Source organism: Kocuria sp. WN036 (assembly GCF_002287015.1).
In the GTDB taxonomy this organism is placed as follows: domain Bacteria; phylum Actinomycetota; class Actinomycetes; order Actinomycetales; family Micrococcaceae; genus Kocuria; species Kocuria rosea.
Genome location: NZ_NSKF01000015.1, coordinates 1 through 55,034, shown reverse-complemented (window position 1 = coordinate 55,034; position 55,034 = coordinate 1). Strand labels below are relative to the sequence as shown.

Sequence of the window (55,034 nt, the reverse complement as noted above, 5' to 3'; positions counted from 1 at the left end):
TCCGCTCGTGGTTGGCGCGCAGCGCCTCCTCGTCGACGAGGAGCTCGGCGTCCAGCACGGTGGGGTCCCCCGCGCACGCGATCGCCTCGAGCGGGGCGTCGAGGGCCTCCGCGAGCCTCGCGGCGAGCCGCAGGGCCTCCATCGAGGACTCCGAGCCGTCGATCCCCACGAGGATCCGCTGGTCCGTCGGTGCGTTCATGACCGAACCTCCTTGTCCGGGCCGGCTGCCGGGAGCCGGCCTGTCGGTGCCGCGTGGCCCGCGCCGGGTGGCCGGCGCCGGCCGGTCAGTGCCGGACGACCAGCACCGGGCAGTGGGCGTGGTCGATGCACGCGTTGGAGACGGAGCCCAGGGCCGAGCCCCGCAGGCCTCCGTGGCCGCGGCGCCCGAGCACCAGCATCAGGGCGTTCTCGCTCTCCTCGACCAGGCGGGCCGCGGCCCGTCCGTGGAGCAGCTCGGCGCGCACGTGCTCCGGGGGGTCCGCGCCGAACACGTCGGCGACCGTCGAGCGGAGCAGCTCCACGCTGCCGGCCGGCGGCCGGTCCGGGTCGACGGTCTCCCAGCCCTCGTAGAGGGGCGGCCCCTCCCAGAACATGAGGGCGGTCAGCGGGACGCCCAGGGCGCGGGCGATCCTGTCCCCCGCCCGGAGGGCCTCCTTCGAGGAGTCCGATCCGTCGATGCCGACGAGGATCCGCTGCTGTGACGGTGTCTCCATGGCCGAGCTCCTTCGTTCCGGCGCCCGCGGTCCGTGCCCGGGGCGCGCTCCGGCCGCCAGGAACCTGGCGGACCGCTCAGTGCCGCACCACGAGGACGGGGCACTTGGCGTGGGAGACGAGGGCCGAGGAGACGGAGCCGAGGATCATCCCCAGCACCCCGCCCGTTCCCCGCCGGCCCACCACGAGCATCCGGGCCTCCTCGCTCTCCTCGATGAGCCGGGCGGCGGGCTGGCCGCGCAGGAGCCGGGTGGTCAGGTTCGCCGGGCGCTGCTCCCCGAACACCTCCTCGAGGGTGCTCTCGAACAGCTGCTCGCTGCCGCGGCGGAACTCCTCGGGGTCCACCACGCGGTAGCTCTCGTAGAGCAGCGGGTCCTCCCAGCACATGATGGCCTCGAGCGGTGCGCCCAGGGCCTCGGCGAGCCGCACTCCCTCCCGGAGCGCGGCCTTGGACGACCCGGACCCGTCGACTCCCACGACGATCCGGCCTCCGGACGACGGCTCGCCCATGGTGTTCCCCCTTGTTCCCGGCGGGCCGGCCGGTCCGCCTGTCTCCACGATAGGACCCGGTGAGGTCCGTCACAACGGATCCCCGGTCCCGGGGCCCGCATGACGGCCGACGGGCGGCACCGCCCCGTCCCGCCTGCCGTCGCACGGGCGGCGCGCGGCGTCCTCAGCCGCGGGTGACCTGGATCTTCCGGGTCGCGGGCGGCTCGACGTGCCCGGCGACGGGCACGCGCACCTCCAGCACGCCGTCGCGGTACGCGGCGCTGATGTCCTCGTCCCGGCACCCGGCGGGCAGCGGCAGGGCGCGGGAGAACGAGCCGTAGCGGAACTCCGAGCGGTAACCGCCCTTGTCCTTGTGCTCGGTCCGCTCCCTGCGCTCGGCCCGCAGGTGGAGCACGTCGTCGGCCACCGTGAGCTCCACGTCCTGCTCGGGGTCGATGCCGGGCAGCTCCGCCCGGATCACCACGGTGTCGCCGTCCCGGTACTCCTCCACACGGGGCCAGGAGGCCTCGACGTCCCCCTCCAGGAGGCGTCGGAGGGGCTCGAGCATCTCCAGCCCCTCCCTGCGCATCAATCCGGCCATGACCTGACTCCTTCCCGTGGCACCGGTGCCGCGGCCGTCCGGGACGTCGTCCCGGACGGCCGGCGAGACCGGTGCGGTCCGCCTCGACCCTTCAAGCGTAGACACCGCCGACCGGGCGCGTAAGGGCCGCGGGGTCCGGGACGCATGATGACGGGGGCCCGCTCCACCGGCCCCCGGGGACACTGGATTCGCAGGTGCGACAGGGCGATAATCGGGGCATCCCCACGGGTTCTGTCGCCGTCCGGCGGCCACCCCGGGGACCGGGAGAGAGCGGGGTGTCCGCGGTGGACAACAACGTGATGAAGATCGTCTACACGTTCTTCCTGGGGGCCCTGCTGGCCCTGTTCGTGGGCCTGGGGATCCAGACGTTCTATCCGGGGCCGGAGATGCCGGAGCCGACCGCGGGGATGGAGTTCGTGCCCGAGGGGGGCGCTCCGACCGAGGAGCAGCGCGCGGAGATGGAGGAGAACGACCGGCAGTGGCGGCAGTGGCAGGAGGAGCAGCAGAGCTACAGCCGCGACGTGGCGGTCGTGGCCCTGGGCGCCTCCGTGGTGCTGCTCGGTCTCAGCCTCGTGCTGGAGAAGCGCAACAGGGTGCTGACCAACGGGGTGATGCTGGGCGGGCTGTTCACCCTGATCTACGCCATCGGCCGCAGCTTCGCCTCCAGCGAGACCACCATGACGTTCGTCGCCGTGAGCGTGGGCCTGGCGGTGGTGCTGGTCCTCGGCCACCGGCGCTTCTTCCAGGACCGTCCCCCGGCGGGCGCGCCCGAGGAGGCGCACCGGGAGCAGAGCGGCGTCTGAGCCGCTCCGCCGGGACGCCTCTAGAAGCCCGTCGGCTCGGTCTCCAGCTCGGGCTCCTCGGGCGGGGCCTCGTGGTGCAGGGGCCGCAGGGCGGCGGTCGTCCCGAACCACAGCAGCGCGTCGTAGCGCTCCCCCATGCGGGTGGGGACGTAGTTGCCGGCCTCGCGCCACGGGTGGTACACCACCCCGACGGCCCGGTGGCCGAACCTCCCGGAGAGCCAGGGCCCGGAGCGGTCGCGGCCGAAGACGAGCACCGCGTCCTCCTCCAGCGCCCGGTGCAGGAGGTCCTCGTGGCTGCCGGCACGAGCCTGCGGGACGGCGAGCACCTCCTCGGCCGCGCCCCACGCCTCCGCCGCGACCACCGTGCCGGTCCAGGAGGCGAGGCCGACCAGCACCACCTCGTGCGCGGGGTGGCGCTCGCGCAGCAGCTGACCCACGTTGACCAGCCCGGCATCGAACATGTCGGTGGCCCGGGCGTCCCCCACGTGGGAGTTGTGCTCCCACACCAGGCCCTTGGCGCCGGGCCCGTGGTGGCGGGAGAGCAGGTCCGCGGTGTCCGCCATGTGCTCGTCCCGCACGTTCCAGGACTGCCGGTCGCCGCGCACCATGGTCCGGTAGTAGCGCTCGGCGTCGACCGTCACCATGGCGTTGAGGACGGCGTCGAACGCGGCGGGGTCCCCGGCCGTCCGGTCCATGGTGCGCCGGCGCACCTCGGCGAGGAGGGCGACGACGTCGGCCTCGCAGCTCTCGGGCACGATCCGCGTCCGCCACGCGTAGCGGTGCGGGTCCTCGTGGAAGGGGACGAAGCACTGCCACGCCTGCAGCGCGGCGGGCAGCGCCTCGGGGGCGCTCGTCCCGAGCCAGCCGATGATCTCCCGCAGCGAGTCCCACAGCGAGTAGACGTCCAGGCCGTAGAAGCCGACCTGCTCGTGGCCGGCCCGGCGGGCGTTCTCCTCCCGGAGCCAGTCGAGGAACTCGGCGACCTCCTCGTTCGCCCACATCCACGTGGGCCAGCGCTCGAAGCCCGCGAGGACGCCGTGGGCGTCGAGGTCCTGGTCCGCCTCGCCGCGCACCCACCGGTCGATCCGCCAGCAGTCCGGCCAGTCCCCCTCGACCCCGATCCAGGTGAAGCCGTGCTCCTCGATGAGCCGGCGGCTGAGCAGGGCCCGCCACCGGTAGTACTCGTGCGTGCCGTGGGACGCCTCCCCCACGCACACGAACCGGGCGCCGGCGCAGCGCTCCACGAGCGGGTCGAGGTCCTGCGCCGTCTCCAGCGGCCGGGCGAGGGAGCGGATCTCCGCGAGGACCCCGGCCTCCCGGGAGGGGCCGCGCCCGAGCGGGCTCACCGGGACGTCCCGTCGCCGTGCTCCCCGGCCGGGGAGAGGTGGCGCAGGAACCAGTCCCGGGCCAGCGCGGCGGCCTCGGCGAGCGTGCCGGGCTCCTCGAAGAGGTGCGTGGCGCCCTCCACCACGGCCAGCCGGGTGGGGCAGCGCATCGACTCCTGCGCCCACCGGTTGAGGCCGAGCACCTCGGAGTCCTCGCTGCCGACGATCAGCAGGGTGGGTGCCTGCACCGAGCGCAGCCGCTCGTCCGCGAGGTCCGGCCGGCCGCCGCGGGAGACCACGGCCGCGATGGACGCGCCGGGCTCGGCCGCGGCCCACAGGGCGGCGCCGGCGCCGGTGCTCGCCCCGAAGTACCCGACCGGGGACGCCGCGGAACCGGGCTGCTCGCGCAGCCACGCCGTGGCCAGGAGCAACCGCTCGGCGAGCAGGCCGATGTCGAAGACGTTGCCGCGGTCCGTCTCCTCCCCGGGGGTGAGCAGGTCGAGCAGCAGGGTGCCGAGCCCCGCCTGCTGCAGGACGGAGGCCACGTACTGGTTCCGCGGGCTGCGCCGGCTGCTGCCGCTGCCGTGGGCGAAGACCACCACCCCGGCGCCGGGCGCCGGCAGGTGCAGGTGCGCCTCGAGCTGCTCCCTCCCGGCCGGGATGCGCACGTCGGCGTCGACCGGATAGCCGTGCGCGGCCGGCCCCGCCCGGGGCGGCACGGGCAGCTCCGGCTGGTGGCGGCGCCGGGCGGCGTCCAGCAGGGCCACCACCTCGTCGTCCTCGGTGGCGGAGAAGTCCCGGTAGTGGTAGCCGACGGCCGTGAAGTACGGCGGGGTCGCGAGGCAGATCACCTCGTCCGCCTCCACCACCCGGCCCAGGGCCTCCTGCGGGGCCACCGGGACGGCCAGCACCACGCGCGCGGCGCCCAGCTGGCGGGCGATCCGGCAGGCCACGCGGGCCGTGGAGCCGGTGGCGATGCCGTCGTCGACGACCAGGGCGGTCCGTCCGGTGAGATCGACCCGCTCCCGGCCCTCGCGGAAGCGCGCCGTCCGCGCCTCGAGCACGGCCCGCTCCCGCGCCTCGATCTGCTCGAGCTGCGCGTCCGTCACCCCGAAGTACTGGAGGGTCCGCTCGTCGAGCACGCGGGCGCCCTCCTCCCCGATGGCGCCCATGGCCAGCTCGGGCTGGGAGGGGACCCCCAGTTTCCGCACCACGATGACGTCCAGCGGCGCGTCCAGGATGCGGGCCACCTCGTGGGCCACGGGCACCCCGCCGCGGGGCAGCCCCAGCACCACCACGTCCTGCCCGCGCAGGGACCTCAGCCGCTTCCCCAGCTGCCGCCCGGCCTCGACCCTGTTCTCGAAGACCACCATGGTCCCCACCGCCTCTCCGGCGGGCGCGCGGCCCACCGCCCTCCGGTGCTCGCCCGGCTCCGTTCGCGCCCCCGGGTCCCGTGGGCCGCCGCGGAGGACTCCAGCGTAGGCAGGCGGGGAACACGGTGGAAGGCCCGCGGGCCAGGTGACGGACGTGGACAACGGAGCAGGCCCGCCCCACAATGTGAGCACGCCCCGGCGGCCGGCCGGCCGCGGACCCGGGCGCCCTGGACGGACGTCCCGCACCGGCGGGGGAGACGGAGCACGCCGCATGAAGGACCGCACGCAGGACAGCGCCGAGGACCGCACGGACGGCAGGGTCATGCGGACGGTCTACACGTTCTTCCTGGGGCTGCTGCTGGCCCTGTTCGTGGGTCTCGGCGTCGCCACGGTCCACCCCGGCCCGGAGGAGCCCGCGCCGCCCCCGGCGGTCGCGATGGCGCGGGAGACCCGCGAGCTCGCCCCGGAGGAGCAGCAGCAGTGGGCGGCCTACGAGCGCGAACGGGGGGCGTGGGAGGTCGAGCACATGCGGTACAGCCGCGACGTCGGCGTGATCGCCCTGGTCGCGTCCGTCGTGCTGCTGGGGGCGAGCCTGGCGGTGGAGCGGCGCCGGCCGGTGCTCGCCCACGGCGTGCTGCTCGGCGGTCTGTTCACGCTGCTGCACAGCGTGGTCCGCAGCCTGGTCTCGCAGGACACCGTCGCCTCGTTCGCCGTGGTCACCGTGGCGCTGGCCGTGGTGCTGTACCTCGGCTACCGCCGGTTCGTGGACCGCCCCACCCCGGCCGGTGACCGGTGGGGTCCTCCCCGGCCGGTGGTCAGCGACAACGGGAAGCACCCGTCCCGCCGCTGAGCGCGCCGGGCCGGTGCCGGCCGGTCAGCGGGGCAGCGGCAGCTTCTCGTCGAGCACGGCCCGGACGGCCGCGACGTCGACGTCCGTGACGGAGGCGTGCTCCCAGGCCGGCCGGTTGTCCTTGTCCACGAGGACCGCCCGCACGCCCTCGGCGAAGTCGGGGCGGGCGATCGTGTCCGCGGCGAGGCGCAGCTCCCGCTCGAGGCAGGAGCGCACGCTGTCGTCGGCCGCGCCGCGCTCCAGCAGCTCGAAGGTGCGCACCAGCGAGGAGGGGCTCATCCCCGCGAGGTCCTCCGGCGCGGCGGCGACGATCTGCTCGAGGGTCGGGGCGCCGTAGCGCTCCTCGATCTCCTCCCACCGCGCCACCACGGAGGACGGCTCGGGCTCGCGCGCGAAGCGGGAGAGGGCGTCCTCCGGGCCCTCCTCCACCACGGCCCCGGCGAGGGCCTCGAAGTCCTCGTCCGCCACGAGGACGTCGGCCAGCCCGAGGGCGACGGCGTCCGCGCCGCCGAGCCGCTGTCCGCCGAGGGCGAGCCAGCGGCCCACGGCCAGGCCCGGTTCGCCGCGGTGGTCCGGCCGGGAGACGCGCGGCAGGAACCAGGAGGCGCCGATGTCGGTGAAGAAGCCGATCTTCGTCTCGGGCATCGCCATGACCGTGGAGGGACCCACCACGCGGTGGGAACCGTGCACGGAGATGCCCATGCCGCCGCCCATGCAGATCCCGTTCATGAGCGCCACGTAGGGCTTGGGGTAGTCCGCGATCAGGCAGTCGAGGGCGTACTCGACGGCGAACACCCCCGTGGCCTCCTCCGTCCGCCCGGCGAGCACGGCGTCGCGGACCTCCCGGATGTCGCCGCCGGCGCACCACGCCCGCGGGGAGGCCGAGGTGACGAGCACGTGGCGCACGGCGTCGTCGTCCCGCCACGCGTCGAGCGCGGCCTTGAGGTCCCGGTACATCTGTGCGGTGAGGGCGTTGAGCTGACGGGGCCGGTTGAGCACGATGTGCCCGGTGCCGTTGCGGACCTCGGTCAGGACGTGCTGCGCGGTGCCGGTCGTGGCGGTGTCGGTCATGGCTCCCACCCTGCCACGGGTCACGCCGCCGTGCCACGGCTCACACGCCGGAGGGCGGCCACTGTCCACGCTGCGCCAGGAGGGAGGCGAGCAGGTCGGCCCGGTCGGTGACGATCCCGTCGACCCCGAGCTCGAGCAGCTCCGCCATCTCGGCCGTCTCGTTGACGGTCCACACGTGCACGTCGATGCCGTGCCGGTGGGCGAAGTCCAGGAAGCGGGGGGTCACGAGCTGGACCTCGGCCCCGCCCCGCACCCGGTACCGGCGGGGGATCTGCACGGTGTCGAACGGCTCGATCCACCGGGCGGCCGCCCGCCGCGCGAGACGCCAGGTGGGCCCGCCCAGCCACGAGCACACGAGCAGCAGGCGCATCCCCTCCTTGCCGGAGGACGTGGGCACGGTCCGGCCGTCCAGCTCGCGGATCCGCCGCAGCGTGCGGCGCCGGCGGCTCTCGGAGAAGGAGGTCACCCGCACCCGGTCCACGGCGCCGAGCTCGTGGAGCAGCGCCGGCAGGGCCGCCACGGACGCCTCGTCCTTGACGTCCACGTTGAACTTCAGCTCGGGGAGCTCCGTCAGCAGGTCGGCGAAGCGGGGGATGCGCCCGGCCCCGGCGACGCGCTCGGCCCTGATCTGCGCCCAGGTCAGGGCGGAGACCTTCCCGCTGCCGCCGGTGACGCGGTCGAGGGTCTCGTCGTGGAAGGACAGGACCACCCCGTCGGCCGTCGTGTTGACGTCCGTCTCGATCCACTCGTAGCCGAGGTCCCGGGCCGCCCGGAAGGCGTCGAGGGTGTTCTCGGCACCGTCCCGGCAGAAACCGCGGTGGGCCAGGGCTGCGGGGGCGTCGCGCCGGTGCGCTGGAGGGGTCACCCCCCTATTGTTACCCCGTGGTAGCGGATTGTCCCGCCCATGACGCGCCAGGTCGGCCGCCGCGCAGCAGGGCCTCGATCACCTGGGCCACCCCGTCCTCCTCGAACGGCGGGGCCGTGCGGCCCACGGCCCGCGCGACCGCGGGGTGCCCGCTCGCCATGGCGTAGCCGTGGGCGGCCCACGTGAGCATCTCGAGGTCGTTGGGCATGTCGCCGAAGGCCATCACCTCGTGCGGGCGGATGCCGCGCTCGGCCGCGTACTGCTCGAGGGTGCGCGCCTTGGTGAGCCCCTTCTGCCCCATCTCCACGAGCGGGGCCGCCGCCACGGAGTGCGTCACGGACAGCCTGCCGGCCACGAGCTCGGCGAGCGCCCGGAAGTACTCCTGCGGCTCGGCGGTGTCCAGCTTGGCCAGGAACTTCACCAGCCCCTGGTCCTCCGGCAGCCGGTCCCGCAGCGCCCCGACCAGGGGGGCGCCGACCTCCATCCGGTCGGTCCTGGCCCACCCGTGGTCCGTGAAGACCCCCTCGAGGGTCTCCGCCGCGAACAGCGTGCCGGGGTGCCGGGCCGCGACCTCGTCCATGACCGCGAAGGCGTCCCGGGCCGGGAACAGGCTCGACTCCACGACCAGGTCGGCGCTGAGGTCGTAGACCACCGCCCCGTTCGAGCAGATGACCACGCCCTCGTGGCCGAGCTGCTCACGCAGCGGGTCGAGCCAGCGCATGGGCCGGCCCGTCACGAACACCACGTGGATGCCGCTGTCCTGGGCGGCGCGGATCGCGTCGACGGTGCGCGGGCGGAAGCGGAAGTCGTGCCCCAGGACGGTGCCGTCGAGGTCGCTGGCGATCATCCGGATCGGCGCCGTCCCGGGGACCTCCGGATCAGGGCTCACGGGTGTTCTGCCACCTAGGCCTCGTGCGTCCCGGTGAGGCAGGCGCGGGCGATCCCGGAGCTGAAGAGCTGGAAGTTGACGACGGCGGGGCTGGCGCTCTCGTCGACCTCGATCTGCTCCTCGCCCACCGCGGTCACGCACACGATGTAGCGGTGCGGCCCGTGGCCGGGGGGCGGGGCGGCGCCCACGTACTCGTCGGTGCCGCCGTCGTTGCGGTGCTTGACCGCCCCGGCCGGAGGGTCGGACGCCGCGCCGCGCGCGAGGGAGGTGACGTCGGCGGGGATGTTGGACAGGCACCAGTGCCAGAAGCCGCTGGGGGTGGGGGCGTCCGGGTCGAAGACCGTGACCACGTAGCTCTTCGTGCCCTCCGGGGCCCCGGACCAGCTCAGCTGCGGGGACACGTCCTGGCCGCCGGCGCCCATGATGCCCGAGAGCTGGGCCGGGGCGAGCGGGCCGCCGTCGGAGATGTCCTCGGAGGTGAGGGTGAAGCTCGGCAGGTCGGGCAGGTCGGCGTACGGGTCGCGCTCGGGCACGGGCTCTCCTTGGACGGGACGGGACGGGTGGGGTCGGGGCGGGTCAGGGCGCGGGCAGCTCGTCCTTGCGGGGCAGGTCCGCGCCGGCGCGGGAGACCGTGACGCCGGCCGCCGCGGCGGCGTAGCGCAGCAGCTCGCCGACCTGCTGCTCGTCCAGGTTGTCGATCCGCTCGCGGGCCGGCGCGCCCGTGTAGCCGTGGTCGGTGAGCCAGCCGAGCAGCGCGGCCATGAAGGAGTCCCCGGCCCCCACGGTGTCCACGACCGTGGTGCGGGCGGCGGGCACCTCCACCCCGCGCGGCCCGGTGGCGCGGGTGCGGGCCCAGGGCCCCAGGGGCCCGCGGGTGACGACGACGAGCTCCGCGCCGGCCTTGAGCCAGGCGCCCGCGCTCTCCTCGACGCTGCGGTGGGGGTACAGCCACAGGAGGTCCTCGTCCGAGGCCTTCACGACGTCGGCGAGGGCCACGAGCTGCTCGGCCCGGGCCCGGGCGTCCGAGGAGTCCGGGATGATGGACGGCCGGCAGTTGGGGTCGTAGGAGATCAGGGCCGAGCGGTGGGCCTGCTCCACGGCGTGCAGGACCTTCGAGGCGCCGGGCTCGAGCATCGCCCCGATCGACCCGACGTGCAGCAGGGAGGTGTCCCGGAGCAGCTCGGCCAGCTGCTCGTCCGAGAGGTCCAGGGACCAGTCGAGCTGGAAGTCGTAGGTCGCGGCGCCGTCCTCCCCGATGACGGCCTCGGCCACGGAGGTGGGCCGCGTGTCGGCGTCGAAGGGCAGGAGCACGCCGTTGTCCCGCAGGTGCGCCTCGACCTGCGTGCCGTACTCGTCCTCGCCGTAGCGGCCGAGGAACTGGACCTCGTGGCCGAGCCGGGCCAGGCCCACGGCCACGTTCATGGGGCTTCCCCCGGCGTGCGCGCGGGGCTCCTGGCCGCGCTTCGAGACCACGTCCACGAGCGCCTCACCGATGACCGTCAGCATGCTCTCACGGTAGCACCCGCCGGCCCCGCCGCCCCCGGCACCGGACCGGCCCGCCGGGCCCGTAACGGGAGCCCTTCCCGCCCCCGGTGCCCCTAGAATGGAGGGCGGCGTCCTGCGCGAACCGCAGCGGCGCGCACCCGACCGCGCAACGAGGCGCGGCACGTCACGGCCGGACACGATGACGTCCCCGGCCGAGGAAGAGAGTCATTCTTGAGCACTCCTGAAAGCTGGGCCGACCGCGAGTCGCTCGCCGAGGGCATCGTCCCCCTGGTCGGACGCCTGCACCGTGAGAACAAGGTCGTGCCGACGGTCTACGGCCGCTCCCTGGTGCACAAGTCCGTCACCCAGATCATCAAGGCGCACCGCTTCGCCCGCCGGATCGACGGCGAGGAGCTGCCCCTCGAGGACACGACCCGCCTGCTCGAGGCCATGTCCGGGCTGAACCTCGGCACCTGCGCGGTGGACCTCGGCAAGCTCAACCGGCTCGCCCAGGAGTCGGACCAGGACCTCGAGTTGTTCCTGCGCGAGGAGCTCGCCCCCGTGGTGGACCGCAGGGCCCAGAACTCCCCGGAGTCCCAGGACGTGGTGCTCTACGGGTTCGGCCGCATCGGCCGCCTGCTCGCCCGCATCCTCATCAACCGCAACGACGGCACCGGCCTGAACCTGCGCGCCGTCGTGGTGCGCAAGAAGCCGGGCAACGACCTGGTCAAGCGCGCCTCCCTCCTGCGCCGCGACTCGGTGCACGGGAAGTTCGACGGGACCATCCACGTCGACGAGGAGAACGACGTCATCACGGCCAACGGGGTGGCCATCAAGTTCATCTACGCGAACGACCCCACCGAGATCGACTACACCGCCTACGGGATCGACAACGCGATCGTCGTGGACAACACGGGCGTGTGGCGCGACGAGGCCGGGCTCTCGAAGCACCTGCAGGCCAAGGGCGTGGCCAAGGTGCTGCTCACCGCACCGGGCAAGGGCGACCTGAAGAACATCGTGTGCGGGGTCAACGACGACGTCATCACCGCGGAGGACACCATCCTGTCCGCCGCGTCCTGCACCACCAACGCGATCACCCCGGTCGTGAAGGTCCTGCACGACAAGTACGGCATCGCGCAGGGCCACGTGGAGACGGTCCACTCCTACACCAACGACCAGAACCTCATCGACAACTGGCACAAGGGCGACCGCCGGGGCCGCTCCGCCGCCCTCAACATGGTCATCACCGAGACCGGCGCCGCGAAGGCCGTGGCCAAGGCCCTGCCGGAGATGGCCGGCAAGCTGACGGGCAACGCGATCCGCGTCCCCACCCCGGACGTGTCCATGGCCATCCTCAACCTGCAGCTCGAGCAGGCCCCGGAGTCCGAGGACGCGGTCAACCAGTACCTGAAGGACATCTCGCTGAACTCGTCCCTGCGCAAGCAGATCGACTACACCGACTCCCCCGAGATCGTGTCCACCGACTTCGTGGGCTCCCGCCGCGCGGGCGTCGTCGACGGTCTCGCGACGATCGTCAACGGGAGCTCGCTGGTGCTCTACGTCTGGTACGACAACGAGTTCGGCTACTCCTGCCAGGTCGTGCGGGTGCTCGCCCGGATGGCCGACATCGCGATGCCGCAGTTCCCGGCCGAGCGGGTCGCGGTCGGCACGGCGTCGATCCCCGGCTGAGCCGCCCCTCGCCGGCAGCGAACCGTCCGCGCCGAGGGGTCGCCACCGAACGGAACGACCGACTCGCACCGTTCAGTGGCGACCCCCCGCGCAGCAGGTCGAGCAGACGGCGTCCCTCGAACGGCGGCGCGGCGGGTCAGGCGGTGTAGAAGGCCCCCGCGACCGCCCCGAGGGCGGCGACGTCGTCCACGTGGCACAGCTCCCGGGCCGAGTGCATCGACAGCAGGCCGATGCCGACGTCGATCGTGCGCACCCCCAGCCGGGCCGCGGTGATGGGCCCGATGGTGGACCCGCACGGCACCCGGTTGTTGGAGACGAACTCCTGGTAGCCCACACCGGCGCGCGCGCAGGCCTCGGCCCAGATCCCGGCGCCCACGGCGTCCGTGGCGTAGTGCTGGTCCGCGTTGATCTTCAGCAGCGGCCCCGCCCCCGGCACCGGCCGGTTCACGGGGTCGTGGTGGCCCTGGTAGTTGGGGTGCACCAGGTGCCCGGCGTCGGCGGACAGGCACACGGACCCGGCCAGGGAGCGCCGGTGCTCGGCGGCGGAGCGGCCCAGGCCCTCACCGATGCGCACCAGCACGTCCTCGAGGAACGGTCCCGCGGCGCCGGAGCGGGTGCGGGAGCCGATCTCCTCGTGGTCGAACGCGGCGAGCACCGCGATGTGCCGGCCCTGCTCGACCGCCTCGGCCTCGCGGGCGAGCGCGCTCAGCCCGGCGTGCACGGAGGACAGGTTGTCCAGCCGCCCGGAGGCGAACAGCGTCCCGCCCTGCCCGAACACGGCGGGGGGCTGGGCGTCCGCCAGCACCACGTCGTAGCCGACGATGCGGGCCGGGTCCACGGGCCCGCCGTCCGCGTGCTCGGCCAGCAGCGCGAGGACGTCCGCGTCCTCCGGCTGCCCCACTCCCCAGATCGGCTGCACGTGCTGCTGGCGGTCGAGCTGCAGGCCCTTGTTGGCCTCGCGGTCCAGGTGGATGGCGAGCTGCGGGATGCGGGCCACGGGGCCGGTGGCGGTCAGGTGCTCCACCGGGGCGCCGTCCGTCCCGCGGACCACGAGCCGGCCCGCCAGGCGCAGCTCGCGGTCCAGCCACGAGTTCAGCAACGCCCCGCCGTAGGTCTCGACCCCGGCCTGGTGCCAGGTGTGGGCCGTGGTGGTGGGCCTCGGCTTGAGCTTGAAGCCCGGCGAGTCGGTGTGCGCGCCGAGGATCCGGAACCCCGCCGCGGGCGGGACCTCCGCCGGGGTGGCCCACGCGATGACAGCCCCGTCGCGGAGCACGTAGCGCCGCCCGCGGACGCCGGTCCGGGCCCAGTCCTCCGTCTCGTCGAGGCGGACGAAGCCCACCTCCTCCAGCCGGGCGGCGGCGGCGTGCGCGGCGTGGAAGGAGCTCGGCGACTCCATCACGTAGCGGCCGAGGTCCTCGACGGCGGACCGGGGGTCGACTGCGGTGCGGGGTTCCATGCCGTCAGTCTACGAAAGGTGCTGGGGCGCGCGTCCGGGCGCCTGTCCCGCCCAGTGGCCGGGACAGGCGGGCGGGCCGGGGCACACCCAGGCTCCGGGCCCACGGCCCTCCCCACCGGGTCCGGGGCCGGCCGCGAGGAGGAGGGCCGGCCCCGGCGGGTGCACGGTCCGGGTCACCTCCACGCCGCGCCGGCGCGCACCGCGGACCACGAGCCACGCGAAGAGCAGCTGCAGGCCCGCCGAGAGGGCGAGGGCCACCCAGGACGACTCCTCGGCGTCCGGGTCGGCCAGGCCGAGCGCGCCGAAGAGCGTGGCGATGACGTTGTTGACCACGTGCAGGGCGATCGCCGCCTCGAGCCCGCCGGTGCGCCAGGTCAGCCAGCCGGCGACGACCGCCATGACCGCGACCGCCAGCAGCCCCCAGGCGTCGTACAGGTGCCCGAACGTGAACAGGGGCACCGGCAGCAGGATCGCGAACACGGGCCGGCGCAGCCACCGTCCCACGGTCTGCAGCAGGTAGCCCCGGAAGACGAGCTCCTCCGCCGCGCACTGCAGCGGGACCACCAGCACGATCATGGCGATCAGCCACCAGAAGCCCTCCACCGGCTGCGGGGCGGTCAGCGAGCCGAGCAGCGCGTACTCCACGAGGAGGGCGGCCGCCTGGCCCACCGCGTAGACCGCCAGGGCCACGAGGAGGCACCGGCCGAGGAGGCCCCAGCGCAGCCGTCCCGTCACCGACAGCAGCAGCCCGAGGGGCCGGGGGCCCGTGATGGCCCGGGCCGCGAGGAGCGCCGGGATCATGAGGACCAGGGAGAAGAACAGCATGAAGAAGATCGCCGGGTCCATCATGTCCAGCTCCGTGCCCCCGAGGAAGACCTCGTCCAGGGCCTCCTCGCCGCGCACGGCCACGAGCCCCACGGCCCACACGATGCCGAACACGATGGCCAGCACCCCGTAGAAGGCGCCGAAGAGCAGCAGCTCCACGAGCGGCTTCCACCACCGGTGGTCGGGGTCGGCGTGGCCGAGCCGGTGGTACGGCAGGAGCCGGGGCCCGGGGCCCGAGGGGTCGTCGTCGAGGGATCCCTGCCTCCAGGGGGCGGCGCGCGTGGTCATGCCTCCCACGGTATCCGCAGCCGGTCCCTTCCGGACACGCGACAGTTCGGGGGCGCCCCGTCGTGGCGCCCGCCGGTCAGGGCAGGTCGCTGCGGTAGCGCAGGCCCATCTGCCGGCGCGCGTCGTCGAGCAGCTCCAGCACCAACACGGTGTCCGCGAGCGGCATGCGCGGGCTCTCGGTCAGGCCGGCCTGGAGGCACCGGTTCACCTCCCGCAGCTCGTGGGCGAAGCCGTGCCCGGCGGCCCGGAAGCGCTCGGTCCGCGGCGCGGCTCCCCCGGACCGGACCACGAGCTCACCGGGGTGGTACAGGGGCGCCCCGGTGCGCAGCCAGCCGTCCGTCCCGCTGATGGTCACCGTGCCCGGGCAGTCCGTCTCGATGGACGTGGTGAGGTGGGCGTGCGCCCCGTCCGCCCAGGTGAGGGTCAGGCCGTTGTGCAGGTCCACGCCGTCCTCGTTGAGGACGCCGTGGGCCGTGAGGCCGGCCGGTGCGCCGAGCGCCGCGAGCGCCCAGGTGAGCGGGTACACGGCGAGGTCCAGCAGGGCCCCTCCGCCCGCCGCGGGATCCCAGAGCCGGGACCCGGGGTCGTACGGAACCGGGGCGCCGAGGTCCGCCTGGAGCCAGCGGACCCGGCCGATCTCGCCGGAACGGACGATGTCGAGGGCGCGCCCGAAGCTCGGCAGGAAGCGCGTCCACACCGCCTCCATGAGGAACAGCCCGCGCGCCCGGGCGAGCTCCCGCAGCTCCCCCGCCTCCCGGGCGTTCATGGTCAGCGGCTTCTCGCAGAGCACGTGCTTGCCGGCCTCGAGGGCCGCGCGGGCCACCGCGTGGTGCTGGGCGTGGGGCGTGGCGACGTAGACGACCTCCACGGCGGGGTCCGCGACGAGGCGCTCCCAGCCGGTGGTGCCGTCGTGGTCGTGGTGGCTCCGGGCCGCGCCGAAGCGCTCGGCGAACGCCTCGGCGGAGGACCGGGAGCGGGAGCTGACGGCCGAGAGCACGGCGTCGTCGAGCAGCGCCAGGTCCTGGACCACGCGGCCGGCGATCGACCCGGTGGCGACGACGCCCCAGTGCACGGGACGGCCGGTCGCCGTCGCGGGGTCGTCGCCCGCCACCGGGGCGGGGAGGGCTGGAGGGTGCATGGTGGCCTTTCGGGGAGGATCCGGGGACGCCGACGACGGCGCCGGGGCGTCGCCCGGCTCGGGGCGGGAAGGACTAGACGGAGTCCCGGAGCACGAGCGAGGTCGACATGATGGTCACCCGGTCCGTCGGCCGGCCCTCGATCATGTCGACGAGGGTCTCGGCCATCTTCCGGCCGAGCTCGACGATCGGGTGGTTCACCGTGGTCAGCGCCGGGGTCACCGACGTCGCGAAGGAGTCGTCGTCGAAGCCCACCACGGCGATGTCCTCCGGGATGCGCAGGCCGCGGCCCTGGATCACGGAGTACGCCCCGGCCGCCATCTGGTCGTTCGCGGCGAACACGGCGTCGACCGGCCGGCCGCGGTCCAGCAGCCGCTGCATGGCCCGGGCCCCCGAGGCGAGCGTGAAGTCGCCCACCTCCACCAGCTGGTCGTCCAGCCCGGCCTCCCGCACCGCGGTCCGCCAGCCCGCCAGCCGGTCGATGCCCGGGGGCATGTCCTGCGGCCCGGCGATGGTCGCGATGCTCCGCCGCCCGCTCGCGGTGAGCAGCCGGGTGGCGCTGCAGGCAGCGGCCTCGTTCTCGACCTCCACGTAGTAGGCGTCCTCGGCGCCGACGAGCGGGCGACCCGCGAACACCATGGGCAGCGACCCCGAGAGGTGGGTCCACGAGTGGTCGCCGCTGTGGTGCGAGACCACCAGGGCACCGTCCACGTTGCCGCCGAGCAGGAAGCTGCGGGTCTTCTCGGGCTTCGCCTCGGACGCGATGACCATGTTCAGGGTGAAGTCGGTGTCCGTCAGGTACATCGCGATGCCCTGGACCACGGTCGTGAAGAACGGGTCCGCGAACACCTTGGACGTGGACTCCGGGATGATCAGGGCGACCGAGTTGGCCCGTCGCTTCGCCAGCGAACGCGCCGCCCGGTTCGGGGTGTAGTCGAGGGCCTCGATGGCCTTCCGCACCGACTGCGCCAGCTCGGGGTCGACGCTGGGCGAGTCGTTCACCACCCGGGACACGGTCGCCCGCGAGACCCCGGCCAGCGCGGCCACCATCTCGAGCGTCGGCACGGGCCGGGGGCCGCCTGCGCGCTGCGTCATGATCATCTCCGGTGCTCTCGGCGGGTGGGCTGGCATCAATGCTAGGCGCCCGTGGACGGGGCCACCGGCGTGCGGTCCGCGGCGGCGGCGATGACCCCGGCGTAGGCGCGACCGCTGTCCTTGACCGTGCGCTCGAACGTCCCGTAGTCCACCCGGACCACGCCGAAGCGCTTGCCGTAGCCCCACGACCACTCGAAGTTGTCCAGCAGCGACCACACGAAGTAGCCGCGGACGTCCGCGCCCTGGTCGATGGCCTCCCCCACGGCCGCGATGTGGCCGAGGACGAACTCGGTGCGCTCCGTGTCGTGGACGGCGCCGTCGTCGCTGACGACGTCGTCGTAGGCGGCGCCGTTCTCGGTGACGTACAGGGGCGGGAGCGCGGGGTACTCCTCGCCCAGGCGCACCAGGAGCTTCCGCAGCCCGTCCGGGTTCACCTCCCAGTCCATCGCCGTGCGCGGCAGGCCGCGGCTCGGGAACGCGATGTCCTCGGAGCCGATCCAGCACGAGGACGTGGGGCGGCTGGCGCCGCCGGAGTGGCCGTCGCCGCCGGAGGACTCCGGGTGCCCGCTGATGAGGTCGTCGTGGTAGTGGTTCACGCCGAGGAAGTCGAGGGGCGCCCCGATGGTCGCGAGGTCACCGTCCCGGACGAGATCGCGGAGGCCGAACCGGTCCAGGTCCGCGAGGGTGTCCTCGGGGTACGCGCCGCGCAGGATGGGGTCCAGGAAGAGGCGGTTCTGCAGGGAGTCGAACCGCCGGGCCGCGTCGAGGTCCACCGGGTCCGAGGGGTCTCGGGGGATCGAGTTGCTGAGGTTGAGGGTGATGCCCAGGTGCTCGGCACCGCGGGACCGCAGGTGCTCGACCGCGAGGCCGTGGGCCAGGTGCTGGTGGTGCACGGCGGCGACGGCGGCCCGGGGGTCCTGCCGGCCGGGCGCGTGGACCCCGGCCGCGTAGCCGAGCAGCGACGAGCAGAAGGGCTCGTTGAACGTGGTCCAGTGCCGCACCCGGTCGCCGAGCACCGAGTGCACGTCGTCGGCGTACTCGACGAAACGGTGCGCGGTGTCCCGGTGGGCCCACCCGCCCTTCTCCTCGAGCGCCTGCGGCAGGTCCCAGTGGTACAGGGTCAGCCAGGGCAGGATGCCGGCCTCGAGCAGCTCGTCGACCAGGCGGGAGTAGAAGTCCAGGCCCTCGGGGTTCGGGGCCCGGTCACCGGGACGCACCCGCGCCCAGCTCGTGGAGAAGCGGTAGGAGCCGAGCCCGAGCTCCTTCATGATCCGCACGTCCTCGGGCATCCGGTGGTAGTGCTGCACGGCGTCCTCCAGGGTGTCGCCGTTGGCCACGGCGCCCGGCAGACGGGCGAAGGCGTCCCAGACGGAGTCCTCCTTGCCGCCCTCGTGCCCGGCGCCCTCCACCTGGGCCGCGGCGGTGGCCGAGCCCCAGAGGAAGCCCTCGGGCCAGCTGCGGTGGTGCACGGCTGCGTCTTCTGCGTTGTTCGGCATTAGCCCTTCACTGCTCCTTGCATGATTCCGGAAATGAGTTGTCTGCCCGCGACGGCGAAGAGCGCCAGGAGGGGAAGCGTGGCCATGACGGCGCCGGCGAGGACGATCGAGTAGTCCACGTAGCGGGCCGACTGCAGCTGGCTCAGCGCCGTCTGCAGGGTGGGGTTGCTCGCGTCGAGGACGAGCAGCGGCCACAGGAAGTCGGTCCACGCCGTCATGAAGGTGAACAGGCCGAGGATGGCCATGGCCGGGCGGGCCGCGGGGAGCGCGACGTGCCAGAAGGTGGAGATCATCGACGCCCCGTCCATCCGGGCCGACTCGATGAGCTCGTCGGGGATGACGTCCACGAGGTACTGGCGCATGAAGAACACGCCGAACGCCGTGACGAGGGTGGGCACGACGACCGCCCCGATCTCGCCGGTCCAGCCGAGCTCGCGCATGAGCATGAACAGCGGGATGATGCCGAGCTGCGTGGGGATGGCCATGGTCGCGACGACCGCGACCATGAGGCCGTCGCGCCCCTTGAACCGCAGCTTGGCGAACGCGTACCCGGCGAGGGTGGAGAACGTGACCACCGAGACGGTGATGATCCCCGAGATGAGCACGCTGTTGCCGAGGGCCAGCCAGAAGGGGATGGTGTCGAAGACCTCGCCCACGTTCGTCCAGAAGTTGCCGCCCGGCAGCAGCGGCGGCCAGGTGCGGCCGAGGGCCTCGTTGGAGCGGCTGCCGATGATCACCGACCACCACAGCGGATAGGCGCTGGCCAGGAAGAACGCGGACAGCAGGCCGTAGGTGAGGAAGCCGGGGCGGTGCCCGTCCCCGAAGATCCGCCGGCGCACGGGCACCGCCCGCGGCCGCCGCGTCCTGGTCCTCGTTGGTGCGCCGGTGACGGTCATCGTGTCCTCCTCGTGGTCGTCGGTGCTGCGGCCGCCCGTGGCGCGCCGGTGCCGGTGTTCGCCGCCGCGTCGGGGACGACGGCGTCCACCGCACGCGGCCTCCGCCGCCGACCGGCCCCGCGCCCGGTCCTGCGCGGCGGCCTCCCCCCGTCGGACGCCGTCGCGATGCGGCGCGAGACCAGGTAGTTGACCAGGCCGAAGAGCAGGATGAGGAGGAAGAGCAGCCAGGCGATGGTCGCGGCCTTGCCGAAGTTCTGCCGCTGGAAGGCCATCTCCCAGAGGTAGAGGACCGTGGTCTGGAACTGGCGCTGCGTGCCGCCCGCAGCCACGGGGTCGAAGAGCCTAGGCTCCGTGAAGATCTGGAGGCCGCCGATGGTGGTCGTGATGACCACGAACACCATCGTGGGACGGATGCTCGGCAGGGTGATGCTGAAGAACCGGCGGAGAGGGCCCGCGCCGTCGATCGCGCCGGCGTCGTACAGGTCACGGGGCACCGCCTGCATCGCCGCGAGCAGGATCAGCGCGTTGTAGCCGGTCCAGCGCCAGTTGACCATGGCGGAGATGGCGATGTGGCTGGGCAGCGTCTCGTTCTTCCACAGGATCGGGTCGACCCCGAAGCTGCCGAGGATGTTGTTGATGAGCCCGTACTGCTCGCCGAACATGTTCGTGAAGATCATGGCCACGGCCACCGGGGTGACCACGTAGGGCAGCAGCACGCTCATCTGCCACAGCGTCCTGGCGCGCAGGTTCTGGTCCAGGACCGCCGCGATCAGCACCGCGGCCGCCAGCTGCGGGATGCTCGAGAGCAGGAAGATGCTCACCGTGTTGAACAGCGAGTTCCAGAAGAACCGGTCCCGCAGCACCTCGGTGAAGTTGCCCAGCCCCACGAACTCGCCCCGGCCGGTGAGCAGGTGCCAGTCGAAGAGCGAGACGAAGAACGTGTACCCGAGCGGGAAGAGCCCCACCACTCCGAAGAGGACGAAGAAGGGCGCGATGTACAGGTAGGGGGAGGCTTTCAGGTCCAGGACGATGAGCCGCTGTCTGCGGGTCGGCCTGGGCGGACTCGGCGCCGGCGCGGCGGGCGCCGCGGCGGCGGGGCGGTGGGCTGTCGTGGTCATGAGGGTCTCGCGCTTCCGTGAGGGGGCCTCCGGCGGATTCCGGAGGCCCCGTGGCCGGGTCCTGCTAGTTGTTGACGACCAGGTCGTCGAGAAGCGCGAGGGCCTCGTCCCAGGCCTCGTCGGCCGTGGCGGTCCCGGCGTCGAGGCGCTTCAGCGGCGGCAGGAAGACGTTCTCCTGGATCACGGAGTCGTGCGGGCCCTTGAACTGGGCGACGACCCCCTCGGCGCGGGACGCGAGGATCACCCCGGTGGGTGCGTCGTTGAACACGGGGTTCGGTTCGGCGTCCTCGACCAGCTTCTCCTGGGCCTCGATGGTGCTGGGGAAGTTGTTCGCCTTGGCCGACTGCTTGACCTGCTGCTCGGGCGCGGTGAGCCAGGCCGCGAGCTTCGCTGCCTCCTCCGGGTGCTCGGAGGTCTCCGGGACGGAGAGGAACGCGCCGCCCCAGTTGGAGGCGCCGCCCGGGAAGACGTCGGCGAAGTCCCACCCGCTGCCCTCGCCGCCGCCGGCGGACTCGAGCTGGCCCTCGATGGTGCCGAGCATCCAGCCGGGGCAGACGAAGGTCGCGAAGGAGCCGTCCACGAAGGCCTGGCCGTTGCCCCAGTCGAACTGGGTCTGGTTGGCGGAGAGGCCGTCCAGCGTGCCCGCGGCGAGCAGGTCGAAGCGCTCGCGCAGCTGCTCGTTGCCCTCCACGTTCAGCTCGCCGTCGGCGGTGTAGTAGCCCTCGTCGAGCTGGTTGACCATCGAGTTCCACACGAAGCCGGACTGGTCGTACCAGGCCTTGCCCGTGGTCTCCTGGTACTCGCGGCCGAGCTCGAAGTAGGTCTCCCAGGTGGCGTCGTCGCCGCCGAAGAGCTCCGCGACCTCCTCGCGGTCGCTGGGCAGACCGGCCTCCTCGAAGAGCTTTCCGTTGTAGCAGAGGCCCTGGGGACCGATGTCGGTGCCGTACCCGATGACGCGGCCCTCCGGGTCGGTCCCCTGCTCGAACTTCCACGGCACCCAGTTGTCCTTGATGTCGGCCGCGCCGTGCTCGTTGAGGTCCACGAACTGGTCGGAGACCTCCATGATCGAGCCGAGCCAGCCCTCCTCGATGGCGGTGACGTCGCTGAGCCCGGACCCGGCGGCGATCTTGGTGAAGGCGTCCGTGCGCGCGTTCGAGCCGCGGTCGATGTTCGTGGCCTTGATGGTCACGCCCGGGTTCAGCTCCTCGTACTCGCCGTAGAGGTCGTCGTAGCCGAAGGTCCCGAAGGTGGTGACGGTGAGTTCGACGGGGTTGTCGGCGCTGGCCGGCTCGCCTCCGCCCCCGCCGCACCCCGTGGCGACGGCTGCCAGTGCCGCCGCACCCGCCAGGGCTGTCGTTCGCTTGAGTCGCGTGTGTCCCACGGTCACTCCTTGTGTGAAGGGCTGGAGAGGAGCTGCTCTTGAGAGAGCGCTCTCTCTGCTGTGCCTCGACTGTATGTGCCGTGGCTCACACCGTCAAGAGAGCGCTCTCTCAGATCTCGGAGAAGTCGCTCCGCGTCGTGCGGCGAGGACGGGACGGGCCCGTCCGCGACGCGTCAGCGGGCGTAGCGGTCCACGAAGGCGGCGAGGATCCTCTCGGGCTCGGTCACGGGCGGCCCCGTGCGGATCCGGTCCTTGACGTCCTCGGCCTCGGCCGGCGGGAAGTACCCGTGCTCCTTGTACGCCTCGATCCGGCGGAGCAGGGCGGGGGCGTCGAGCTCGGGATGGAACTGGGTCGCGTAGAGGTTCTGCTTGATCCGGAACATCTGGACGGGGCAGTCCGCGCCGGTCGCGAGCAGGACGGCTGCGGGCGCCAGGGTGCGCGTGCCCTCCTTGTGCCCCACGAACCCGTGGAACGCCGGCGGGAACTCCCGGAGCAGCGGGTCCCGCAGCCCCTCCTCGGTCAGGGTGACCTCGATGACGCCGATCTCCTCGCCGCGGGTGCGGTCCACGATCCCGCCCTGGTGCGTGCCCAGGGTGCCGACGCCGTAGCAGGCGCCGAGGAACGGGAAGTCCCGGGCGACCACCTCGTCGAGCAGGTCCCGCATCTCGGACTCGGCCCGCCGCTGCACCTCCGACTTCAGCTGCGGCGGGTCGGAGGAGTTGAACGGGGACCCGCCGATGACGACCCCGGAGTAGCGCTCGAGGTCGATTGGCGGCATGGGCCCCGCCTCCAGCCGGACCCGGTGGAGGTGGCTCTCCTGCAGGCCGCTGAAGCGGCAGATGGTCTCGTACTCCTCGTCCGCGACGTCGTCCTCGGCGCGGGTGGCGAGCAGCAGGAAGGGCTTCATGACCCCATCGTAGCCAGCGGCGGGGGCTCCCCCCGCCCGCTCAGGGGACCAGGCGCTCCCGGTGCGCGTAGGCGTTGAAGGAGGTGCCGCGGCTGAAGCCGAGCAGGGTGACCCCCGTCTGCTCCGCGAGGTCCACGGCGAGGGCCGAGGGCGCCGAGACGGCCGCGAGCGCCGGGACGCCGGCCATGTACGCCTTCTGCACCAGCTCGAACGAGGCGCGGCCCGAGACCTGGAGCACGGTGGAGCCCAGGGGCAGGAGGTTCTCGCGCAGGGCCCAGCCCACCACCTTGTCCACGGCGTTGTGCCGCCCCACGTCCTCCCGCACGCACAGCAGCTCGGGCTCGCCGGCACCGTCGCCGTCGGGGCCGTCCGGGAAGCGGAAGAGCCCCGCGGCGTGGACGCCGCCGGTCGTGGCGAACAGCTTCTGCCCGGTGCGCAGCCGGTCCGGCAGGGCGAGCAGCGCGGGCACGGGGAGCCCGGTCCGGTCCGCGGCGGGGTCGAACGAGGAGACCTTGGTGACGGCCTCGATGGACGCCGTGCCGCAGACCCCGCAGGACGACGACGTGTAGACGTGCCGCTCCATGGAGGTGTCCGGCAGGGCGACCCCCGGCGCGAGCCGCACCTCCACCACGTTGTAGGTCCGCTGCCCGTCCGGACCGATGCCGCTGCGGTAGTCCATCTGCACGATCTCGGCCGGCGCGCGCACCACGCCCTCGGAGACGAGGAACCCGGCCACGAGGTCGAAGTCGTGACCCGGGGTGCGCATCGTGACGGTGAACGGCCTGCCGTCAAGCCGGATCTCCAGGGGCTCCTCACCGGCCAGGGTGTCCGCGCGTCCAGCCCCGCCGCCGTCGGCGGTGTACCGGTGCACGCGGCGCCGCTGGGAAGCTCGGGTCATGGCGGTCCTCCGGTCCCGGCTCCACCGGGTGGGAGCCCTCCCCCGGCATCCTATGGGCGCGGCCCGTGGCGGCCGAAGCAGCCGCATTACCGAACAGTAACGTCGGGCGAAGTGGGGACAGGCAACTTCTGTTCTTATTCATAGACTTTTGTCTAGAGTTGACGTGTCAAGGGAATTCGGCGGCAGGGCTGCCGGCGGATCCCCCGGGCGATCCACTGCGGTTCCACGGGCCGGCGCGCCGAGGCGCGGCCGTCGCAGCGGGCACCCCGTCCCCCGTGATCCGGGGGGACCGGGTGCACGCCGCCTCCGCGGACACCCCACCGGATGCCCGGCACCACACGCGCACCGATCCCGCGCGGCCTCTCCTCTCACCCCTCTCTCGCTCGAAGGCGGAACCATGAACACTGCAGCGCAGACCCCCCTGTCCGAGTCCACCGCGAAGGCCGGCCGGAACCGGCGCGCCGGCAAGGCCGTCCTGGCCGGCGCCGTGGCCGTCGGCCTCCTCGCCGCCGGCGGCGGGACCTTCGCCAAGTGGTCCGAGGAGCAGGCCATTGCTTCCGCCGACAGCATCACGGCCGGTGAGCTCTCGATGAAGAACACCACGGTGTCCTGGACGGATGGCGCCGGGAAGGACATCAACCCGGCCGTCTACAAGATCGTCCCCGGCGACACCGTCCAGCTCCACGCCTCCACCACGGTGATCGCGGAGGGCGCCAACCTGCAGGGGTCCCTCGAGCTGCAGCTCCCCGCACAGCTGCAGCAGGAGATCGACACGCTCGAGAAGGCCGGCTACGTGTCCTACGACGTGACGCTGGCCAGCGACGAGAAGTCGGCCCAGAACTCGTTCCCGGTCACCAAGGACGACAACGGGGACACCGTGACGGCCGTCGCCACGTTCACCTGGAAGGCGGACATGACCACCGGCAGCGCCGGCGAGAAGGTGGCCAAGTCGCTGAACGGCACCAAGCTCGTCCTCGCCCAGAAGTGACCGTCCGGGGCCGACCGGCCCCACGGTGCCCCGGTGCGGCGACGACGCCGCACCGGGGCGCACTGCCCCTCGCACCCCGGCTCACTCCGTCTCACCCCCAGAGGCCCCCATGACGCGCACTCCCCGCTCCCGCCCCTCGACCGCCGGCCGCGCCCTCGCCGCCGCCGCGGCCGCGCTCCTGGCACTGACCCTGCTGGGCAACAGCCTCGGAACGGCCGCCCGCTGGTCCGACACGGCACCGCTCGAGACGCAGGCCGTCAGCACCGGCGCCCTCGACGTGGCGCTGGAGCCCGCGCGGGCGACCCTCCACCGCACCGACGTCGATCCCACGACCGGTGCCCTCCGGCGCGGATCCACCGACCTCACCGGAGCGGCGGACGCCCTGTCCGCACTGGCCCCCGGCGACACGGTCGTCGTCACGACCCGCGCGGTCCTCGACGTCGAGGGCGCGAACATCGCCGCGACCCTCACGGTCGATCCCGGCGTGCCGGCCGGCGGCGCGGTCGTCCCCCGCGTCGAGCTGGTGTCGGTCTCCGGCGCGCCGCCGCAGCCCGGGCCGTCCTCCTGGACGGTGACCTCGGCCCACGACGGCGCGGTCTACGACGTCACCGTCTCCTACGAGGTGTCCCCGGACCCCGCCGCCCAGGGCACGACCGTCACGCCGGGCCCGCTCACGGTCGCCCTCACCCAGCACTGACCCCCCTCCCCCAGGAGCTCCCATGAGCCAGTACCGCACTCCCACGGCCTACGTGCTCGGCGTCCTCGTCCTGCTCGCCGTCATCGTGCTCACGACCCCGAACGGCGGGACCCACGCCCGCTGGTCCGCCACCGCCCTCGCCGAGGTGCCCACCATGACCACGGGCCGGATCGGCTTCGAGATCACCGCGGTCGAGGGCGCCGGAGGCGCCGCGACCCTGACCAGCACGTCCGGCTTCGACGTCCGGTACCGGCCGGTGCAGGTCTCCCTGGTGGACTCCGCCGGGCGGTCCGTGGCCGCGCCGGCGGGCATGCGCTTCGCGTACCACACCGGCGCGGCCTGCGACGACGGCGCGGCGCCGGCCGAGTGGACCGCCACCGCACCCGGAGGATCCGCCCCGGCCCGCGTCGACGTCGGGACGCGGGCGTCCCTGGAGCACGACCGGCCTGCCGGGCTGTGCCTGACCGTCTCGACCGACGCCGTCGCCGAGGACGCGCTCCGTTCGCTCGACGGGCAGGTGCTGCAGGTCGTCACCGTGGTGGAGGCCAGCACCCTCGGGGCCGGCACCTGGTCGACGACCCGCTCCTGGACGGCGCCGTTCACCATTGACGTCCCGGACGCGACGGCACCGCTGCGGCTGCGGTGCGCCCCGGTCTCCGGCGACACCAAGTCCGTGCGCCTGAGCTGGACCGGCGGCCCGGCCCAGGTCTCGACGTGGGAGCTGTACGCACACCGCCAGGGCACCCCGGAGCCGCAGTCCCCCGTCACGACCACCGACGGCCGCGTGACAGGCGTGAGCCTCAGCCGCGATCTCCTCACGGCGGGTACGAGCCAGGCCAACGGCAGCTACACCGTGTGGGTCCAGCCCGGCTCCGCCGGAACCCCGTCGACCGGTGATCGGTCGTCCTCGATCAAGGTCGGTCTGCAGGGCATCAACCTCAACTGTGAAGGACTCCCGTCATGACCACCGTGCTCCGCAAGACCCTCCACCCGCTGCTCGTGCTCGCCCTGGCCGCGGTGGCCGCGCTGCTGCTCGCCGTCGTCGTCCTCCCGCTCGCGCTCGGCTGGGTGCCCCTGACGGTGCTCTCCGGCTCGATGGAGCCGACCGTCCCGACCGGCAGCCAGGTCGTGATCGCCCCGCTCGAGGGCGAGGACGACGCCGCGGGACTGAGCACCGGGGACGTCGTGACGTTCATGCCCCGTCCGGACGACCCGACCCTCGTGACCCACCGGATCGTGGGCGTCGCGGTGGACGGCGAGGGGCGGCGCAGCTTCACGACCCAGGGCGACGCCAACGCCGCCCCGGACGCGGAGCCGGTCACCGCCACCCAGCTGCGCGGCCTGGTGAAGTACCACGTGCCCTGGGCCGGCTACGCCGCCACCCTCCTGGACGCGGAGCAGAAGCGCAGCGGGATCGTGCTGGTCGCCGCGGCGCTGTTCGGCTACGCGCTGTGGCAGCTCGTGGGCGCCGTCCGGGACCGCGCCCGGCCCACGGACGAGAGCGCGGACGAGAGCGCGGACGAGAGCACGGACGCGGACAGGGACGCGGAGCGGGACCACGGCGCCGGCGGCGTGGCGGAGCAGTTCCCGGCCGGGGAGCAGGCGTCCCCGGCGGAGGCCCCGACGGAGGCGCTGCCGCTGGTGCCCGCCGCCGCCGGCCGCTGAGCGGCGCAGCGCTCGCCCGGGGGCCGGGGCGGCCTGCCGGACCGTCGACGCCGGGCGAGCCGCCGTTGCCGGTCCCCGGCGGCGGGGCCATGATGGGGACCATGACCGAGACCCCGCTCACGCACGTCGACGAGAACTGGCAGCGCGCCCTGGTGGTGGTGGCGCACCCGGACGACATGGAGTTCGGCGCCGCCGCGGCCGTGGCCCGCTGGACCGGACAGGGCAAGGACGTGGTGTACTGCCTCGTCACCAGCGGCGAGGCCGGCATCGACGGCCTCGAGCCGCAGCAGTGCGGTCCGCTGCGGGAGGCGGAGCAGCGGGAGTCCTGCCGGGTCGTGGGCGTGGAGCAGGTGGAGTTCCTGCACCTGCCGGACGGGGTGCTCGAGTACGGGGTGGCGCTGCGGCGCCGGATCGCGGAGGTGGTCCGCCGGCACCGCCCGGACGTGGTCATCACCAACAACTTCCGCGACACCTGGGACGGCGCCACCAACCTGAACCAGGCCGACCACATCGCCACGGGCCGGGCCACCCTGGACGCCGTGCGGGACGCCGGCAACCGGTGGGTCTTCCCGGAGCAGGTCGAGGCGGGCCTGCAGCCGTGGCCCGACGTGCTGGCGGTATGGGCGGCGGCCTCGCCCGACTCCCGGCACGCGGCGGACGTCACGGAGACCTTCGACGCCGGCGTGGAGTCCCTGCGCGCGCACGGCGCCTACCTCGAGGGCCTGGGCTGGACCGACTTCGACCCGGACGCCTTCCTGCGGGGCAACGCCGCCGCCGTGGGCGAGCGGCTCGGGGTGCCGCTCGCGAGCTCCTTCGAGGTGCTCCCCCTGCGGTGGGGCGGCACGGAGGACTGAGCCCGGCTCCGCCGGCGCGGAGCGCTCAGGCCGGCTCGGGCTCCCGGAGGACCAGGAGCACCAGCAGCACGGCGAGGACCACGAGGGCCGCCACGAAACCGACGGTCCCGGCCCAGCCGGTGACCGTGTAGAAGACCCCGCCGGCCGTGCCCAGCACGGACGAGCCCGCGTAGTAGAAGAGCGTGTAGAGGGACGAGGCCTGCGCCTTGCCGGTGCGGGAGCGCACCGGGACCCACCCGGACGCCACGGCGTGCGCGGCGAAGAAGCCCGCGGTGAACAGCAGCAGCCCCACGACGATCACGGGGATCGACGGGACCAGCGTGGCCAGCAGCCCGGCGAGCATCACGGTCCCGCTGCTCGCGAGGACCACCCGGCGCCCGTGGGCCGCCGCGATCCGGCCGGCCGTCCCGGAGGACCAGGTGCCCGAGAGGTAGGCGAGGAACAGGAGGCTCACCACGGTCTGGGACACCCCGAACGGCTCCTCGCCGAGGTGGAAGCCCAGGTAGTTGTAGATCGCCACGAACCCGCCCATGAGCAGAAAGCCCTGCAGGTAGAGCACCAGCAGACCGCGGTCCGCCAGATTCGCCCCCAGCCGCCCGAGCAGCCCGGCCGGCCCGGTGAGCCGGACGGTCTGGCGCACGAACCCGCGCTGGCGCGGGGCGATGAGGACGAAGACCACGGCGGCGATCGCGGCGAGCACGCTCACGGTGATCGTGCCGGTCCGCCAGCCGAACGCGTCGCCCACGGGTGCGGCGATGATGCGCCCGGCGAGGCCGCCCAGGCTGGTGCCCGCCACGTAGGTGCCGGCGGCCACGGCGGCGTGCCGGCGGTCGAGCTCCTCCGCGAGGTAGGCCATGGCCACGGCGGGGATCCCGCCCAGGGCGATGCCCTCCGCGAAGCGCAGCGCCACCACGGCCTCGAAGCTCGGCGCCAGGGGCATGACGAGCCCCAGGACCGTGGCGGAGACGACGGCCATGACCATGGTCCGCAGCCGGCCCCACCGGTCGGAGACCACGGACCACGGCAGGACGCCCACGGCGAGGCCGAAGGTCGCGGCGGAGACGCCCAGGGAGGCCCGCGCGGCGTCGATCCCGAGGTCCGCGGCCAGGAGGGGCAGCACGCCCTGCACGGAGTAGAGCTGGGCGAACGTCGCCACGCCGGCGCACAGCAGCGCCAGCAGCACCCGGCGGTAGCCCCGGCTGCCGCGGTCGTAGCCGGTCCAGCCGCCGGGCTCAGCCAAGACCGGCCCCGCGGTTCTCCCGGGCCCCGGCCCGCAGCCCGGTGACCACCCACAGGCCCAGGAGCAGGAACAGGGCGAGATAGGGCAGCGCGGCCACGGCGTCGATCGCCGGCCCGGGGACCCCCACCGGCCTCAGCCACGCGTCCCAGCGGATCGGCCCGACGTACAGGCCCACCAGCGCGACCCCGCCCAGCACCAGGGCGAGCCGGCGCGGACCGTCCCGGAGGAACGCCGGCCACGCCTCGACCCACAGCGCCGTGCACACGAGCCCCCACCACACGTGGTGGTGGGACCAGGTGACCGGGGACAGGTAGAGCATGAGGAGGGCGTTGACCGCCACCACGGAGAGGATCATCCCCCGGGCGGCGAGGACCCGGATCAGCAGGGCGACGCCCACGACCGCGGCGAGGAGCAGGACCCCGCGCAGCAGGGGCTCCGGCTCCCCGGGGACGCCGAGGTGGAGGAGCACCCCCTGCAGCGAGGTGTTGTCGACGTACGCGGTGTCGCCGACGCGCTCGTCGCTGAGCACGGCCTCGGTCCAGAACACGACCGCGTCCCGCGGCAGCGCCAGGAACCCGATCAGCACGGTCGCGGCGAAGGTGAGGCCCATCGTGAGGATCGGCCGCAGCTGTCCGCGCACGAGGAACACCAGCCCGAACGCGAGGGGGGTCAGCTTGATGCCGGCGGCCAGGCCGATCCAGAACCCGCGCGGGATCCGGCCCAGCAGGGTGTCGTCGCGGGTGCGCAGCAGGTCGTAGAGCACCAGGGCCATGAGCAGCGCGTTGATCTGCCCGAGACCCACGTTGCGCATCCACGGCCCCGACCACAGCAGCACGGCGGTGCCGGCGGCCACGGCGGTGGCGGGGCCCAGCAGGGCCTGCAGGGGCAGCGGCCGGCCGCGGGCGGCCGCCCGGCGCAGGAGCACGGCCGAGAGGACCGCGGCGACGCCCATCGAGGCGAGACCCAGGGCGAGCTCGGTGAGCCGTTCGGGGAGGAAGGCGAGCGGCACGAACAGCAGCGCCGCGAACGGGGGGTAGGTGAACGGCAGCCCGCCGTCGCCGTCCGGGCTGAGCCCGGGGCCGTAGAGCTCGTCGTCGAAGCCGTGCCGGTCCACCACGGCCATCCCGCCGAGCCGGTAGACGTCCAGGTCGATGCTGCTGTCGAGGACCAGCCACACGGACCGCACCAGCACGCCCGCCAGCAGCAGCCACACCAGGCCGGTCAGCGCCGTCGAACGTCCGGTGCGGGACGCGACTGCGGCGGACGGAACGCTCACCAGGGCCTCAGTTCTCGGGTCGGTGCGTGCCGGAGCGGACGCAGGCGGAGGTTGCGGCCCCCACTCTAAGCCCGCCCGGCCCCGTCTCCCGTCCCGGTCGGCCCGGGGCCGGGACCGACCGCCCGGGAACACGGCATGATGGACCCTGACACGTCGGAGACACCGCGACGGCACGGACCCCGGGCACCGGGACCGCGTGCCTGCCGCGAGCACCGGAGGAGAACCATGACGGAGCACCAGACGGGCGGCCCGGCGGGGGCGTCCCCGCACGAGCTGCTGCTCGAGAGCGAGGACATCGCGTCCTTCCTCGACGCCCTCTCGGGCCGCATCGCCCAGGCCCTGTCCACCGACGGGGACGAGGTGTGGTGCGCGGTCACCCTGCTCCGGCCGAAGCGGTCCTCCACCGTGGCCTCCTCGAGCCCCGCGGCCGAGGCCCTGGACGAGATCCAGTACCACTACGGTGACGGGCCGTGCCTCACGGCGTCCCGCGAGAACCGGCTGGTCCACGTCCCGGACACCCGTTCCGATCCCCGGTGGCCCGAGTACGGCCGGGCCGCCGCCGCCCACGGCATCCTCTCCGCCCTGGGGGTGCCCCTGGACCTCGCCGGCGAGGCCTCGGCGGCCCTGGACGTCTACGCCGACCGTCCGCACAAGTTCGACCGGGCGACCATCGAGGTCATCCAGCGCGAGGTGGCCTCCGCCTCCAGCGCGCTGCGCCTGGCCGTGCGGATGGAGAAGCACCGGGACGCCGAGGCGGACCTGAAGGCGGCCATGGCCTCGCGCACCACCATCGATCTCGCCGTGGGCATCGTCATGGGCCAGAACCGCTGCACCCAGGAGCAGGCCTTCGACATCCTCCGGTCCGCCTCCAGCCACCGCAACGTCAAGCTGCGCGACCTGGCCGCGGAGCTGGTCGCCACCGTCGGACAGGGCCCGGCCACCACCCACTTCGACCGCTGAGGGCCCCTCCGGCGGGCACTGCTCCGCTCCCGCGGAGGGACCGGGGCCGCGTGCGTGCGGGAGCGGCTACCCCTTCCGCCACTCGTCGCTCGTCAGGTGCGAGCCCGCCTGCGGTCCCATCTGCACCATGCCGCCGTCGACGACCCAGGACGCCCCGGTGACGTAGGCGGAGGCCGGGGACGCGAGGAACGCGATGACCGCGGCGCCCTCGCGGGCGTCCCCGGGCCGGCCCAGCGGCACGCCGGGACGGTGGGCGGCCCTCGGGTTCTCGTCCTCCTGCCCCGTCATGGGGGTGGCGATCTCCCCCGGGGCCACCGAGTTCGCGGTGATCCCGTGCTCCCCCAGCTCGAGCGCGATGGTCTTCACGAGTCCTCCGAGGCCGTGCTTGGCGGCGTCGTAGGCGCTCGAGCCGACCCGGGGCACGTGCTCGTGGACGCTCGTGACGGCGATCAGCCGCCCGCCCCGCCCGGCGGCCACCAGATGCCGCGCCGCCGCCTGGAGGCACACGAACGCGCCGTCGAGATCGGTGGCGAGCACCTTGCGCCACGTGCCCAGGGACGTCTCCAGGAACGGGACGTTCGCCCCCGTGCCCGAGTTGTGCACGAACACGTCCAGGCCGCCCAGGCCCTCTACGAGGCCGTCGACGACGGCGCCGCAGCGCTCCAGCTCCGTGGTGTCCAGCCGCGCCACCACGGCCCGGCGGTCGTAGGACCGGACCTCCTCCGCCGTCCGCTCGGCACCCTCCTCGTCCCGGTGCCAGGTGATCCCCACGTCCATGCCGGCCGCCGCGAGCGCCACGGCGGTCGCACGCCCGATGCCGGAGTCGGAGCCGGTCACCACGGCCGTGCGGGGCTCGAAGTCGGGAGCGTGCTCCATGGTCGTCGCCTTCCCTCCGTGCAGAGCGCGGACCGCCGTGCGGGACGGCCCGGGGGCACCAGCCTATTCCCGGCGGTGACGCGGCGCACACCCCCCGGCCGGAGCCGTTGCGGACCGCGACCGAGGAGAGGAAGCTCTTGAGCAAGCTGATGGTCGGAGACGAGGAGAGCGTCATGGCACACCAGGACCCGTCAGGATCGACCGTCCCGGAGGATCCCCGGGAGCGCGGAAAGGACCGGCCGGGCGCCTCCACCCCGCGGGGGCGGCGGCAGGAGGTGGTCGCCGCGGAGAAGCGGGAGTTCGGGGGCGTGAAGTTCGGCTCCGCGTTCTTCGGCTGGATGACCGCCACGGGCATCGCCGTGCTGCTCACCGCCCTGCTCGGTGCGATCGGCGCGGGCGTGGGGGTGGCGACCAGCTCGGACCCGGGCGAGATCGCGGAGCAGGTGGCGCAGGACGCCGGCACCGTGGGCCTCGTCAGCGGCATCGCCCTGGCCCTGGTCCTCTTCGTCGCCTACTTCGCCGGGGGCTACGTGGCCGGGCGGATGGCCCGGTTCGACGGCGCGAAGCAGGGGGTGGCCGTGTGGGTGTGGGCGGTCCTCATCGCGATCGTCCTGGCGGTCCTGGGCGCGGTGGCGGGCGAGCAGTTCAACGTGCTGCGCGAGCTCAACAGCTTCCCCCGCATCCCCATCGGCGAGGGCGCCCTGACCACGGGCGGCATCATCGCCCTGGTGGTCGCCGTCCTGATCCCGCTGCTCGCGGCGGTCCTCGGCGGCCTGGCCGGGATGCGCTTCCACCGGAAGGTGGACCAGGCCGGCATCGACCACCAGTACCGCTCGCACTTCTAGGACCGCTTCCGGGACCGGGGCGGGTCAGAACTCGAGGACGAGCCGCCCCCGCACGCCCCCGGCCTCGAGCCGGCGGTGCGCCTCGGCGGCGTCCGCGGCGGGCAGGACGGCGGCCACGCGCAGGGAGAGCACCCCCTCCTCCACGTACCGGCGCAGCCGGTCCAGCTTCGCGCCCGAGTGGTACTCCTGGGGCACGCTGATCCGGTGCACGGTGATCCCCCGGCCCGGGTCCCCCGTCCAGTGCCGCACGGTCGCGAACCCTCCGCCGTCCCGGACGGCAGGGGCCGCCTTCTCGCTCAGCACGGCGGCGTCCACGAGGGCGTCGACCCCGTCGGGGAAGAACTCCCGGATCCGCTCGGCGACGTCGTCCCCGCGCGCCACCACGTGGTCGGCGCCGAGACTGTCGACGAGCTCCAGATCCTGCTCCGCGGCGTCCGCGATCACGGTGAGGCCCTCGTGCTTGGCGAGCTCCACCACGTAGTTGCCGAGGGTCCCGGCGGCCCCGGTGACGGCCAGGGTCTGCTCGGGCTGGAGGTCCAGCACCTCGAGGACCTGCAGGGCCGTGAGCCCGTTCATGGGCAGCGTGGCGGCCGTGGCGAAGTCCGTGTCCGCCGGGAGGCGGGCGATCGAGTCGTCGGGGGCGACCAGGAGCTCCGCGTAGGCGCCCCCGTGCTCCCCGCGCGGCAGGGCGATGGCCATGACCGCGTCCCCCACCCGCCAGGCGCTGCCCTCCCCCACCTCGTCGACGACCCCGGCCGCGTCCATCCCCGGCACGTACGGCGGCCGCAGGTGCTCCACGGGCTGACCGCCCGCGCGCAGCAGGGTGTCCGTGGGGCTGACGGCGGCCGCCCTGACCCGGATCCGCACCTCTCCGGGGCCGGGGTGGGGGTCCGGCACCTCGTGGACGGCGAGGACCTCGGGCCCTCCGAACGTCTCGACTCCGATGACTCGCATGCCCGTTCCAACCCCGGGGCGCCCGCACCCATTCCGGCTCCGCACCGATGCCGTTCCGATGCCGTTCCGATGCCGTCCTGACATGCGGGCGAGGATCCCGTCACACCGTTGCGGCCCCGCCGGTCCGGGGCCATGCTGAGGGCGGGTCCCGCCGCACCACGAAGGGGAGCACCATGGCACCGACAGACTTCATCACCCTTCCCGTCTCGGACCTGGAGCGATCGAAACGGTTCTACTCCTGTCTCGGCTGGCGGCTGCACCCCGCGTTCGAGGGCACCGGCGCCGGGACCGTCGAGATCCGCGAGGACGAGCACGTCATGGTCCTGAGCGAGGACCGCCACCTGCGCCTGGTGGGGCCCGGGACCCCCGGCACCCCGGCCGACGCCTCCGTGGTCAACGCGCTCAGCGTCGACTCCCCGGACGAGATCGACGTCATCGTCGACCGCGCCGTCCGCGCCGGCGGGACGGAGGGCGACGCCCAGGACTACGGCTTCCTGCGCTCGCGCTGCTTCCGGGACCCCGACGGCCACCAGTGGGAGATCCTGTGGGTCGATCCCGCGGCGGCCTCCGTCCGCGCCGCCCGCCGGCGGTGACCGCGGGCACGGCGGAGCCCGGTCACCACGGGTGACCGGGCTCCGTCCCGCCTCGGCGGCTCAGGTGCTCACTTCTCGGAGACGGCCGCCGCGAGCCGCTCGAGGGAGTGCTCCAGGGCGCCCTCCTCGAAGAGCGGGAAGGACACGGCCTTCTTGGCCTCCGGGGTCGCGTGCTCCCACGAGTAGGTCTCGGTGACCAGCGTGGCGCCGGGGCCCTGGGGCTCGAGCTCCCAGATCCACTCCCAGCCCTCCAGCTCGGCGCCCTGCGGCTTGGGCTTCCAGGCGAGGAGCTTGTTCTCGTCGTAGCCGGAGACGGTGTTCTCCATGACGTAGTCGCCGCCCATGTGCTCGCCGTTCATGTTCATCACGAACACCTGGCCGACCTTCTGGATGCGCTGGTCGTCGCCGGAGACGACCGTGCCGGAGCCGTCGATCTGCCGGTGGCGCGAGGGCAGGCTGAGGACGTCGAAGATGGCGTCGGCGGGGGCGTCGATGACGCGGCTGGCGGACAGGCTGTTCTCGGACACGGGTGGTTCCTCTCGTCGGCAACGGTACGGCCCCACCGTAGGCAGACGGGGCCGGTCCCTGGCCAGGGCTGTCCGCTCCCCGCGTAGCCGGGTCCGGCCCGTGCGCTCAGCCCTGCCCCGCGCCGAGGCCCTGCGGCTCCCCCGCCAGCGCCCGCAGATAGCCGGCGAATCCCCGGTCGACCCGGCCGGTGCTCCGGCCCGAGGTCAGCACCCGCACCCGGTCCGTGGCGAGCACCCGGTGCCCGCGCGCCCGCGCCGCCTCCGCCAGCCCGACGTCCTCGCCGTGCGGCAGGGCCGGGAAGCCCCCGCACGCGGCGTACACGTCGGCGCGCACGCCCAGGTTCGCCGCGTGCACGTGGGGGTGCCCCTCCTCCAGCCGGTGCCGGGCGTGCCAGCGCGCCAGGAGACCCGCGGCCAGGTCCCCGGGGTCGGGCTCCACGGTGCCCAGGAGCAGCTCCGCCCCGCGCCCGGCCGCGTCCAGGTGGCCGGTGAGCCAGTGCGCGGGCACCGCGCTGTCGGCGTCGGTCGACACGATCCAGGTGCGCGCCCCGGCGGCTCCCGCGGCGGCCACCGCGGCGGCCCGGGCCGCCCCCGCGGTGCCCCAGGACCCGGCGACGACGTCCGCCCCCGCCGCCGCGGCGATCCGGGCGCTGCCGTCGGTGCAGCGGTCCAGGGCCACGACGACGTCCACCCGCACCGGGGGCCGGGCCGCCCGCACCCGGGCGGCGGCGTGCTGCACCGTGGCCAGGCACCGGCCGAGCAGCCGCTCCTCGTTCCGGACCGGCACCACCACGACCACCCGCTCCACCCCGGTCAGCACGTGCCCGCGCCGGCGGTCTGCGGCCCCACGGGCTCGAAGACCTCCAGCAGGAAGTCGCGCTCCGTGTGGCGCAGCAGGGGCCCGAAGCGGGCGTCCGCGTGCACGGCGGCGTGCACGTCGGCCCCGTCGAGGGGCCAGCCCTCGATCGGGTGGCGCCAGTGACACAGCAGGAGGTGGCCGTCCGGCTCGAGGGACCCGGCCACGCGGTCGAGGAGCCCGCCCAGCTGCGCGGCGTCGAGGAAGTAGCCGGTCTCGGAGACCACCACGAGGTCGAACCGCCCGGGCGGCCACTGCCCGGGCAGCCTGCGCTGCTCCACCTGCACGCCGGGGAGCTCCGCCAGCCGCTGCCGGGCGCGCTCGACCGCCACCCCGCTCGCGTCCACGGCCAGCACGGACTCCGCCCGGTCCGCGAGCTCGGCGGTGAGGGCGCCGAGGGAGCACCCCGCCTCCAGGACCCGGCGGTACCGGGGGCGCGGCAGCGCGGCGAGGGTCACGGCGCGCTTGCGCCGCTCGTACCAGGATGAGTCGACGTCCCAGGGGTCCTCGGCGCCGCGGTGGACGTCGTCGAACACGGCGGCGGCGTCCGGGGCCTGCCCTGCGGGCGGGAGCACGAAGAAGTGCTCGGCCGGGCGGCGGAACCGGGCCAGCACGTGGGGGCCCAGGAGGGCCTCGTCGCCCGGGGCCGGGGACAGCGGCAGGACCTGCGAGGCGTGCGCGGCCAGGGCCTGCTCCTTGGCCGCGCACGCGGGGGCGTCCAGGGCGAGGACCCGGATCCCGTGCGGGGGCAGGTCCTCGGGCCCGCCCCAGTGCCACAGCCAGACGGGGTACTCGAGGCACTCGACGCCGTGGACGGAGGCGGCCGCCCGGGCGGCTCGGCCCAGCACCTCGTGGTCGACGTGCCCGTCGTCGCTCCACGGGGCGGCGAGCACGCCGCGCCGCCCCGCGGCGGCCCACGCCGCGGCCTCGGCCACGGGGGCGCGCAGCGCCTCCCCCGCCGACGCCAGGGCCCCGTCGGGCAGCCCCAGGAGCTCGGGGACCACGCCGTCGGCGAGCCGGTCCGTGGCGGCGGAGGCCTCGGTCCGGCGCACCCGGGCGAGGTCGGCGGGGGTCCGGGTCGGCGAGCGCGGGTGCGACTGCTCGCCCAGGGTCGCCACGACCACCCGCACCCGGGCGCCTGCCCGGGCCGCGAGGGAGATCAGGCCGCCCGCGCCGAGGCTCTCGTCGTCCGGGTGGGCGGCGAGGACCACGAGGCGGTCGATCCCGTCGAGCTCGAGCGGGCGCGCGGCGTGCAGGCGCGGCGCCCGCGCCCACACCGCCTCGGGGGTGCCGGGGTCCCGGTGGTCGAACGTCACCACGGGCGGTCCCCCGCCGCGCCCTCGAGCAGGGCCCGGCCCAGTGCCGCGGCGTCCCGCTGCGCGTGCTCCTGCCGGACGTACACCTGCAGGGCGCTCACCCGGCGGACGTGCTCGGGCGCGCCGGTGAGCGGGCCCGGCCCGGTGGCGGCCGAGACCTCCGCGGTCACGGCCTCCGCCGTCCGGGCGACGACGCGGCGGGTGCGCAGGGCCAGGACCGCGCCGCGCTCCCCGCCGGCCCGGCCGGCGTCGACCTGCTCCGCCGCCGAGCGCAGGGCCGTGCGGGCGGAGTGCAGGAGGGTGTCGACGACGCCGAGCGCCGCGTGGCCCACCTGGTCCAGCGGCCGCACGTCCGGGGCCCGGCGCCGCACGGCGTCTCCCCACAGGACGTCGGCCACCCCGGCCGCGCCGCCGTACCAGCACGCGGCCACGCCGATCCCGCCCCAGGCGAAGCCGGGGCGCTCCAGGTACCACCCGTCCTCGCCGACCGGCACGGCCGGCACCGCCGTGCACCGCACGGCGCCGGTCGGCACGTCCCGCAGCCCGGCCGGCCGCCAGTCCTCGGTGCTCCCGGGGACGACCCCGGGGTGGGCGAGGTCCACGGCGAAGGCCCGGCGGCGGCCTCCGCCGGTGCTCGCGGTGACCACGGCCCGGTCGAGGTGCGCGGCGAGCGAGCACCACGCCTTGGTGCCCGTGAGCTCCCACCCGCCGGCCCCGTGGCGGGCCACGAGCTCGTGACCGGGGGCCTCGGCGGCCCAGACGCCCCAGGCGGCGGGCGGGCCGGCGAGCTCCTCGAGTCCCGCCTGGTGCAGGATCGCGAGGGCGTCCAGGTGCGGCTCGACCACGCGGGCGAGGGACAGGTCGAGCCGGGCGAGCTCGGCGAGCCGCCGCCACAGCTGTCCGGTGCGGCCGGCGCCGGGCAGGGGGAGCTCCTCGCCGAGCGCCCGGGCCACGCCCAGGGCCTGGTCCAGGGCGCCCGGGGTGCCGGCGCGCAGGGCCGCCGCGGCCTCCTCGGCGCGTCCGGGGCCGGCGGCGGGTCGGGGGTGCGGCGGGGGCATGCGGTGTCCATCGGTCGGCGGCAGGGAGACGATCAGCCTACGTCCTGCCCGCCGGGCCCGCTCGCGCCCCCTCCGCAGCGCTCCGGCGAGGACCCGCGAGCGGGCCTCGGCGGACCGGGTCAGTAGGCCTGCTGGGACGGGTCCACCTGCTCGATCCACGCCAGCACCCCGCCCTCGAGGTGCGCGACGTCGGTGCGGCCCGCGGCGCGCAGGAGGTGCAGGGCCCGTTCGGAGCGCGCCCCGGCCTTGCAGTGCAGCAGCACCCGGCGGCCCGGGGCGATCCGGGCGAGGGCCTCCCCGGACTCGAACTGGTCCAGCGGGAGCAGCCGTGCCCCGGGGATCGCCGCGAGCCGGGCCTCGTAGGGCTCCCGGACGTCGACGAGCTCGAAGTCCGCGGCGCCGCGCTCCCGGGCCGCCAGCAGCTCCGCGAGCTCGGGGGCCGTCACGGTGGGGACGCCTCCCGGCTGCGGGCCGGGCGCCGGGCGGGCGGGGGCGCTGTCGCCGGCCGACGCCAGGGTGGTCACGGGCGCGCGGCCCGGCGTGGGCACCAGCGGGATCTCCCACCAGCGCGCCGAGAGGGCGTCGTAGGTGGCGACCCGGCCGAGCATCGTGGTGCCGATCCCGGTGACCAGCTTGACGGCCTCGACCGCCATGGCGGTGCCCAGCAGCCCCGGCAGCACGCCGAGCACCCCGGCCTCGGCGCAGCTGGGCACCGTGCCCGGCGCCGGGGGCACGGGGTAGAGGTCGCGGTAGGTGGGCCCGTGCGCGCCCCAGAACACCGAGTACTGGCCGTCGAAGCGCAGGATCGAGCCCCACACGTGCGGGACACCGGCCAGCTCGCACGCGTCGGAGACGAGGTAGCGGGTCTCGAAGTTGTCCGTGCCGTCCAGGACGAGGTCGTACCCGGCGAGGACCTCCTCCGCACTCTCCGCGGTGAGCCGCTCGCGGTGCTCCACGACGCGCACCAGCGGGTTGAGGTCGGCGATCCGCGCGGCGGCCGAGGCGGTCTTGGGCGCCCCGAGGGTCCCCTCGCCGTGGATCACCTGGCGCTGCAGGTTGGAGGCGTCCACGTCGTCGTCGTCGACGACACCGAGGGTCCCGACGCCCGCGGCGGCGAGGTAGAGCAGGGCCGGGGAGCCGAGGCCGCCCGCGCCCACGCACAGCACCCGGGCGTTCTTGAGCCGCCGCTGGCCCTCCTCGCCGATCTCGGGGACGGTCAGGTGGCGGGCGTAGCGGCGCAGCTCGGCGTCGGTGAGCTCCGCGGCTGGCTCGACGAGCGGGGAGAGGTCCACGGCGCTCAGGCGTCCAGTCCGACCCACTCGGTGGAGCCGTCCGCGAACCGCTGCTCCTTCCAGATGGGCACCTCGGTCTTGATCCGGTCCACGAGCGCGTCGCAGGCGGCGAAGGCGAGCTTGCGGTGGGCGGCGGCCACCGCGGCCTCCAGGGCGGAGTCCCCCACGCGCAGGTGGCCGACCCGGTGGGCGGCCCAGATCCGCACCCCGGGGAACTCCTCGGCGACCCGGCGGGCCACGTCCTGGACGGCCCGGTCCGCGCCGGGGTGGCAGGTGTAGTCGAGGCTGGTGACGGGGCGGCCGCCGTCGTGGTCGCGGATGACACCGCTGAAGGAGACCACGGCGCCGGTGCGCTCGTCCTGCACGGCCTCGACGGCCCGGGCGTGGTCCAGGGGCTCCTCGGTGACGAAGGCGCCGACCACGGCGGTCTCCGCCTGGATCGGTCCGGGTGTGCTCATCGGTCGGTCTCCTCGTGCGGTCGGGGGTCGTGGCGGGGGCCGTCGTGCCCGCGGTCGCGGTGGCCCTCGAGCTGGTCGCAGACGTGGTCGAGGATCGGCTCGAGGACCTTCAGCCCGTCCCAGACCCCGCCGGTGGAGCCGGGGAGGTTGACCACGAAGGTGGCGCCGCTGACCCCGGCGTGCCCGCGGCTGAGCACCGCCAGGGGGGTGGTCCTCCGGCCCTCCGCCCACAGTGCCTCCATGATGCCGGGCAGCTCGCGGTCGAGGAAGGGCCGGGTCATCTCGGGGGTGAGGTCGTCCGGGCCGAGGCCGGTCCCGCCGCTGGTGACGACCACCCGGGGGCGGTCCGCGGGGGCCCGGGTCACGAGCAGCCGCTCCAGCTCGGCGCGCACGTCCTCGCCGTCGGCCACCACGAACGGACCTTCGACCTCGAAGCCGTGGGAGCCGAACCAGTCGGCGGCGATCCGCCCGCTCCGGTCCTGGTAGACCCCGGCGGCGGCGCGGGTGGAGGCGACGATGACGGCGGCGCTCCTCATGCGGCGTCCCCGTCGGTCCGCGCCCAGTCCCCGGACTTGCCGCCGGACTTCGCGAGCACCCTGACCCGGTCGATCTCGGCCAGCTTGTCCACGGCCTTGATCATGTCGTAGAGGGTCAGGGCGGCCACCGAGGCCGCGGTCAGCGCCTCCATCTCCACGCCGGTCACCCCGCGCGTGCGCACCGTCGCGGTGATCCGCACGCCGTCCGCCAGCCGCTCGAAGTCCACGGTCACCTTGCTGATCGGCAGCGGGTGGCACAGCGGGACGAGCTCCGGGGTCCGCTTGGCCGCCATGATGCCGGCCACCCGGGCCACCGGCAGGGCGTCCCCCTTGGGGAGGTCCGCGGCGAAGACCTGCTCGACGACGTCGGGGCGGGTGCGCAGCGTGGCCGTCGCGGTGGCCTCGCGGGTGGTCACGGCCTTGTCGGAGACGTCCACCATGTGCGCGGACCCGTCCGCCCGGACGTGCGTGAGGCTCTGCTGCTGCTCGGTCATGTCGGTTCGGTCCCCTTCGGCTCTCCCGGATGGTGCGTCCCTCCCATTCTGGCCCACCCCCGCGCCGCGCACCGCCGCGTCATGTCTGGTCCCGTGCCGGGGCGCGGTGCTAGCTTGACGGAACGCGACCAGAGTGCCGTCGACGCCGCCGGCACTCGGAAGGAGCCACCGTGCTGTCAGACACCTCGTACCCCGTCGTCAAGGCCACGCTGCCCGTGGTCGGGGAGAACATCCAGGAGATCGCCCGGCGCTTCTACGCGCACATGTTCGGCGAGCACCCCGAGCTGCTGGACGGGCTGTTCAACCGCGGCAACCAGGCGGACGGCCGGCAGCAGCAGGCGCTGGCCGGGTCCGTGGCCGCCTTCGCCGGCTACCTGGTGAACAAGCCGACCGAGCTCCCGGACCACCTGCTGTCCCGCATCGCGCACAAGCACGTGTCCCTGGGGCTGCACCCGGACCAGTACCAGATCGTGCACGACAACCTCATGTGGGCCATCGTGGACGTCCTGGGCGACGCCGTGACCCCGGAGGTCGCCGCGGCCTGGGACGAGGTCTACTGGCTGATGGCCAACGTGCTCATCAACCAGGAGCGCGGCCTCTACGAGGCGGTCCGGCTCTCCCCCGAGACCGTCTGGCGGACCTGGCGGGTGGTCGAGAAGATCCCGGAGACCGAGGACGTCACGACCTTCGTGGTGGAGCGCGTCGACGAGCGGGAGGTGAAGCGGTCCCTGCCCGGCCAGTACGTGACCCTCAGGATGGAGATGCCCGACGGCGTGCTGCAGCCCCGGCAGTACAGCCTGACCCGCGCCGACGACGGACAGCACCGGCGCTTCGCGGTGAAGCGGGTGCGCGGCAACGGCACGCCGGCCGGCGAGATGTCCACCCTCCTGCACGAGACGGTGCAGGTGGGGGACGAGGTGGTGCTCTCGGTGCCCTCCGGCGACGTGGTCCTGGAGTACTCGGACCGGCCGCTGGTGCTGGCCAGCGCGGGCATCGGCGTCACGCCGATGGCGGGCATGCTCTCGCACCTGGTGAAGGACGGCTCCCAGCGCACCGTGCAGTTCCTGCACGCGGACGCCTCCCCGGAGACGTTCGCGCTGCGCGGGCAGATCGAGGAGGACCTCGCCGCCCTGGAGGACGGCTCCCTGAAGGCCTGGTTCGAGCAGCCGCGGGCGGCCGGCGAGCGCGCCGAGAACGAGTACGAGGGGTTCATGGACCTGCGCGCCGTGGAGCTGCCGCACGACGCGCAGTACTACCTGTGCGGGCCGCTCCCCTTCATGCAGGCCGTGCGCAGCGCGCTCGTCGCCCGCGGTGTCCCGCCCCGGGACATCCAGTACGAGGTGTTCGGCCCGGACCTCTGGCTCGCCGACTTCGAGTGACCGGCCGTGCAGGCCCCGGGAGAACGACCGGGGCAGGACCAGGACACGGCCCGAGGGCCGGACGACGACGACGGAGGACACGATGACGGACACGCACGGCAACCACGTGGAGGAGCTGGCGGTCAACAGCTGCTGGGACCTGCTCCGGGACGCGGGCGTCGGCCGCCTCGCCGTGTGGGTGGAGGACCACCCGGACATCTTCCCGATCAACTTCGTGGTGGACCACGGGACCCTCGTCTTCCGCTCGGCCGAGGGGACGAAGGTCGCCGGTGCCCTCACCGACGTCCCCGTGGCGGTGGAGATCGACGGGTACGACGAGCCCGCCGGGAAGGCGTGGAGCGTGGTGGTCAAGGGCCGCGCCGAGCGCATCCAGCAGGTCCAGGAGCTCACGGACACCCTCGACCTCCCGCTGTTCCCGTGGCAGGCGGGGCGCAAGGGCATCTTCGTCCGGGTCGTGCCGTCCCTCGTGACCGGCCGCCGGTTCCCGGTCGCGGACCCGGAGGTGTGGCGCACCCCGCTGTCGGGGGTGCGGCGCTCCCCCGACGAGTGAGCCTGCGCCGGGACGTGCTCCTCCGCCGGGCCGCCCCGCTCCCGAGCTGACCGCCGGCTGCGGTCCGGGCCGCGCGTCCGGCGCCCGGACGGCGGTCAGGTCCGGGCCCGCTCGTCGTCCTTGCCCCCGTTGCGCACGGTGAAGGTGAGCACCAGGGCGGCCACCGCGAACACGGCCAGCAGGGTCAGCCCCACGAAGTAGCTGTTGTTCTCGGCGTCGTAGGTGGCGCCCATCACGAGCGGCGGGAAGTAGCCGCCCAGGCCGCCGGCGGCCGCGATGATTCCGCCGATCGTGCCCACGTCCTTCGCCGGGGCGGCGCGTCCCACCCACCCGAACACGCCGCCGGTGCCCAGGCCGAGGAACACCGCCATGGCCAGGAACGTGGCGCCGTAGGCCACCTCCTGGATCGGCTGCAGCGCCACGACCATCGCGAGGACCGCCGTGCCGACGAGCGAGGTGATCGTGACGATCTTCGGGCCGAGGCGGTCGGCGAGGATCCCGCCGACCGGGCGGGCGACCACCGCGGCGAGGGCGAAGCCGGCGGTGCGGGTCCCGGCCGCGGTGGCGTCGAAGCCGTAGACGGTGTTCAGGTAGGTGGGCAGGTAGTTGGAGAACGCCACGAACGCGCCGAAGACCACGCCGTAGAGGAAGCACAGCTGCCAGGTCACCCGCAGGGTGAAGGCGTGCCTGATCCGGGGCAGCACCGGCTGCGGCACGGCGCCGGCGCGGACCGGGGACTCGCGCAGCCCGAGCCAGCAGACCACGGCCATGGCCGCGACGATCGCGGCGATGACCGCGTGGGCGCCCAGGTACCCGATGCCCGCGACCAGGCGCGGGGTGACGAACGCGGAGACCGCGGTGCCGGCCATGCCCGCGCCGAACACGCCGGTGGCGAAGCCCTTGCGGTGAGACTCGTACCACGCGGAGCAGAACGGGATGCCGATGGCGAAGACCGTGCCGGCGATGCCGAGGAAGAACGCGACGACCAGCAGGAGCCCGAAGCTGCCCAGCTGGCCCACGAGGGCGGTGAGCAGCACCAGCGGGGCGGTCAGGGCGAGGATCGCCGTGAACATCACCCGCCCGCCGAGGCGGTCCGTCAGGGCGCCGACGGGCACCCGGGCGATGGAGCCGACGAAGATCGGCATCGCCACGAGCAGCGCGGTCTGCGAGGAGCTGAGCTCCATCTGCTCCGCGTAGCGCCTGGACAGCGGGCCCACGATGGTCCAGGCCCAGAAGCCCGCGGTGGACGCCAGCGTGGCGAGGAGCAGGTTCCGCAGCTGGCCGGAGCGCAGGTCCGGGGCCGCGGTGCCCGGGGAGGCGGCGGACGACGACGAAGATGACATGGCGGTCCTCGCAGATGGGGCTGGTCAGCGGCGGGTGCCGGCGCGGTTGCGGTGGGCGCTCCTGTCCCGGTCCTGGGTCCCGACGGGGTCCCAGCCGCGGCGCACCGGCACGGACCCGGTGGACCGGTGGTCCCGGGAGCGGTAGACGATGTACGGCCGGAACAGGTAGTGCACGGGGGCGGTGAACGCGTGCACCAGGCGGGTGAACGGCCAGACGGCGAAGAGCCCCATGGCCCACAGGGCGTGCACCTTGAAGGAGATCCCGGCGGCCGTCATCGCGGCGACGTCCGGCTGCAGGATCCAGATCGAGCGGAACCACGGGGAGACCGTCTGGCGGTAGTCGGGCACGGAGTGGTCGAACACCGAGATGAGGGTGGTGCCCAGCCCCGTGAGCAGCGCGGCCACGAGCATGACGTACATGAACTTGTCGTTCTTGGTGGTCGCCATGAACACGGGTCCGGTGGTGCGCCGGCGCCAGATGAGCATGATGATCCCGAGCAGCGTGCCCACGCCGGCCACGAGCCCGATGCTCAGGGCCAGGAAGTGGTACATCCCCTCGGTGACCCCCACGGCCTCGGTCCAGGTCTTCGGGATGATCAGACCCATGACGTGGCCCGCGAGCACGGCGAGGATGCCGAAGTGGAACAGCGGGGAGGCGATGCGCAGGATGCGGGACTCGTAGAGCTGCGAGGACCGGGTGGTCCACCCGAACTGGTCGTACCGGTACCGCCAGACGGTGCCGCCGATCACGACCGCCAGCACGACGTAGGGCAGCACGCCCCAGAGCAGGATGTCGCCGACCCCCACGGAGGCGGCGGCCGGGGCCGCCGCCTCGAGGGGGAGGGAGGTCCCGGGCGCGAGCAGGCTCGCGGCGGTGGCGGTCATGCGCTGTTCCTTTCGGTGACGGGCAGCAGCCGGGGGTCGTACGGGTCGAGGCCCACGGACTCCGTGGGCGGACCGTAGCCGGCCATCCGCAGGGCGGCGTCCCGGTCCTCCGGGGAGACCCCGGGCAGGGTGGAGCACACGAGGGCGACGACGCCGTGGTACGGCAGGCCGTCGTCGCGCAGCGCCAGCCGCAGCAGCTCGAGGGACGGCCGGTAGCGCTGGAGCAGCTCGTAGCCGTCCTCAGGGGAGACCTTCGCGGCGAACTCGAGCACGAGCGGCAGGTAGTCCGGCAGCTCGGCCCCGTCCAGCTGCGCGCCGTGGGAGCGGTAGACCTCCTTGAAGGCGGCGAGCGCCTCGCCCCGCCGCCGGGTGTCCCCGTCGGTCCAGTAGGTCAGGTGCAGGCTGTGCCGCCGGGAGAGGTCGAACTCCTGGACGTAGTCGGCCTGCACCTGGTCGAGCGGGCGGGCGCGCAGCCAGTCGAGGAGGTCCTCGGGCACGGGCGCGCCCACCTCCTCGAGGGCTTCCCGCAGGACGGGCAGCATGACCAGGAGCTCGTGGTCGGGATAGCCGAGCAGCACGGCGGCGGCCTGCCGGGCCACCGCGCTGCGCCGCGGGTGCCGGTCCGTGCAGCGCCCGGGGTCGAGAGTTCCCCTGCCGGCCTTGCCCAGCAGCCTCTCCAGCAGGCTCACGGCCGGTCCCCGTCCTCGGAGCGCGGCGGGAACAGCCCCGCGGGCGCCCCTCGGCCGTCCCAGTTGAGCAGGTTCACGCGCCCGGCCATCTGCTGCTCCGAGGTGGCGGACTCGCCGGTCTGTCGCGCCCGCAGGGCGTTGAAGTTCTCCACGGCCACGGGCGTGGGGCGCCCGGAGGCCTCGCCGAAGACGCCGGTCTGGCCCATCCCGGGCCCTCCGTCCACGTCGAGGGAGCAGCCGATCTCCTCGAGGTTGTGGGCGTCCTCCAGATGGGCGGAGGGGATGACGTAGCGCTCGTCGTACTTGGCGATGGCCATGAGCCGGTACATCTTCTGGATCTCGGAGCCGGTCATCCCGACGCCCTCGGCGATCGACTCGTCCGGGGCGTCCCCGAGGGCGATGTCCCGCATGTAGGAGCGCATGGCCGCGAGCTTGCGCAGCACGTCCGTGACGATCTGCGTGTCCCCGGCCGTGAACAGCTCGGCGAGGTACTCCACCGGGATGCGCAGCGAGTCGATGGCGCCGAACAGGTTGCCCGCGTCCTCGCCGTCGTGCCCCTGGTCCTTGAGCAGGTCCACCACCGGGGACAGCGGCGGGACGTACCAGACCATCGGCATCGTCCGGTACTCCGGGTGCAGCGGCAGCGCCACCCGCAGCTCCTTGGCCAGGGTGTAGACGGGGGACCGGCGCGCGGCGTCGAGCCAGTCCTCCGGGACGCCCTCGGCGCGGGCCGCGGCGACCACCCCCGGGTCGTGCGGGTCGAGCATCAGGTCCAGCTGGGCCTCGTAGAGGTCCCGCTCGTCCGGGGTCGCGGCGGCCTCGGTGACCCGGTCCGCGTCGTACAGGAAGATGCCGATGTAGCGCAGCCGGCCGACGCACGTCTCCGCGCAGACCGTGGGGATGCCCACCTCGATCCGGGGATAGCAGAACGTGCACTTCTCGGCCTTGCCGGACTTGTGGTTGTAGTAGATCTTCTTGTACGGGCAGCCGGTGACGCACTGCCGCCAGCCGCGGCAGCGGTCCTGGTCCACCAGCACGATCCCGTCCTCGGTGCGCTTGTAGATCGCGCCGGAGGGACAGGAGGCCATGCAGGACGGGTTCAGGCAGTGCTCGCAGATGCGCGGGAGGTAGAACGCGAACGTCTGCTCGAACTCGAACTTGATCCTGTCCTCGGACTCGCGGCGCACCTTCTCCACGATCGGGTCCAGGTGGCCGGCCTCGGTGACGCCGCCGAGGTTGTCGTCCCAGTTGGCGGACCACTCGATCTTGGTGTCCTTCCCCGTGATCAGGGACTTGGGGCGGGCCACGGGGAAGTCGGTGCCGGCGGGGGCGTTGGTGAGGGTCTCGTAGTCGTAGGTCCACGGCTCGTAGTAGTCGTCGAGCTCCGGCTGGACGGGGCTGGCGAACAGGCCCGCGAGCTTCGCCCAGCGCCCGCCCGACTTCAGCTTGAGGTTGCCGCGGCGGTTGAGCTCCCACCCACCCTTCCACTTCTCCTGGTCCTCGTACCGGCGGGGATAGCCCTGCCCGGGACGGGTCTCCACGTTGTTGAACCACACGTACTCCGTGCCGGCGCGGTTCGTCCACGCCTGCTTGCACGTCACCGAACAGGTGTGGCACCCGATGCACTTGTCGAGGGCCATCACCATGGCGACCTGGGCCATGACTCGCATCAGTACTGGACCTCCTGGGAGCGCTTGCGGACCACGGAGACGATGTCGCGCTGGTTGCCGGTGGGCCCGAGGTAGTTGAAGGCCCAGGACAGCTGCGCGTAGCCGCCGATCATGTGGGTGGGTTTGACGAGGATGCGCGTGACCGAGTTGTGGATCCCGCCGCGGCGGCCGGTCGCCTCGGACTTCGGCACGTCGATGGTGCGCTCCTGGGCGTGGTGGACGTAGACGACGCCGGCGGGCATGCGGTGGCTCACGATGGCCCGGCCCACGTAGACGCCGTTGGTGTTGACGCACTCGACCCACTCGTTGTCGGAGACCTCGATCAGTGCGGCGTCCTGGGGGCTCATCCACACCGTGGTGCCCCCGCGGGAGAGGGAGAGCATGAACAGGTTGTCCTGGTACTCCGAGTGGATCGACCACTTGTTGTGCGGCGTCAGGTACCGCACGGCGATGGACAGCTCCCCCCGCTCCCCCAGCTGCGGCTCGCCGAAGAGCCGGTGCATGTCCAGGGGCGGGCGGTAGATCGGCAGGGTCTCGCCCATGTCCTTCATCCAGTCGTGGTCCAGGAAGAAGTGCATCCGCCCGGTGAGGGTGTGGAAGGGCTTGAGCCGTTCGATGTTGACCGTGAACGGGGCGTAGCGCCGTCCCCCGGTCTCGGAGCCGGACCACTCCGGGGACGTGATCACCGGGACCGGGGCGGCCTGGGTGTCGGCGAAGCTGATCCGCTTCTCCTCGGAGCCGCGGGCGAGGTCCGCGAGCTCCACCCCCGTGCGCTTCTCGAGGGTCTCGAAGCCCTGCACGGCCAGCTCCCCGTTGGTGGTCCCGGAGAAGAGCAGGATCGCCTCCGCCATCCGCGCGTCGGTGTCCACGGCCGGGCGGCCCGCCGCGGCCCCGGAGTCGAAGACCCCGTGCAGGCGCGCCAGCTGGTCCACCTGGTGGGAGACGTCGTAGGTGATGTGCTTCGTGGTGAAGCCCAGCCGCTCGGCCAGGGGCCCCACCGCCGAGAACTTCTCCCCGATCGCGGTGTAGTCCCGCTCCACGACCGCGAGGTTGGGCAGGTTCTTCCCGGGCACGGCCGGCAGGTCGGTGTGCTTCCAGTCGGGCGCGTGCCCGCCGGGCTGGGCGATCTCCCCCGGGGTGTCGTGGGTGAGCGCGGTGGCCACCAGGTCCTTGCGCACCCCCAGGTGGGTCCGCGCCTGGCGGGAGAACTCCTCGGCGAGCAGCCGGAACAGCTCGTAGTCGGTCTTGGCCTCCCACGGCGGGTCGATCGCCGGGGTGAACGCGTGCACGTACGGGTGCATGTCCGTGGAGGACAGGTCGTGCTTCTCGTACCAGGTGGCGGCGGGGAGGACGACGTCGGAGAGCAGGGTGGAGCTCGTCATCCGGAAGTCCGCGGAGACCAGCAGGTCGAGCTTGCCCTCGGGCGCCTGCTCGTGCCAGGTGACGTCCCGCGGCCGGGACGCGGAGTGGTCCTGCCCCATGACGTTGTGGTGCGTGCCGAGGAGGTGCCGGAGGAAGTACTCCTCGCCCTTCGCGGAGGACCCCAGCAGGTTGGAGCGCCACAGCACCAGGGTGCGGGCCCAGTTCTCGGGGGCGTCGACGTCCTCGACGGCGAAGCGCAGCTGCCCCGACTTCAGCCGGTCCGCGACCCACCGGGCCTCGTCGGGGGCCTCCCCCCGGGCCACGCCCTCGACGGCGAGGTCCGCGACGTCGAGGGAGTTGCGGTCGAACTGCGGGTAGAACGGCATCCAGCCCATCCGGGTGGACTTCGCGACCACGTCCGCGGTGTGCATGCCCTTCAGGTGGCCCTCCGCCAGGGGCGACTGGAGGGAGTCGGACGAGTAGCCGTCGGAGCGCCACTGGTCGGTGTGCATGTACCAGAACGCGGTGCCGATCATGAAGCGCGGCGGGCGGGTCCAGTCGGTGGCCGCGGCCATCGCGGCCCAGCCCGTGATGGGGCGGGCCTTCTCCTGGCCCACGTAGTGCGCCCACCCGCCGCCGTTGCGGCCCTGGCACCCGCACAGCATGAGCATCGCGAGGATCGCCCGGTAGGTGACGTCCCCGTGGTACCACTGGCAGATGCCGGCCCCCAGGATGATCATCGACCGGCCGCCGGACTTCTCCGCGTTGGCCGCGAACTCGCGGGCGGTGCGGATCACGGCCCGGGCCGGGACCGAGGTGATCTCCTCCTGCCACGCCGGGGTGTAGGGGGTCGCGACGTCGTCGAGCCCGGCCGCCCAGTCCCCCGGCAGGCCCTCGCGGCCCACGCCGTACTGGGCGAGCATGAGGTCGAAGACCGTGGTGACCGTCCGTCCGGCGACCTCGGTGACGGGCACGCCGCGGCGCAGCACCGAGCCCTCCCCCGTGGCGTCGGTGAAGGCGGGCAGGTGCACCGCGCTCACCGAGCCCTCGTAGGAGGAGGCGTCCGCGAGCGAGAGCGCCGGGCGCACGCCCTGCAGGTCGAGGTTCCACTTCCCCTCGTCCTGCTCGTTGTAGCGGAAGCCCATGGACCCGTTCGGGACCACGGGCGTGCCGGCGTCGCGGTCGATCAGCACGGTCTTGAACGCCGCGTCGGAGGCCGTCGCCTCGCCCCCGCCCAGGTCCGCGGCGGTGACGAACTTGCCGGGCACCACGGTGCCGTCTGGGCGCTCGTCGAGGGTGACGAGCATGGGCAGGTCGGTGTACTGCAGGACGTAGTCCTCGAAGAACGGCACCCGCCGCTCCACGAAGTTCTCCCGCAGGATCACGTGGCCCATCGCCATGGCGAGCGCGGCGTCCGTGCCGGCCTGGGCCGGCAGCCACTCGTCGGCGAACTTCGTGTTGTCCGCGTAGTCGGGGCTGACCGAGACGACCTTCGTGCCGCGGTAGCGGGCCTCCACCATCCAGTGCGCGTCCGGGGTGCGCGTGACCGGGACGTTCGAGCCCCACATCATGAGGTAGGTGGCGTCCCACCAGTCGCCGGACTCCGGGACGTCGGTCTGGTCTCCGAAGACCTGGGGGCTGGCCACGGGCAGGTCCGCGTACCAGTCGTAGAAGCTGTTCATCACACCGCCGATGAGGTTGATGAACCGGGCCCCCGCGGCGTGGGAGACCATGGACATCGCGGGGATCGGGGAGAAGCCGGTGCACCGGTCGGGGCCGTAGGTCTTCACGGTGTGCACGTGGGCGGCGGCGGTCATCTCGAGGGCCTCCTGCCAGCTCGAGCGCACCAGGCCGCCCTTGCCGCGGGCCTGCTGGAAGGCCCGGCGCTTCTCCGGGTCGCCGACCACCGCCTGCCACGCCAGCACGGGGTCCCCGCCCACCTGTTCCTTGGCCGCGCGGTACATCTCCAGCAGCACCCCGCGGACGTACGGGTAGCGGACCCGGGTGGGCGAGTAGGTGTACCAGGAGAAGGCGGCGCCACGGGGACAGCCGCGGGGCTCGTACTCCGGGCGGTCCGGGCCCACCGAGGGGTAGTCGGTCTCCTGCGCCTCCCAGGTGATGATCCCGTCCTTGACGTAGACCTTCCAGGAGCACGAGCCCGTGCAGTTCACCCCGTGCGTGGAGCGGACCACCTTGTCGTGGCTCCACCGGTTCCGGTAGAACGCGTCACCGGCCCGCCCGCCCTCGCGGTAGACCGCGCGGCCGTCCGGGGACTCCTCCCAGCGGGTGAAGAACTTCCCGAGCTTGAGCAGGGCGTGGGACGCGGGGCCATCGGTGCCCGGCGGAACGGAGCTGGCAACCATGGTGCCAACCTATCGAATTCGGCATTCTGAATTAGGATTTTCTTGTGGACCAATGAACGGCAATTCGGTGGAAAAGAATTCATGACACATCAATTTCAGAATTCATTTTCCGTCAAGAATTCCGGCACCCTTGTTTTTCTCGGCGGAAAGGGGATGACCGAGCCCCGGCTCTCGCGCGGACGGGCGCCGGCCGGGACTAGCCTGGCCGGATGGACCGACCGACCCTCCGCCCTCCCGGTGACCTCCGCCCCGGCGTGCGCCTCGACGTGCGCGACGACGGGCCCCCGGACGGGGAGCCCGTCCTGCTGCTGCACGGCTTCCCCCAGGACGGCACGAGCTGGTCCGGGGTCGCGCCCGTGCTGCGGCGCGCCGGCCTGCGCACGCTGGTGCCCGATCAGCGCGGCTACTCCCCCGGCGCCAGGCCCCGGGGTCGCCGCGCCTACCGGCTCGAGCTGCTCGTCCAGGACGCCGTGGCGCTGCTGGACGCCGCCGGGCTGGAGCGCGCCCACGTCGTCGGCCACGACTGGGGCGGGATCGTGGCGTGGACCCTCGCGGCCCACCGGCCGGAGCGGACGGCGTCCCTGACGGTGGCCTCGGTCCCGCACCCCCGGGCGCTCGCCCGCTCCCTGACCCGCTCGCCGCAGGCGCTGCGCTCGGCCTACGTCGGGGCCTTCCAGCTGCCCCGGCTCCCGGAGGCGCTGCTCGGTCCGCGCCTCGAGCAGCTCCTGCGCCGCTCCGGCCTGCCCGCGGCGGAGGCCGCCCGCTACGCGGCCCGGATGAGGGAGCCCGGCGCGCTCACCGGCGCCCTGAACTGGTACCGCGCCCTGCCGCTGTCCCGGCTGCGCACCGGACCGGTGGACGTGCCGACCACGTACGCGTGGGGCGCCCGGGACCCCGCCCTGGGCCGGCGGGCCGCGGAGCTCACGGCCGAGCACGTGCGGGGGCCCTACCGGTTCGTGGAGCTGGACGCCGGCCACTGGCTGCCGGAGACCCGTGCCGAGGAGCTGGCGGGACTGGTGCTCGAGCGCGTCGGCGGGACCGCGAACACCCCGTAGCGGCTCAGCCCCGCGGGGAGGGTCCCTCGGACGGCGCGTCCTCGCGCCGGCGCCGGGGGGTCCCCGCGATGCGCAGCGCGGCCTGGACCGCCAGCAGCGCGAACGCCGCGTAGTAGATCCCCACGGAGGGGTAGAGCTGGGGAACGGTGCCGTTCCAGCCCACCAGGGTGAGCACGAACAGGATGCCGCCGAGCACGAGCAGCCCGAGGTGCGCGGTGCCGAAGGCGCCCCGCTCGCCGCGCCGGGCGAGGAAGAGCGCCAGGACGGCGAAGAAGATCGGGAAGAGCATCTGGCCCACCACGGTGATGCCGTTCTGGTGGTACTCGTAGCGGCCGAGCGCCTGGATCACGGCGGTGGCGGCGAGGAGCAGCGGGGCGAGCAGGGACGTCATGGGGACCTGTTCTGTGCGATCGTCCGGGCGGGGGCGCGGACCAGTCTAGCGAGCGGCGGGGACACCGCCGCGGCGCCCCGGGCCCGGCCGGAGCCGCCCCGGCGGTGGTGGGGTCCTGCGGTGGTGCGGCCCTGCGGTCCCGCGGGCCGGGCGCGCACCGGGTCAGTCGAGCAGCAGCAGCTCCACCGGGGTCCCCGCCGGCAGCTCGGTCCCGCCCGCCGGCACGAGCGCGAGGGCGTTGGCCCGGGCCGCGGCGGCCAGCAGGTGGGAGCCGGGCCCGCCCGCCATCCGCACCGTGGCGCCGTCCCAGACGGCGCGGCGCACCTGGGTCCGCCCGGGCAGCGGCCGGACGGCCTCCGCGAGGGGCCCCGTGCGGCGGGCCCGCGGCGCCGGGGCGCCCACGGTCCCGGTCAGGGCGGGGCGGAGGAACATCTCGAAGGACACGAGGGTGCTGACGGGGTTGCCGGGCAGGCAGACGAAGGGAACGCCGCCCGGTGCCGCGAGGCCCTGCGGCCCCCCGGGCTGCATGGCGACGTGCACGAACTCGCCGTGGGGCGCGAGCACCTGCCGGACGACCTCGTAGGCGCCCTCGCTGACCCCGCCGGAGGAGACGAAGAAGTCGGGCCTCCGCGCGGTGTCCTCCGCCAGGCGTGCCGCGAAGGCGCCGGCGTCGTCGGAGAGCAGGTGGGCGCCGACCACCTCCACGCCCGCCTCCGCGAGCTGGGCGCGCAGGATCGCCGCGTTCGCGTCGAAGATCTGGGCCGGGCCGCGCGCGGCGCCGGGCGCCACGACCTCGTCGCCCGTCGTGTAGAGCACGGCCCGGGGGCGGGCGCGCACGGTCAGCTCCGCGCACCCCAGCGCGGCCGCGAGCCCGATCCGGGCGGGGGTGAGCCGCTGCCCCGCGACCAGCGCCGTGTCCCCGGCGACGACGTCCTCGCCCGCGCGGCGGACGAACCTCCCGGCCGGCTGGCCCGCCGGGAGCCGGAGGTGCGTCCCGGGTGCCGGGAAGCCCCCCGGCAGCGACTCCTCGACGGGCACCACGGCGTCCGCGCCGGGCGGCAGGGGCGCGCCGGTCATGACAGGGGCCGCCTCCCCGGGGCCGAGCGGGCCGGGGACGTGGCCGGCGGGCACGGGGGCGACGACGACGAACGGGGTGCGCCCGTCCTCCCCGGGCGCCGTCCGGCTGTCGGCGGCACGGATCGCGAAACCGTCCATCTGGGAGTTGTCGAAGGGCTGCAGGCTCAGGGGCGCCACGAGGTCCTCGGCCAGGACCCGGCCCGCCGCGGCCGCCAGCGGCACGGTCTCCGTCCGGACGCGGAGACCCCGCAGGGCCTCCGTGACCGCGCGGCGGTGCTCGTCGACGCTGCGGACCGGGTGCTGCGCGTGCCTGCTCATTCCTCCAGCGTAGGTGCCGGGGCGCGCCCGTCCTGGCAGGATCGGGGCCATGACGCAACGGGATGTGGAGCACACGCCGGACGGCCGGTGGATCGTGGTGGACGGCCGGCGGTGGCGCCGCCAGGATCCCGGGCTGCCCGAGGACGTCGCGGCCCGGCTGACGTCCCACCTGGGCCGGGCCCGGGCGGCCGTCCGCACGGTGCGGCGGGACGGCACGGAGGAGGAGCTGCGGGCCGTGCGGGACCGGGTGGGGATCGCCAAGCTGGGCCTCGGTGAGCGCGGCACGCCGTGGTGGGAGCAGTCGCCCGCCGAGCAGGAGGCCCGGTGGACGGATGCTCTCGCGCGGCTGGACGAGCAGGCCCCGCCGGAGCCGGCGTGACGCCGTACGGCGCCCGGGGCGTTCTCGGCGTGCTGGGGACTGATTACACTGGGCGGACCATCCCGGCACGCCGAGCACCGTGCGGGCCGGGGACGACCACCGAGGCGGTGACATGAGCGTTTCCCTGGGACTGCCGCGGCTCCGCGATGCGGGTCCGGGCCCGAGCGGTGCACCGCGGGAGGCGGGGCTCGTGGACCGCCACGGCCGCCGCGCCACCGACCTGCGCCTGTCGGTGATCGACAAGTGCAACCTGCGCTGCACCTACTGCATGCCCGCCGGCGGCCTGCCCTGGCTGCCCGCCGCCCAGCTGATGACCCCCGCCGAGATCACCCGCATCGTGCGCGTGGGCGTCGAGCAGCTCGGGGTCACCGAGCTGCGCCTGACCGGCGGGGAGCCCCTGGTGCGGGCCGACCTCGAGGAGATCGTGGCCGGGGTGCGGA

56 protein-coding genes (1 of these 56 running past the window's edge) are annotated in these 55,034 nt (G+C 74.0%); 16 read left to right on the top strand and 40 right to left on the bottom strand.

The genetic code is table 11. The features are described 5' to 3' along the window. The 4 genes from CK505_RS10730 to CK505_RS10715 form a co-directional block, all read right to left on the bottom strand. A protein-coding gene (locus CK505_RS10730; RefSeq protein WP_017832080.1) for a universal stress protein crosses the window boundary here: on the bottom strand, positions 1-199 show its beginning. 230 nt of this gene lie to the left of the window's left edge; 199 of the gene's 429 nt are visible here — the first part of the coding sequence; it begins with the start codon at positions 197-199; its stop codon lies off the left edge, out of view. Positions 200-284: 85 nt separating this feature from the next. Next, positions 285-713, bottom strand: a complete 429-nt coding sequence (locus CK505_RS10725) for a universal stress protein (protein WP_017832081.1) — start codon at positions 711-713, stop codon at positions 285-287. Positions 714-789: 76 nt separating this feature from the next. Beyond that, the gene (locus tag CK505_RS10720) at positions 790-1,221 is read right to left on the bottom strand and encodes a universal stress protein (RefSeq protein ID WP_017832082.1); all 432 of its coding nucleotides are present in this window, start codon (positions 1,219-1,221) and stop codon (positions 790-792) included. 163 nt (positions 1,222-1,384) lie between these two features. Then, on the bottom strand, positions 1,385-1,801 hold the full coding sequence (locus CK505_RS10715; protein ID WP_031282283.1) for an Hsp20/alpha crystallin family protein: 417 nt from the start codon (positions 1,799-1,801) through the stop codon (positions 1,385-1,387). A gap of 284 nt (positions 1,802-2,085) precedes the next feature. Here CK505_RS10715 and CK505_RS10710 point away from each other — a divergent pair, with 284 nt between their 5' ends. Continuing rightward, positions 2,086-2,604: a hypothetical protein gene (locus tag CK505_RS10710; protein WP_126346532.1), complete on the top strand. Its 519-nt coding sequence runs from the start codon at positions 2,086-2,088 to the stop codon at positions 2,602-2,604. Positions 2,605-2,624: 20 nt separating this feature from the next. Here CK505_RS10710 and CK505_RS10705 read toward each other — a convergent pair whose 3' ends face one another. Both CK505_RS10705 and CK505_RS10700 read right to left on the bottom strand, forming a co-directional pair. Beyond that, complete coding sequence (locus CK505_RS10705) at positions 2,625-3,950, bottom strand: erythromycin esterase family protein (protein WP_095651049.1); 1,326 nt, start codon at positions 3,948-3,950, stop codon at positions 2,625-2,627. After that, the gene (locus CK505_RS10700) at positions 3,947-5,302 is read right to left on the bottom strand and encodes a phosphoribosyltransferase (RefSeq protein ID WP_176475321.1); all 1,356 of its coding nucleotides are present in this window, start codon (positions 5,300-5,302) and stop codon (positions 3,947-3,949) included. The genes CK505_RS10705 and CK505_RS10700 overlap by 4 nt, the downstream gene beginning before the upstream one ends. 271 nt (positions 5,303-5,573) lie before the next feature. Here CK505_RS10700 and CK505_RS10695 point away from each other — a divergent pair, with 271 nt between their 5' ends. Continuing rightward, the gene (locus CK505_RS10695; RefSeq protein WP_035925937.1) at positions 5,574-6,152 is read left to right on the top strand and encodes a hypothetical protein; all 579 of its coding nucleotides are present in this window, start codon (positions 5,574-5,576) and stop codon (positions 6,150-6,152) included. A 24-nt stretch (positions 6,153-6,176) separates the two neighbouring features. Here the strand turns inward: CK505_RS10695 and CK505_RS10690 are convergent, their stop codons facing one another. Genes CK505_RS10690 through CK505_RS10670 form a run of 5 tightly spaced genes read right to left on the bottom strand, consistent with a single transcriptional unit; the run spans position 6,177 to position 10,483 of the window. Then, positions 6,177-7,223 carry an enoyl-CoA hydratase/isomerase family protein gene (locus tag CK505_RS10690; RefSeq protein WP_035925933.1) on the bottom strand — a complete coding sequence of 349 codons (1,047 nt, stop codon included), beginning with the start codon at positions 7,221-7,223 and terminating at the stop codon, positions 6,177-6,179. A gap of 40 nt (positions 7,224-7,263) precedes the next feature. Beyond that, a complete protein-coding gene (locus CK505_RS10685; protein ID WP_017832089.1) occupies positions 7,264-8,088 on the bottom strand; it encodes a glycerophosphodiester phosphodiesterase family protein in 825 nt (274 codons plus the stop codon). 10 nt (positions 8,089-8,098) lie between these two features. Beyond that, the gene (locus tag CK505_RS10680; protein WP_229587237.1) at positions 8,099-8,977 is read right to left on the bottom strand and encodes an HAD family hydrolase; all 879 of its coding nucleotides are present in this window, start codon (positions 8,975-8,977) and stop codon (positions 8,099-8,101) included. A 14-nt stretch (positions 8,978-8,991) separates the two neighbouring features. Further along, complete coding sequence (locus tag CK505_RS10675; RefSeq protein ID WP_017832091.1) at positions 8,992-9,510, bottom strand: YbhB/YbcL family Raf kinase inhibitor-like protein; 519 nt, start codon at positions 9,508-9,510, stop codon at positions 8,992-8,994. Positions 9,511-9,553: 43 nt separating this feature from the next. Beyond that, positions 9,554-10,483: a carbohydrate kinase gene (locus CK505_RS10670; RefSeq protein WP_035925929.1), complete on the bottom strand. Its 930-nt coding sequence runs from the start codon at positions 10,481-10,483 to the stop codon at positions 9,554-9,556. Positions 10,484-10,693: 210 nt separating this feature from the next. On the opposite strand from CK505_RS10670, the gene CK505_RS10665 reads away from it, so the two are divergent. After that, complete coding sequence (locus tag CK505_RS10665; protein WP_095651048.1) at positions 10,694-12,151, top strand: glyceraldehyde-3-phosphate dehydrogenase; 1,458 nt, start codon at positions 10,694-10,696, stop codon at positions 12,149-12,151. A 136-nt stretch (positions 12,152-12,287) separates the two neighbouring features. On the opposite strand, the gene CK505_RS10660 is transcribed toward CK505_RS10665, so the two are convergent. The 10 genes from CK505_RS10660 to fdhD form a co-directional block, all read right to left on the bottom strand. Next, the gene (locus tag CK505_RS10660) at positions 12,288-13,607 is read right to left on the bottom strand and encodes a M18 family aminopeptidase (RefSeq protein ID WP_095651047.1); all 1,320 of its coding nucleotides are present in this window, start codon (positions 13,605-13,607) and stop codon (positions 12,288-12,290) included. A gap of 9 nt (positions 13,608-13,616) precedes the next feature. After that, positions 13,617-14,720, bottom strand: coding sequence for a CPBP family intramembrane glutamic endopeptidase (locus CK505_RS10655; protein ID WP_095651046.1), 1,104 nt, complete (start codon positions 14,718-14,720; stop codon positions 13,617-13,619). 76 nt (positions 14,721-14,796) lie between these two features. Next, on the bottom strand, positions 14,797-15,858 hold the full coding sequence (locus CK505_RS10650) for a Gfo/Idh/MocA family protein (protein ID WP_255250934.1): 1,062 nt from the start codon (positions 15,856-15,858) through the stop codon (positions 14,797-14,799). Positions 15,859-15,931: 73 nt separating this feature from the next. Beyond that, a complete protein-coding gene (locus CK505_RS10645; RefSeq protein WP_095651044.1) occupies positions 15,932-16,951 on the bottom strand; it encodes a LacI family DNA-binding transcriptional regulator in 1,020 nt (339 codons plus the stop codon). A 41-nt stretch (positions 16,952-16,992) separates the two neighbouring features. Beyond that, positions 16,993-18,447 carry a GH1 family beta-glucosidase gene (locus CK505_RS10640; RefSeq protein WP_095651043.1) on the bottom strand — a complete coding sequence of 485 codons (1,455 nt, stop codon included), beginning with the start codon at positions 18,445-18,447 and terminating at the stop codon, positions 16,993-16,995. After that, positions 18,447-19,343, bottom strand: coding sequence for a carbohydrate ABC transporter permease (locus tag CK505_RS10635; RefSeq protein WP_017832099.1), 897 nt, complete (start codon positions 19,341-19,343; stop codon positions 18,447-18,449). Before CK505_RS10635 ends, CK505_RS10640 begins: the two co-directional genes overlap by 1 nt. Continuing rightward, positions 19,340-20,461 (bottom strand): carbohydrate ABC transporter permease, encoded by a 1,122-nt coding sequence (locus CK505_RS10630; protein WP_095651042.1) that lies wholly within the window; start codon positions 20,459-20,461, stop codon positions 19,340-19,342. The genes CK505_RS10635 and CK505_RS10630 overlap by 4 nt, the downstream gene beginning before the upstream one ends. 64 nt (positions 20,462-20,525) lie before the next feature. Beyond that, complete coding sequence (locus CK505_RS10625; protein ID WP_017832101.1) at positions 20,526-21,842, bottom strand: ABC transporter substrate-binding protein; 1,317 nt, start codon at positions 21,840-21,842, stop codon at positions 20,526-20,528. A gap of 173 nt (positions 21,843-22,015) precedes the next feature. Beyond that, positions 22,016-22,750: a glutamine amidotransferase gene (locus CK505_RS10620; RefSeq protein WP_017832102.1), complete on the bottom strand. Its 735-nt coding sequence runs from the start codon at positions 22,748-22,750 to the stop codon at positions 22,016-22,018. Between the two features lie 40 nt (positions 22,751-22,790). Further along, positions 22,791-23,648 carry a formate dehydrogenase accessory sulfurtransferase FdhD gene (gene fdhD, locus CK505_RS10615; RefSeq protein WP_095651041.1) on the bottom strand — a complete coding sequence of 286 codons (858 nt, stop codon included), beginning with the start codon at positions 23,646-23,648 and terminating at the stop codon, positions 22,791-22,793. A gap of 397 nt (positions 23,649-24,045) precedes the next feature. On the opposite strand from fdhD, the gene CK505_RS10610 reads away from it, so the two are divergent. From CK505_RS10610 to CK505_RS10590, 5 genes are all read left to right on the top strand, one after another. Next, positions 24,046-24,636 carry an alternate-type signal peptide domain-containing protein gene (locus CK505_RS10610; protein WP_095651040.1) on the top strand — a complete coding sequence of 197 codons (591 nt, stop codon included), beginning with the start codon at positions 24,046-24,048 and terminating at the stop codon, positions 24,634-24,636. Positions 24,637-24,745: 109 nt separating this feature from the next. Next, complete coding sequence (locus tag CK505_RS10605) at positions 24,746-25,333, top strand: hypothetical protein (protein WP_095651039.1); 588 nt, start codon at positions 24,746-24,748, stop codon at positions 25,331-25,333. A gap of 22 nt (positions 25,334-25,355) precedes the next feature. After that, entirely contained in the window at positions 25,356-26,297 is a 942-nt protein-coding gene (locus tag CK505_RS10600; protein WP_095651038.1) for a hypothetical protein, read from the top strand. After that, complete coding sequence (locus CK505_RS10595; RefSeq protein WP_095651037.1) at positions 26,294-26,998, top strand: signal peptidase I; 705 nt, start codon at positions 26,294-26,296, stop codon at positions 26,996-26,998. Before CK505_RS10600 ends, CK505_RS10595 begins: the two co-directional genes overlap by 4 nt. 101 nt (positions 26,999-27,099) lie before the next feature. After that, positions 27,100-27,852, top strand: a complete 753-nt coding sequence (locus tag CK505_RS10590; RefSeq protein ID WP_017832108.1) for a PIG-L deacetylase family protein — start codon at positions 27,100-27,102, stop codon at positions 27,850-27,852. A 25-nt stretch (positions 27,853-27,877) separates the two neighbouring features. Here the strand turns inward: CK505_RS10590 and CK505_RS10585 are convergent, their stop codons facing one another. Continuing rightward, a complete protein-coding gene (locus CK505_RS10585; RefSeq protein WP_095651036.1) occupies positions 27,878-29,092 on the bottom strand; it encodes an MFS transporter in 1,215 nt (404 codons plus the stop codon). Beyond that, positions 29,085-30,368: a glycosyltransferase 87 family protein gene (locus CK505_RS10580; protein WP_095651035.1), complete on the bottom strand. Its 1,284-nt coding sequence runs from the start codon at positions 30,366-30,368 to the stop codon at positions 29,085-29,087. The genes CK505_RS10585 and CK505_RS10580 overlap by 8 nt, the downstream gene beginning before the upstream one ends. A gap of 225 nt (positions 30,369-30,593) precedes the next feature. Here CK505_RS10580 and CK505_RS10575 point away from each other — a divergent pair, with 225 nt between their 5' ends. Then, entirely contained in the window at positions 30,594-31,328 is a 735-nt protein-coding gene (locus tag CK505_RS10575; protein ID WP_017832111.1) for a GAF and ANTAR domain-containing protein, read from the top strand. Positions 31,329-31,394: 66 nt separating this feature from the next. Here the strand turns inward: CK505_RS10575 and CK505_RS10570 are convergent, their stop codons facing one another. Beyond that, the gene (locus CK505_RS10570; RefSeq protein WP_095651034.1) at positions 31,395-32,204 is read right to left on the bottom strand and encodes an SDR family oxidoreductase; all 810 of its coding nucleotides are present in this window, start codon (positions 32,202-32,204) and stop codon (positions 31,395-31,397) included. A gap of 173 nt (positions 32,205-32,377) precedes the next feature. On the opposite strand from CK505_RS10570, the gene CK505_RS10565 reads away from it, so the two are divergent. Next, entirely contained in the window at positions 32,378-33,049 is a 672-nt protein-coding gene (locus tag CK505_RS10565) for a hypothetical protein (RefSeq protein WP_241482847.1), read from the top strand. Between the two features lie 24 nt (positions 33,050-33,073). Here the strand turns inward: CK505_RS10565 and CK505_RS10560 are convergent, their stop codons facing one another. Continuing rightward, positions 33,074-34,003 (bottom strand): NADP-dependent oxidoreductase, encoded by a 930-nt coding sequence (locus CK505_RS10560; protein WP_017832114.1) that lies wholly within the window; start codon positions 34,001-34,003, stop codon positions 33,074-33,076. 173 nt (positions 34,004-34,176) lie between these two features. Between CK505_RS10560 and CK505_RS10555 the strand changes: the two genes are divergently transcribed. Then, complete coding sequence (locus CK505_RS10555; protein ID WP_035925887.1) at positions 34,177-34,596, top strand: VOC family protein; 420 nt, start codon at positions 34,177-34,179, stop codon at positions 34,594-34,596. 68 nt (positions 34,597-34,664) lie between these two features. Here CK505_RS10555 and CK505_RS10550 read toward each other — a convergent pair whose 3' ends face one another. The 8 genes from CK505_RS10550 to moaC all read right to left on the bottom strand — a co-directional run bounded on the left by CK505_RS10550 (position 34,665) and on the right by moaC (position 41,133). After that, positions 34,665-35,123 carry an SRPBCC family protein gene (locus CK505_RS10550; RefSeq protein WP_017832116.1) on the bottom strand — a complete coding sequence of 153 codons (459 nt, stop codon included), beginning with the start codon at positions 35,121-35,123 and terminating at the stop codon, positions 34,665-34,667. A 106-nt stretch (positions 35,124-35,229) separates the two neighbouring features. Next, on the bottom strand, positions 35,230-35,943 hold the full coding sequence (locus tag CK505_RS10545) for a glycosyltransferase (RefSeq protein WP_095651033.1): 714 nt from the start codon (positions 35,941-35,943) through the stop codon (positions 35,230-35,232). Beyond that, a complete protein-coding gene (locus tag CK505_RS10540; RefSeq protein WP_255250933.1) occupies positions 35,937-37,295 on the bottom strand; it encodes a PIG-L family deacetylase in 1,359 nt (452 codons plus the stop codon). The genes CK505_RS10545 and CK505_RS10540 overlap by 7 nt, the downstream gene beginning before the upstream one ends. Next, entirely contained in the window at positions 37,292-38,353 is a 1,062-nt protein-coding gene (locus CK505_RS10535; protein WP_095651031.1) for an acyl-CoA dehydrogenase family protein, read from the bottom strand. The genes CK505_RS10540 and CK505_RS10535 overlap by 4 nt, the downstream gene beginning before the upstream one ends. Positions 38,354-38,472: 119 nt before the next feature. Next, a complete protein-coding gene (moeB, locus tag CK505_RS10530) occupies positions 38,473-39,645 on the bottom strand; it encodes a molybdopterin-synthase adenylyltransferase MoeB (RefSeq protein WP_095651030.1) in 1,173 nt (390 codons plus the stop codon). 5 nt (positions 39,646-39,650) lie between these two features. Then, positions 39,651-40,103 (bottom strand): molybdenum cofactor biosynthesis protein MoaE, encoded by a 453-nt coding sequence (locus tag CK505_RS10525; RefSeq protein ID WP_035925876.1) that lies wholly within the window; start codon positions 40,101-40,103, stop codon positions 39,651-39,653. Beyond that, entirely contained in the window at positions 40,100-40,639 is a 540-nt protein-coding gene (locus CK505_RS10520) for a MogA/MoaB family molybdenum cofactor biosynthesis protein (RefSeq protein ID WP_035925874.1), read from the bottom strand. The genes CK505_RS10525 and CK505_RS10520 overlap by 4 nt, the downstream gene beginning before the upstream one ends. Next, positions 40,636-41,133 carry a cyclic pyranopterin monophosphate synthase MoaC gene (gene moaC, locus CK505_RS10515; protein WP_017832123.1) on the bottom strand — a complete coding sequence of 166 codons (498 nt, stop codon included), beginning with the start codon at positions 41,131-41,133 and terminating at the stop codon, positions 40,636-40,638. The genes CK505_RS10520 and moaC overlap by 4 nt, the downstream gene beginning before the upstream one ends. Positions 41,134-41,303: 170 nt before the next feature. On the opposite strand from moaC, the gene CK505_RS10510 reads away from it, so the two are divergent. Both CK505_RS10510 and CK505_RS10505 read left to right on the top strand, forming a co-directional pair. After that, positions 41,304-42,512 (top strand): globin domain-containing protein, encoded by a 1,209-nt coding sequence (locus tag CK505_RS10510; RefSeq protein WP_035925871.1) that lies wholly within the window; start codon positions 41,304-41,306, stop codon positions 42,510-42,512. 82 nt (positions 42,513-42,594) lie between these two features. Next, positions 42,595-43,062: a pyridoxamine 5'-phosphate oxidase family protein gene (locus CK505_RS10505; RefSeq protein ID WP_017832125.1), complete on the top strand. Its 468-nt coding sequence runs from the start codon at positions 42,595-42,597 to the stop codon at positions 43,060-43,062. A gap of 95 nt (positions 43,063-43,157) precedes the next feature. On the opposite strand, the gene CK505_RS10500 is transcribed toward CK505_RS10505, so the two are convergent. The 5 genes from CK505_RS10500 to CK505_RS10480 are packed head-to-tail and all read right to left on the bottom strand — an operon-like array spanning position 43,158 to position 51,374. Beyond that, on the bottom strand, positions 43,158-44,405 hold the full coding sequence (locus CK505_RS10500; protein WP_095651029.1) for an MFS transporter: 1,248 nt from the start codon (positions 44,403-44,405) through the stop codon (positions 43,158-43,160). A gap of 24 nt (positions 44,406-44,429) precedes the next feature. Further along, positions 44,430-45,290, bottom strand: a complete 861-nt coding sequence (gene narI, locus CK505_RS10495) for a respiratory nitrate reductase subunit gamma (protein ID WP_017832127.1) — start codon at positions 45,288-45,290, stop codon at positions 44,430-44,432. Continuing rightward, entirely contained in the window at positions 45,287-45,979 is a 693-nt protein-coding gene (gene narJ, locus CK505_RS10490; protein ID WP_095651028.1) for a nitrate reductase molybdenum cofactor assembly chaperone, read from the bottom strand. The genes narI and narJ overlap by 4 nt, the downstream gene beginning before the upstream one ends. Further along, positions 45,976-47,649, bottom strand: coding sequence for a nitrate reductase subunit beta (gene narH / locus CK505_RS10485; protein ID WP_095651027.1), 1,674 nt, complete (start codon positions 47,647-47,649; stop codon positions 45,976-45,978). Before narH ends, narJ begins: the two co-directional genes overlap by 4 nt. Continuing rightward, complete coding sequence (locus tag CK505_RS10480; RefSeq protein ID WP_095651026.1) at positions 47,649-51,374, bottom strand: nitrate reductase subunit alpha; 3,726 nt, start codon at positions 51,372-51,374, stop codon at positions 47,649-47,651. The genes narH and CK505_RS10480 overlap by 1 nt, the downstream gene beginning before the upstream one ends. Before the next feature lie 209 nt (positions 51,375-51,583). On the opposite strand from CK505_RS10480, the gene CK505_RS10475 reads away from it, so the two are divergent. Next, on the top strand, positions 51,584-52,429 hold the full coding sequence (locus CK505_RS10475; protein WP_017834535.1) for an alpha/beta fold hydrolase: 846 nt from the start codon (positions 51,584-51,586) through the stop codon (positions 52,427-52,429). Between the two features lie 4 nt (positions 52,430-52,433). Here CK505_RS10475 and CK505_RS10470 read toward each other — a convergent pair whose 3' ends face one another. Together CK505_RS10470 and glp are read right to left on the bottom strand one after the other, a co-directional pair. Further along, the gene (locus CK505_RS10470; RefSeq protein WP_017834534.1) at positions 52,434-52,820 is read right to left on the bottom strand and encodes a hypothetical protein; all 387 of its coding nucleotides are present in this window, start codon (positions 52,818-52,820) and stop codon (positions 52,434-52,436) included. Between the two features lie 162 nt (positions 52,821-52,982). After that, complete coding sequence (glp, locus tag CK505_RS10465) at positions 52,983-54,215, bottom strand: gephyrin-like molybdotransferase Glp (RefSeq protein ID WP_095651025.1); 1,233 nt, start codon at positions 54,213-54,215, stop codon at positions 52,983-52,985. Positions 54,216-54,264: 49 nt separating this feature from the next. Here glp and CK505_RS10460 point away from each other — a divergent pair, with 49 nt between their 5' ends. Both CK505_RS10460 and CK505_RS10455 read left to right on the top strand, forming a co-directional pair. Further along, positions 54,265-54,594: a hypothetical protein gene (locus tag CK505_RS10460; RefSeq protein WP_035925846.1), complete on the top strand. Its 330-nt coding sequence runs from the start codon at positions 54,265-54,267 to the stop codon at positions 54,592-54,594. A gap of 112 nt (positions 54,595-54,706) precedes the next feature. Further along, positions 54,707-55,034 (top strand): radical SAM protein (locus CK505_RS10455; protein WP_141246807.1); only part of this gene is annotated, 328 nt, incomplete at its 3' end.

What these genes read in the sequence shown, in the direction of transcription:
- CK505_RS10725 (WP_017832081.1), bottom strand. Translation starts at nt 713, where the DNA reads ATGGAGACACCGTCACAGCAGCGGATCCTCGTCGGCATCGACGGATCG.
- CK505_RS10720 (WP_017832082.1), bottom strand. Translation starts at nt 1,221, where the DNA reads ATGGGCGAGCCGTCGTCCGGAGGCCGGATCGTCGTGGGAGTCGACGGG.
- CK505_RS10715 (WP_031282283.1), bottom strand. Translation starts at nt 1,801, where the DNA reads ATGGCCGGATTGATGCGCAGGGAGGGGCTGGAGATGCTCGAGCCCCTC.
- CK505_RS10700 (WP_176475321.1), bottom strand. Translation starts at nt 5,302, where the DNA reads ATGGTGGTCTTCGAGAACAGGGTCGAGGCCGGGCGGCAGCTGGGGAAG.
- CK505_RS10695 (WP_035925937.1), top strand. Translation starts at nt 5,574, where the DNA reads ATGAAGGACCGCACGCAGGACAGCGCCGAGGACCGCACGGACGGCAGG.
- CK505_RS10690 (WP_035925933.1), bottom strand. Translation starts at nt 7,223, where the DNA reads ATGACCGACACCGCCACGACCGGCACCGCGCAGCACGTCCTGACCGAG.
- CK505_RS10670 (WP_035925929.1), bottom strand. Translation starts at nt 10,483, where the DNA reads ATGCTGACGGTCATCGGTGAGGCGCTCGTGGACGTGGTCTCGAAGCGC.
- CK505_RS10660 (WP_095651047.1), bottom strand. Translation starts at nt 13,607, where the DNA reads ATGGAACCCCGCACCGCAGTCGACCCCCGGTCCGCCGTCGAGGACCTC.
- CK505_RS10655 (WP_095651046.1), bottom strand. Translation starts at nt 14,720, where the DNA reads ATGACCACGCGCGCCGCCCCCTGGAGGCAGGGATCCCTCGACGACGAC.
- CK505_RS10650 (WP_255250934.1), bottom strand. Translation starts at nt 15,858, where the DNA reads ATGCACCCTCCAGCCCTCCCCGCCCCGGTGGCGGGCGACGACCCCGCG.
- CK505_RS10645 (WP_095651044.1), bottom strand. Translation starts at nt 16,951, where the DNA reads ATGACGCAGCGCGCAGGCGGCCCCCGGCCCGTGCCGACGCTCGAGATG.
- CK505_RS10640 (WP_095651043.1), bottom strand. Translation starts at nt 18,447, where the DNA reads ATGCCGAACAACGCAGAAGACGCAGCCGTGCACCACCGCAGCTGGCCC.
- CK505_RS10635 (WP_017832099.1), bottom strand. Translation starts at nt 19,343, where the DNA reads ATGACCGTCACCGGCGCACCAACGAGGACCAGGACGCGGCGGCCGCGG.
- CK505_RS10630 (WP_095651042.1), bottom strand. Translation starts at nt 20,461, where the DNA reads ATGACCACGACAGCCCACCGCCCCGCCGCCGCGGCGCCCGCCGCGCCG.
- CK505_RS10620 (WP_017832102.1), bottom strand. Translation starts at nt 22,750, where the DNA reads ATGAAGCCCTTCCTGCTGCTCGCCACCCGCGCCGAGGACGACGTCGCG.
- fdhD (WP_095651041.1), bottom strand. Translation starts at nt 23,648, where the DNA reads ATGACCCGAGCTTCCCAGCGGCGCCGCGTGCACCGGTACACCGCCGAC.
- CK505_RS10610 (WP_095651040.1), top strand. Translation starts at nt 24,046, where the DNA reads ATGAACACTGCAGCGCAGACCCCCCTGTCCGAGTCCACCGCGAAGGCC.
- CK505_RS10605 (WP_095651039.1), top strand. Translation starts at nt 24,746, where the DNA reads ATGACGCGCACTCCCCGCTCCCGCCCCTCGACCGCCGGCCGCGCCCTC.
- CK505_RS10600 (WP_095651038.1), top strand. Translation starts at nt 25,356, where the DNA reads ATGAGCCAGTACCGCACTCCCACGGCCTACGTGCTCGGCGTCCTCGTC.
- CK505_RS10595 (WP_095651037.1), top strand. Translation starts at nt 26,294, where the DNA reads ATGACCACCGTGCTCCGCAAGACCCTCCACCCGCTGCTCGTGCTCGCC.
- CK505_RS10590 (WP_017832108.1), top strand. Translation starts at nt 27,100, where the DNA reads ATGACCGAGACCCCGCTCACGCACGTCGACGAGAACTGGCAGCGCGCC.
- CK505_RS10575 (WP_017832111.1), top strand. Translation starts at nt 30,594, where the DNA reads ATGACGGAGCACCAGACGGGCGGCCCGGCGGGGGCGTCCCCGCACGAG.
- CK505_RS10570 (WP_095651034.1), bottom strand. Translation starts at nt 32,204, where the DNA reads ATGGAGCACGCTCCCGACTTCGAGCCCCGCACGGCCGTGGTGACCGGC.
- CK505_RS10565 (WP_241482847.1), top strand. Translation starts at nt 32,378, where the DNA reads ATGGCACACCAGGACCCGTCAGGATCGACCGTCCCGGAGGATCCCCGG.
- CK505_RS10560 (WP_017832114.1), bottom strand. Translation starts at nt 34,003, where the DNA reads ATGCGAGTCATCGGAGTCGAGACGTTCGGAGGGCCCGAGGTCCTCGCC.
- CK505_RS10555 (WP_035925887.1), top strand. Translation starts at nt 34,177, where the DNA reads ATGGCACCGACAGACTTCATCACCCTTCCCGTCTCGGACCTGGAGCGA.
- CK505_RS10535 (WP_095651031.1), bottom strand. Translation starts at nt 38,353, where the DNA reads ATGCCCCCGCCGCACCCCCGACCCGCCGCCGGCCCCGGACGCGCCGAG.
- CK505_RS10525 (WP_035925876.1), bottom strand. Translation starts at nt 40,103, where the DNA reads ATGAGCACACCCGGACCGATCCAGGCGGAGACCGCCGTGGTCGGCGCC.
- CK505_RS10520 (WP_035925874.1), bottom strand. Translation starts at nt 40,639, where the DNA reads ATGAGGAGCGCCGCCGTCATCGTCGCCTCCACCCGCGCCGCCGCCGGG.
- moaC (WP_017832123.1), bottom strand. Translation starts at nt 41,133, where the DNA reads ATGACCGAGCAGCAGCAGAGCCTCACGCACGTCCGGGCGGACGGGTCC.
- CK505_RS10505 (WP_017832125.1), top strand. Translation starts at nt 42,595, where the DNA reads ATGACGGACACGCACGGCAACCACGTGGAGGAGCTGGCGGTCAACAGC.
- CK505_RS10500 (WP_095651029.1), bottom strand. Translation starts at nt 44,405, where the DNA reads ATGTCATCTTCGTCGTCGTCCGCCGCCTCCCCGGGCACCGCGGCCCCG.
- narI (WP_017832127.1), bottom strand. Translation starts at nt 45,290, where the DNA reads ATGACCGCCACCGCCGCGAGCCTGCTCGCGCCCGGGACCTCCCTCCCC.
- narH (WP_095651027.1), bottom strand. Translation starts at nt 47,649, where the DNA reads ATGCGAGTCATGGCCCAGGTCGCCATGGTGATGGCCCTCGACAAGTGC.
- CK505_RS10480 (WP_095651026.1), bottom strand. Translation starts at nt 51,374, where the DNA reads ATGGTTGCCAGCTCCGTTCCGCCGGGCACCGATGGCCCCGCGTCCCAC.
- CK505_RS10475 (WP_017834535.1), top strand. Translation starts at nt 51,584, where the DNA reads ATGGACCGACCGACCCTCCGCCCTCCCGGTGACCTCCGCCCCGGCGTG.
- CK505_RS10470 (WP_017834534.1), bottom strand. Translation starts at nt 52,820, where the DNA reads ATGACGTCCCTGCTCGCCCCGCTGCTCCTCGCCGCCACCGCCGTGATC.
- glp (WP_095651025.1), bottom strand. Translation starts at nt 54,215, where the DNA reads ATGAGCAGGCACGCGCAGCACCCGGTCCGCAGCGTCGACGAGCACCGC.
- CK505_RS10460 (WP_035925846.1), top strand. Translation starts at nt 54,265, where the DNA reads ATGACGCAACGGGATGTGGAGCACACGCCGGACGGCCGGTGGATCGTG.